The organism is Quatrionicoccus australiensis, from assembly GCF_020510525.1.
Taxonomy (GTDB): Bacteria; Pseudomonadota; Gammaproteobacteria; order Burkholderiales; family Rhodocyclaceae; genus Azonexus; species Azonexus australiensis_B.
On the sequence record NZ_CP075188.1, the window covers coordinates 1,749,634 to 1,803,486 of the forward strand.

61 protein-coding genes and 1 riboswitch (2 of these 62 cut by a window edge) are annotated in these 53,853 nt (G+C 60.2%); of the genes, 33 read left to right on the forward strand and 28 right to left on the reverse strand.

The features are described 5' to 3' along the window. The 5 genes in view from napA to KI612_RS08245 are tightly spaced (at most 26 nt apart) and all read left to right on the forward strand, a layout consistent with a single transcriptional unit that may run on beyond the window. Positions 1-1,186 carry the final stretch of a nitrate reductase catalytic subunit NapA gene (gene napA, locus KI612_RS08225; RefSeq protein ID WP_226443327.1) on the forward strand. The gene continues 1,364 nt to the left of window position 1, outside the view, so only the last 1,186 of its 2,550 coding nucleotides appear in the window; its start codon lies beyond the left edge, outside the window; its stop codon occupies positions 1,184-1,186. 26 nt (positions 1,187-1,212) lie between these two features. Further along, positions 1,213-2,055, forward strand: a complete 843-nt coding sequence (gene napG, locus KI612_RS08230) for a ferredoxin-type protein NapG (protein ID WP_404818083.1) — start codon at positions 1,213-1,215, stop codon at positions 2,053-2,055. Continuing rightward, positions 2,043-2,903, forward strand: coding sequence for a quinol dehydrogenase ferredoxin subunit NapH (gene napH / locus KI612_RS08235; RefSeq protein WP_404818084.1), 861 nt, complete (start codon positions 2,043-2,045; stop codon positions 2,901-2,903). The genes napG and napH overlap by 13 nt, the downstream gene beginning before the upstream one ends. After that, on the forward strand, positions 2,900-3,367 hold the full coding sequence (locus KI612_RS08240; protein WP_226443329.1) for a nitrate reductase cytochrome c-type subunit: 468 nt from the start codon (positions 2,900-2,902) through the stop codon (positions 3,365-3,367). The genes napH and KI612_RS08240 overlap by 4 nt, the downstream gene beginning before the upstream one ends. Positions 3,368-3,391: 24 nt before the next feature. Next, positions 3,392-4,054 carry a NapC/NirT family cytochrome c gene (locus KI612_RS08245; protein WP_226443330.1) on the forward strand — a complete coding sequence of 221 codons (663 nt, stop codon included), beginning with the start codon at positions 3,392-3,394 and terminating at the stop codon, positions 4,052-4,054. A 60-nt stretch (positions 4,055-4,114) separates the two neighbouring features. On the opposite strand, the gene KI612_RS08250 is transcribed toward KI612_RS08245, so the two are convergent. From KI612_RS08250 to KI612_RS08270, 5 genes are all read right to left on the reverse strand, one after another. Further along, positions 4,115-4,528 (reverse strand): secondary thiamine-phosphate synthase enzyme YjbQ, encoded by a 414-nt coding sequence (locus tag KI612_RS08250; protein ID WP_226443331.1) that lies wholly within the window; start codon positions 4,526-4,528, stop codon positions 4,115-4,117. Beyond that, positions 4,528-4,893, reverse strand: coding sequence for a YajD family HNH nuclease (locus tag KI612_RS08255; protein ID WP_226443332.1), 366 nt, complete (start codon positions 4,891-4,893; stop codon positions 4,528-4,530). The genes KI612_RS08250 and KI612_RS08255 overlap by 1 nt, the downstream gene beginning before the upstream one ends. Beyond that, entirely contained in the window at positions 4,890-5,423 is a 534-nt protein-coding gene (locus KI612_RS08260) for a lipocalin family protein (RefSeq protein WP_226443333.1), read from the reverse strand. The genes KI612_RS08255 and KI612_RS08260 overlap by 4 nt, the downstream gene beginning before the upstream one ends. A gap of 83 nt (positions 5,424-5,506) precedes the next feature. Further along, positions 5,507-5,782 (reverse strand): hypothetical protein, encoded by a 276-nt coding sequence (locus KI612_RS08265; protein ID WP_226443334.1) that lies wholly within the window; start codon positions 5,780-5,782, stop codon positions 5,507-5,509. A gap of 65 nt (positions 5,783-5,847) precedes the next feature. Next, complete coding sequence (locus KI612_RS08270) at positions 5,848-8,184, reverse strand: penicillin-binding protein 1A (RefSeq protein ID WP_226443335.1); 2,337 nt, start codon at positions 8,182-8,184, stop codon at positions 5,848-5,850. Positions 8,185-8,314: 130 nt separating this feature from the next. Between KI612_RS08270 and KI612_RS08275 the strand changes: the two genes are divergently transcribed. Together KI612_RS08275 and KI612_RS08280 are read left to right on the forward strand one after the other, a co-directional pair. After that, the gene (locus tag KI612_RS08275) at positions 8,315-8,740 is read left to right on the forward strand and encodes an acyl-CoA thioesterase (protein ID WP_226443336.1); all 426 of its coding nucleotides are present in this window, start codon (positions 8,315-8,317) and stop codon (positions 8,738-8,740) included. Between the two features lie 3 nt (positions 8,741-8,743). Then, positions 8,744-9,634, forward strand: a complete 891-nt coding sequence (locus KI612_RS08280; RefSeq protein ID WP_226443337.1) for a radical SAM protein — start codon at positions 8,744-8,746, stop codon at positions 9,632-9,634. Positions 9,635-9,812: 178 nt separating this feature from the next. On the opposite strand, the gene KI612_RS08285 is transcribed toward KI612_RS08280, so the two are convergent. Beyond that, complete coding sequence (locus KI612_RS08285) at positions 9,813-10,295, reverse strand: tyrosine-type recombinase/integrase (protein ID WP_264180834.1); 483 nt, start codon at positions 10,293-10,295, stop codon at positions 9,813-9,815. A gap of 309 nt (positions 10,296-10,604) precedes the next feature. Here KI612_RS08285 and KI612_RS08290 point away from each other — a divergent pair, with 309 nt between their 5' ends. Continuing rightward, complete coding sequence (locus tag KI612_RS08290; RefSeq protein ID WP_226443338.1) at positions 10,605-12,857, forward strand: ATP-binding protein; 2,253 nt, start codon at positions 10,605-10,607, stop codon at positions 12,855-12,857. 23 nt (positions 12,858-12,880) lie between these two features. After that, positions 12,881-13,819, forward strand: coding sequence for a DnaB-like helicase C-terminal domain-containing protein (locus tag KI612_RS08295; protein WP_226443339.1), 939 nt, complete (start codon positions 12,881-12,883; stop codon positions 13,817-13,819). A 2-nt stretch (positions 13,820-13,821) separates the two neighbouring features. Here the strand turns inward: KI612_RS08295 and KI612_RS08300 are convergent, their stop codons facing one another. After that, entirely contained in the window at positions 13,822-14,337 is a 516-nt protein-coding gene (locus tag KI612_RS08300) for an NADAR family protein (protein ID WP_226443340.1), read from the reverse strand. Between the two features lie 151 nt (positions 14,338-14,488). Between KI612_RS08300 and KI612_RS08305 the strand changes: the two genes are divergently transcribed. From KI612_RS08305 to KI612_RS08315, 3 genes are all read left to right on the forward strand, one after another. Then, on the forward strand, positions 14,489-15,106 hold the full coding sequence (locus tag KI612_RS08305) for an NADAR family protein (RefSeq protein WP_226443341.1): 618 nt from the start codon (positions 14,489-14,491) through the stop codon (positions 15,104-15,106). Between the two features lie 57 nt (positions 15,107-15,163). Next, positions 15,164-15,688, forward strand: coding sequence for a hypothetical protein (locus KI612_RS08310; RefSeq protein WP_226443342.1), 525 nt, complete (start codon positions 15,164-15,166; stop codon positions 15,686-15,688). 115 nt (positions 15,689-15,803) lie between these two features. Next, a complete protein-coding gene (locus KI612_RS08315; protein WP_226443344.1) occupies positions 15,804-17,051 on the forward strand; it encodes a hypothetical protein in 1,248 nt (415 codons plus the stop codon). Here the strand turns inward: KI612_RS08315 and KI612_RS08320 are convergent. From KI612_RS08320 to KI612_RS08335, 4 genes are read right to left on the reverse strand one after another with little or no spacing between them, the layout of a single operon-like run. Then, entirely contained in the window at positions 17,040-17,522 is a 483-nt protein-coding gene (locus KI612_RS08320; RefSeq protein ID WP_226443346.1) for a hypothetical protein, read from the reverse strand. The two genes, KI612_RS08315 and KI612_RS08320, sit on opposite strands and share 12 nt — an antisense overlap. Positions 17,523-17,531: 9 nt before the next feature. Further along, positions 17,532-18,602, reverse strand: a complete 1,071-nt coding sequence (locus KI612_RS08325) for a helix-turn-helix transcriptional regulator (RefSeq protein WP_226443348.1) — start codon at positions 18,600-18,602, stop codon at positions 17,532-17,534. Continuing rightward, on the reverse strand, positions 18,603-19,655 hold the full coding sequence (locus KI612_RS08330) for a hypothetical protein (protein WP_226443350.1): 1,053 nt from the start codon (positions 19,653-19,655) through the stop codon (positions 18,603-18,605). After that, positions 19,655-20,290 (reverse strand): hypothetical protein, encoded by a 636-nt coding sequence (locus KI612_RS08335; RefSeq protein WP_226443352.1) that lies wholly within the window; start codon positions 20,288-20,290, stop codon positions 19,655-19,657. The genes KI612_RS08330 and KI612_RS08335 overlap by 1 nt, the downstream gene beginning before the upstream one ends. 171 nt (positions 20,291-20,461) lie before the next feature. On the opposite strand from KI612_RS08335, the gene KI612_RS08340 reads away from it, so the two are divergent. Genes KI612_RS08340 through KI612_RS08350 form a run of 3 tightly spaced genes read left to right on the forward strand, consistent with a single transcriptional unit; the run spans position 20,462 to position 22,707 of the window. After that, complete coding sequence (locus tag KI612_RS08340) at positions 20,462-20,878, forward strand: hypothetical protein (protein ID WP_226443354.1); 417 nt, start codon at positions 20,462-20,464, stop codon at positions 20,876-20,878. A 5-nt stretch (positions 20,879-20,883) separates the two neighbouring features. Beyond that, positions 20,884-21,207, forward strand: coding sequence for an SEL1-like repeat protein (locus KI612_RS08345; protein WP_226443356.1), 324 nt, complete (start codon positions 20,884-20,886; stop codon positions 21,205-21,207). A gap of 12 nt (positions 21,208-21,219) precedes the next feature. Continuing rightward, the gene (locus tag KI612_RS08350) at positions 21,220-22,707 is read left to right on the forward strand and encodes a DUF2779 domain-containing protein (protein WP_226443358.1); all 1,488 of its coding nucleotides are present in this window, start codon (positions 21,220-21,222) and stop codon (positions 22,705-22,707) included. Between the two features lie 196 nt (positions 22,708-22,903). Here KI612_RS08350 and KI612_RS08355 read toward each other — a convergent pair whose 3' ends face one another. Further along, a complete protein-coding gene (locus KI612_RS08355; RefSeq protein WP_226443360.1) occupies positions 22,904-24,001 on the reverse strand; it encodes a porin in 1,098 nt (365 codons plus the stop codon). A gap of 210 nt (positions 24,002-24,211) precedes the next feature. Beyond that, entirely contained in the window at positions 24,212-25,273 is a 1,062-nt protein-coding gene (locus KI612_RS08360) for an asparaginase (protein WP_226443362.1), read from the reverse strand. Positions 25,274-25,759: 486 nt separating this feature from the next. On the opposite strand from KI612_RS08360, the gene pflA reads away from it, so the two are divergent. Continuing rightward, positions 25,760-26,545, forward strand: a complete 786-nt coding sequence (gene pflA / locus KI612_RS08365; RefSeq protein WP_226443364.1) for a pyruvate formate-lyase-activating protein — start codon at positions 25,760-25,762, stop codon at positions 26,543-26,545. On the opposite strand, the gene KI612_RS08370 is transcribed toward pflA, so the two are convergent. Next, positions 26,539-27,360, reverse strand: coding sequence for an AraC family transcriptional regulator (locus KI612_RS08370; RefSeq protein WP_226443366.1), 822 nt, complete (start codon positions 27,358-27,360; stop codon positions 26,539-26,541). The two genes, pflA and KI612_RS08370, sit on opposite strands and share 7 nt — an antisense overlap. 136 nt (positions 27,361-27,496) lie before the next feature. Between KI612_RS08370 and KI612_RS08375 the strand changes: the two genes are divergently transcribed. The 3 genes from KI612_RS08375 (at position 27,497) to KI612_RS08385 (ending at position 29,718) form a co-directional block, all read left to right on the forward strand. Continuing rightward, on the forward strand, positions 27,497-28,045 hold the full coding sequence (locus KI612_RS08375) for a peroxiredoxin-like family protein (RefSeq protein WP_226443368.1): 549 nt from the start codon (positions 27,497-27,499) through the stop codon (positions 28,043-28,045). A gap of 18 nt (positions 28,046-28,063) precedes the next feature. Further along, positions 28,064-28,975, forward strand: coding sequence for a 2-dehydropantoate 2-reductase (locus KI612_RS08380; protein WP_226443370.1), 912 nt, complete (start codon positions 28,064-28,066; stop codon positions 28,973-28,975). Between the two features lie 329 nt (positions 28,976-29,304). Then, positions 29,305-29,718, forward strand: a complete 414-nt coding sequence (locus KI612_RS08385) for a bacteriohemerythrin (RefSeq protein WP_226443372.1) — start codon at positions 29,305-29,307, stop codon at positions 29,716-29,718. A 116-nt stretch (positions 29,719-29,834) separates the two neighbouring features. Here the strand turns inward: KI612_RS08385 and KI612_RS08390 are convergent, their stop codons facing one another. Further along, positions 29,835-30,224: a hypothetical protein gene (locus KI612_RS08390; protein WP_226443384.1), complete on the reverse strand. Its 390-nt coding sequence runs from the start codon at positions 30,222-30,224 to the stop codon at positions 29,835-29,837. Between KI612_RS08390 and KI612_RS08395 the strand changes: the two genes are divergently transcribed. The 6 genes from KI612_RS08395 to KI612_RS08420 all read left to right on the forward strand — a co-directional run bounded on the left by KI612_RS08395 (position 30,223) and on the right by KI612_RS08420 (position 34,009). Next, positions 30,223-31,677 carry a diguanylate cyclase domain-containing protein gene (locus KI612_RS08395; protein ID WP_226443394.1) on the forward strand — a complete coding sequence of 485 codons (1,455 nt, stop codon included), beginning with the start codon at positions 30,223-30,225 and terminating at the stop codon, positions 31,675-31,677. The genes KI612_RS08390 and KI612_RS08395 overlap by 2 nt on opposite strands. A gap of 93 nt (positions 31,678-31,770) precedes the next feature. Continuing rightward, positions 31,771-32,043, forward strand: coding sequence for a type II toxin-antitoxin system Phd/YefM family antitoxin (locus KI612_RS08400; RefSeq protein ID WP_226443396.1), 273 nt, complete (start codon positions 31,771-31,773; stop codon positions 32,041-32,043). After that, positions 32,040-32,372 (forward strand): type II toxin-antitoxin system RelE/ParE family toxin, encoded by a 333-nt coding sequence (locus KI612_RS08405; RefSeq protein ID WP_226443398.1) that lies wholly within the window; start codon positions 32,040-32,042, stop codon positions 32,370-32,372. The genes KI612_RS08400 and KI612_RS08405 overlap by 4 nt, the downstream gene beginning before the upstream one ends. Positions 32,373-32,632: 260 nt before the next feature. Continuing rightward, complete coding sequence (locus KI612_RS08410) at positions 32,633-33,187, forward strand: DUF2975 domain-containing protein (RefSeq protein WP_226443400.1); 555 nt, start codon at positions 32,633-32,635, stop codon at positions 33,185-33,187. 17 nt (positions 33,188-33,204) lie between these two features. Further along, positions 33,205-33,450 (forward strand): helix-turn-helix domain-containing protein, encoded by a 246-nt coding sequence (locus KI612_RS08415; RefSeq protein WP_226443402.1) that lies wholly within the window; start codon positions 33,205-33,207, stop codon positions 33,448-33,450. A 4-nt stretch (positions 33,451-33,454) separates the two neighbouring features. Then, complete coding sequence (locus KI612_RS08420; protein WP_226443404.1) at positions 33,455-34,009, forward strand: hypothetical protein; 555 nt, start codon at positions 33,455-33,457, stop codon at positions 34,007-34,009. Between the two features lie 184 nt (positions 34,010-34,193). Here the strand turns inward: KI612_RS08420 and KI612_RS08425 are convergent, their stop codons facing one another. Further along, positions 34,194-35,162, reverse strand: a complete 969-nt coding sequence (locus tag KI612_RS08425) for an Acg family FMN-binding oxidoreductase (RefSeq protein WP_226443406.1) — start codon at positions 35,160-35,162, stop codon at positions 34,194-34,196. Positions 35,163-35,237: 75 nt separating this feature from the next. Here KI612_RS08425 and KI612_RS08430 point away from each other — a divergent pair, with 75 nt between their 5' ends. Then, complete coding sequence (locus tag KI612_RS08430; RefSeq protein WP_226440294.1) at positions 35,238-36,275, forward strand: IS630 family transposase; 1,038 nt, start codon at positions 35,238-35,240, stop codon at positions 36,273-36,275. Here KI612_RS08430 and KI612_RS19940 read toward each other — a convergent pair. After that, positions 36,244-36,408 (reverse strand): twin-arginine translocation signal domain-containing protein, encoded by a 165-nt coding sequence (locus tag KI612_RS19940; RefSeq protein WP_226443408.1) that lies wholly within the window; start codon positions 36,406-36,408, stop codon positions 36,244-36,246. The two genes, KI612_RS08430 and KI612_RS19940, sit on opposite strands and share 32 nt — an antisense overlap. Before the next feature lie 161 nt (positions 36,409-36,569). Between KI612_RS19940 and KI612_RS08440 the strand changes: the two genes are divergently transcribed. Next, a complete protein-coding gene (locus KI612_RS08440) occupies positions 36,570-37,034 on the forward strand; it encodes a type II toxin-antitoxin system ParD family antitoxin (protein WP_226443410.1) in 465 nt (154 codons plus the stop codon). Next, the gene (locus KI612_RS08445) at positions 37,034-37,390 is read left to right on the forward strand and encodes a type II toxin-antitoxin system RelE/ParE family toxin (RefSeq protein ID WP_226443412.1); all 357 of its coding nucleotides are present in this window, start codon (positions 37,034-37,036) and stop codon (positions 37,388-37,390) included. The genes KI612_RS08440 and KI612_RS08445 overlap by 1 nt, the downstream gene beginning before the upstream one ends. 150 nt (positions 37,391-37,540) lie before the next feature. On the opposite strand, the gene KI612_RS08450 is transcribed toward KI612_RS08445, so the two are convergent. From KI612_RS08450 to KI612_RS08470, 5 genes are all read right to left on the reverse strand, one after another. Then, on the reverse strand, positions 37,541-38,233 hold the full coding sequence (locus tag KI612_RS08450; RefSeq protein WP_226443414.1) for a DarT1-associated NADAR antitoxin family protein: 693 nt from the start codon (positions 38,231-38,233) through the stop codon (positions 37,541-37,543). Then, complete coding sequence (locus KI612_RS08455) at positions 38,226-38,747, reverse strand: DarT ssDNA thymidine ADP-ribosyltransferase family protein (RefSeq protein WP_226443416.1); 522 nt, start codon at positions 38,745-38,747, stop codon at positions 38,226-38,228. Before KI612_RS08455 ends, KI612_RS08450 begins: the two co-directional genes overlap by 8 nt. A 246-nt stretch (positions 38,748-38,993) precedes the next feature. Then, a complete protein-coding gene (sbcC, locus tag KI612_RS08460) occupies positions 38,994-42,533 on the reverse strand; it encodes an exonuclease subunit SbcC (RefSeq protein ID WP_226443418.1) in 3,540 nt (1,179 codons plus the stop codon). Beyond that, the gene (sbcD, locus tag KI612_RS08465) at positions 42,530-43,762 is read right to left on the reverse strand and encodes an exonuclease subunit SbcD (protein ID WP_226443420.1); all 1,233 of its coding nucleotides are present in this window, start codon (positions 43,760-43,762) and stop codon (positions 42,530-42,532) included. Before sbcD ends, sbcC begins: the two co-directional genes overlap by 4 nt. Positions 43,763-43,843: 81 nt before the next feature. Next, the gene (locus KI612_RS08470) at positions 43,844-44,716 is read right to left on the reverse strand and encodes a hypothetical protein (protein ID WP_226443422.1); all 873 of its coding nucleotides are present in this window, start codon (positions 44,714-44,716) and stop codon (positions 43,844-43,846) included. Between the two features lie 301 nt (positions 44,717-45,017). Next, a riboswitch (FMN riboswitch) is annotated at positions 45,018-45,178 on the forward strand. A gap of 85 nt (positions 45,179-45,263) precedes the next feature. Here KI612_RS08470 and ribB point away from each other — a divergent pair. Then, positions 45,264-45,923, forward strand: a complete 660-nt coding sequence (ribB, locus tag KI612_RS08475) for a 3,4-dihydroxy-2-butanone-4-phosphate synthase (RefSeq protein WP_226443424.1) — start codon at positions 45,264-45,266, stop codon at positions 45,921-45,923. Positions 45,924-45,966: 43 nt separating this feature from the next. On the opposite strand, the gene KI612_RS08480 is transcribed toward ribB, so the two are convergent. Next, positions 45,967-46,461 carry an RNA methyltransferase gene (locus KI612_RS08480; protein ID WP_226443426.1) on the reverse strand — a complete coding sequence of 165 codons (495 nt, stop codon included), beginning with the start codon at positions 46,459-46,461 and terminating at the stop codon, positions 45,967-45,969. 269 nt (positions 46,462-46,730) lie between these two features. Between KI612_RS08480 and KI612_RS08485 the strand changes: the two genes are divergently transcribed. Both KI612_RS08485 and purL read left to right on the forward strand, forming a co-directional pair. Then, the gene (locus KI612_RS08485) at positions 46,731-46,958 is read left to right on the forward strand and encodes a CsbD family protein (RefSeq protein ID WP_226443428.1); all 228 of its coding nucleotides are present in this window, start codon (positions 46,731-46,733) and stop codon (positions 46,956-46,958) included. 157 nt (positions 46,959-47,115) lie between these two features. Further along, positions 47,116-51,045 carry a phosphoribosylformylglycinamidine synthase gene (gene purL / locus KI612_RS08490; RefSeq protein ID WP_226443430.1) on the forward strand — a complete coding sequence of 1,310 codons (3,930 nt, stop codon included), beginning with the start codon at positions 47,116-47,118 and terminating at the stop codon, positions 51,043-51,045. A gap of 78 nt (positions 51,046-51,123) precedes the next feature. Here purL and KI612_RS08495 read toward each other — a convergent pair whose 3' ends face one another. From KI612_RS08495 to KI612_RS08510, 4 genes are all read right to left on the reverse strand, one after another. Beyond that, complete coding sequence (locus tag KI612_RS08495) at positions 51,124-51,588, reverse strand: YbaK/EbsC family protein (RefSeq protein WP_226443432.1); 465 nt, start codon at positions 51,586-51,588, stop codon at positions 51,124-51,126. A gap of 67 nt (positions 51,589-51,655) precedes the next feature. Continuing rightward, complete coding sequence (locus KI612_RS08500) at positions 51,656-52,003, reverse strand: CZB domain-containing protein (RefSeq protein WP_226443434.1); 348 nt, start codon at positions 52,001-52,003, stop codon at positions 51,656-51,658. Positions 52,004-52,106: 103 nt separating this feature from the next. Continuing rightward, on the reverse strand, positions 52,107-52,664 hold the full coding sequence (locus KI612_RS08505) for an O-acetyl-ADP-ribose deacetylase (RefSeq protein WP_226443442.1): 558 nt from the start codon (positions 52,662-52,664) through the stop codon (positions 52,107-52,109). Positions 52,665-52,732: 68 nt separating this feature from the next. Beyond that, positions 52,733-52,897 (reverse strand): hypothetical protein, encoded by a 165-nt coding sequence (locus tag KI612_RS08510; RefSeq protein ID WP_226443444.1) that lies wholly within the window; start codon positions 52,895-52,897, stop codon positions 52,733-52,735. Positions 52,898-53,046: 149 nt separating this feature from the next. Here KI612_RS08510 and KI612_RS08515 point away from each other — a divergent pair, with 149 nt between their 5' ends. Next, entirely contained in the window at positions 53,047-53,259 is a 213-nt protein-coding gene (locus KI612_RS08515) for a hypothetical protein (protein ID WP_226443446.1), read from the forward strand. Here KI612_RS08515 and KI612_RS08520 read toward each other — a convergent pair. After that, a complete protein-coding gene (locus tag KI612_RS08520; RefSeq protein WP_226443448.1) occupies positions 53,213-53,545 on the reverse strand; it encodes a DUF2917 domain-containing protein in 333 nt (110 codons plus the stop codon). The genes KI612_RS08515 and KI612_RS08520 overlap by 47 nt on opposite strands. A 145-nt stretch (positions 53,546-53,690) precedes the next feature. Here KI612_RS08520 and KI612_RS08525 point away from each other — a divergent pair, with 145 nt between their 5' ends. Beyond that, a protein-coding gene (locus KI612_RS08525; RefSeq protein WP_226443449.1) for an aminotransferase-like domain-containing protein crosses the window boundary here: on the forward strand, positions 53,691-53,853 show its 5' end (the start). It continues 1,259 nt past the right edge of the window; the window shows 163 of its 1,422 coding nt (coding positions 1-163); its start codon is at positions 53,691-53,693; the stop codon falls past the right edge of the window.

The following is a 53,853-nucleotide window of genomic DNA, read 5'->3' on the forward strand; positions in this document are numbered from 1 at the left end:
TACCGAGGAACTCTGGCAACTGCCGGAAGGCACCATTCCCGACAAGATCGGCCTGCATGCCGTGGCGCAGAGCCGTGCCCTGAAGGACGGCAAACTCAAGTGCTACTGGACGAGCACGACCAACAACATGCAGGCCGGGCCGAACGTCAATCAGGAAATCTATCCGGGCTGGCGCAATCCCGCCGCCTTCGTCGTTGTTTCCGATGCCTACCCGACCGTTTCCGCGATGGCGGCCGACCTCATCCTGCCTTCTGCGATGTGGACGGAGAAGGAAGGCGCATTCGGCAATGCCGAGCGGCGTACCCAGTTCTGGCGGCAGCAGGTCAAGGCGCCGGGCGAGGCCAAGTCCGATCTTTGGCAGTACATCGAGTTCTCGAAGCGTTTCAAGGTCGAGGACGTCTGGCCGGCCGATCTGATCGCCAAAAAACCCGAATACCGGGGCAAGACCCTGTTCGATGTGCTCTACGCCAACAAGGTGGTCAACAAGTTCCCGAAGAGCGAAACCGTCAAGGTCAATCAGCACGCCATCAAGAACTACACCAACGACGAAAGCGAGGAACTCGGCTTCTATCTGCAAAAGGGCCTGTTCGAGGAATACGCCCGCTTTGGTCGTGGTCACGCCCACGATCTGGCTGACTTCGACGTTTATCACAAGGCGCGTGGTCTGCGCTGGCCGGTAGTCGATGGCAAGGAAACGCTGTGGCGATTCCGTGAAGGCTACGATCCCTACGTCAAGAAGGGTGAAGGTATCCGCTTCTACGGCTACAAGGATGGCAAGGCCGTGATTTACGCGCTGCCCTACCAGGACCCCCCGGAAAAACCGGATGCCGAATTCGACATGTGGTTGTGCACCGGGCGGGTACTGGAGCACTGGCATACCGGTTCGATGACCCGGCGTGTGCCGGAACTGCACCGCGCCGTGCCGGAAGCCGTCGTCTTCATGCATCCGGACGATGCCAAGAAGCGCGGCCTGCAACGCGGCATGAAGGTCAAGGTGGCATCGCGCCGCGGTGAAATCCAGCTGCGCGTCGAGACCAAGGGCCGCAACAAGCCGCCGCTCGGTCTCGTCTTCATCCCCTTCTTCGACGAAGGCAAGCTGGTGAACAAGCTGACGCTGGACGCCACCTGCCCGATCTCGAAAGAAACGGACTACAAGAAGTGCGCCGTCAAGATTTCCCGCGCCTGAAAAACAGCTGATTGAGCGAGTCGACCGTGCAAACCGATCCCACCGCCAAGCTGCAAGGAAAACCCGGCGCTGCACCGACTTCGGTGGCGCGCCGGAAATTTCTCAACAGCATCGCAGCCGCAGCCGGCACCGGCTGCCTGCTGACGCTGGGCGCCGTGATGGCGGGGCGCCCGGCGGCAGCCAATCCGGCCCAGGCCTTGCGCCCGCCGGGGGCACTGGCCGAGGAGGATTTCCTCGCGGCCTGCATTCGTTGCGGTTTGTGTGTGCGTGACTGTCCGTACGACACGCTCAAGCTGGCGCCGTTCGGCGATACGGTCGCCAATGGCACGCCGTTCTTCACGGCGCGCCAGGTGGCCTGCGAGATGTGCGACGACATTCCCTGCGTCAAGGCTTGTCCGACCGGGGCATTGACGCCCAAGCTCAATGACATCCATGAAGCGAAGATGGGGCTGGCGGTGCTGTCCGACCATGAAACCTGCCTCAACTTCCTCGGTCTGCGTTGCGACGTCTGTTACCGGGTCTGCCCGGTGATCGACCAGGCGATCACGCTGGAGAACGTGCATAACCAGCGTTCCGACCGGCATGCGATGTTGCTGCCGACGGTGCATTCGGATCATTGCACCGGCTGCGGCAAGTGTGAGAAGGCCTGCGTCCTGCCCGAGCCGGCGATCAAGGTGATGCCGATTTCCCTGGCCAGGGGCAAGCTGCCCGAGCATTACCGCAAGGGCTGGGAAGAAAAGGCCAAGCATGGCGGTTCGCTGATCGGCGATCAGGTCGAAATGCCGGTGCGCGGCATGGAAGGCAAGGCCTATGGCGACAGCCGCGTGGACGGTCCGGCCGCTGGCCTCAATTCAGGATGGAAACCATGAGACCGGGTGCCGAGGCCGTACGCGTCAAGGGCTGGTTCGGGGCGCATCGCTGGCTGATTTTGCGCCGTATTTCACAGTTGACCGTGCTGGCGCTGTTTTTGTCCGGGCCGTGGTTCGGCGTCTGGATCGCCAAGGGCAACCTGGTGTCCTCGCTGACCCTGGGCGTGCTGCCGCTGACCGATCCCTATCTTTTCGTGCAGAGCCTGGCTGCCGGTTTCATGCCGGCCGCCACGGCGCTGATCGGTGCCGCCATCGTCGTCGCCTTCTATGCCCTGTTCGGCGGTCGTCTGTATTGCGCCTGGGTTTGCCCGGTCAATGCGGTGACCGACGCCGCTGCGTGGTTGCGCCGTCGCCTCGGCCTGAAGTCGGGGCGCGTGCCGGATGCCAACACCCGTTACTGGGTGCTGGCCGGCTCGTTGCTCGCCGCCGCGGCGACCTCGTCGCTGGTCTGGGAGGCGGTCAATCCGGTGACCATCGTGCAGCGCAGCCTGATCTTCGGCCTCGGCGGCAGCCTCGCCGTGGTCATCGCCATCTTTGCCTACGACCTGCTGGTCGCCTCGCGCGGCTGGTGCGGTCATCTCTGTCCGATGGGCGCCTTCTACGGCCTGCTCGGGCAGAAATCCCTGTTACGCATCACGGCCGACCAGCGCGGCGCCTGCGACGACTGCATGGACTGTTTCACGGTCTGTCCGGAGCCGCAGGTGATCCGTCCGGCCCTGAAAAAAGCCGGTCAGGACAGCCCGCTGATCCTCGACCGGGATTGCACCAATTGTGGCCGCTGCATCGACGTCTGCGGCCGGAATGTCTTTCACTTTACCCATCGGTTCGACCAAAGGAGCGATTCATGAAAAACCCGAGCCGCCTGTTCCCTGCTGCCTTGCTGGCAGTGTTTCTGGCCTCATCCCTGTTTGTCTCGCCGGCCGTCAGTGCCGCCGCCGACAGCGGGCTGAAATCCCTGCGTGGCGCAGAAATCCAGGCCCCCGATACGGAGTCCGCCGATCCCTTCAAGGGCACCAAGGACAGCGCGCCGATCGAGCGCAATTACCTGCAGCAGCCGCCGATCATTCCGCACAAGATCGATGGTTACAACATCACCATGAAGTACAACAAGTGCATGGATTGCCACGCCTGGAACCGCTACAAGGAAACCGGCGCGACCAAGGTCTCGCTGACCCACTTCAAGACGCGTGAAGGCCAGGAGCTCTCGAACATTTCGCCGCGCCGCTATTTCTGCGTCCAGTGCCATGTGCCGCAGGCCGATGCCAAGCCGCTGGTCGGCAACAAGTTCAAAGCCGCCGAAGGCATGCGCTGATCCCAACCCGAGCGGAGAAAAACAATGGAAAACAATAAGCAAAAGCCGGCCACCTTCGTCGGGCGCCTGCTGGCCTGGGTGAAAAAGACGGGGCCCTTCCTGATCCTCGGCCTGTTCCTGGCCGGCGTGCTGTTCTGGGGGGCGTTCAACACCGCGATGGAGTACACCAATCGCGAAGCCTTCTGCATCGGCTGTCACGAGATGCAGGAGAACGTCTATGTCGAATACCAGAACACGGTGCATTACTCGAACCGCTCCGGGGTACGCGCCACCTGTCCGGATTGCCACGTGCCCAAGGAGTGGGGCCCGAAGATGATCCGCAAGATCCAGGCTTCCAACGAAGTCCTGCACAAGATCCTCGGCACCATCGACACGCCGGAGAAATTCAACGCCAAGCGTCTCGAACTCGCCAAGCATGAGTGGGAACGGATGAAGAAGACCGATTCGCGCGAATGCCGCAACTGCCACAACTTCGAGTATTTCGATTACGGCGTGCAGGGTCGGCGTTCTTCCAACATGCACCAGACCGGCCTCAACGAAGGCAAGACCTGCATCGACTGCCACAAGGGCATCGCCCACAAGCTGCCCGAGGTCAATCAGTCGATCGGCGAAGCCAATGTCGAAGGCGCCACCCCGGCCGAGTTCCATCCGCCGACAGAGAAGAAGGAAGCCGAAGCGGCCAGGTAAGCCGGCGGCAAAAAAGGCTGTTTTTTACCGGTCGACCGCTCAGGTCGGCCGGTTTTTCGTTTACCCGAGCAGGGTGACGACGATGTCGCGGTGATGCCCGTGCGTGCGGTGCTCGAACAGGTAAATGCCCTGCCAGGTGCCGATCTGCAGTTTGCCGTCAGCGAAGGGCACGCTTACCGAGGTGCCGGTGAGCAGCGAGCGGGCGTGCGCCGCCATGTCGTCGTCGCCTTCCATGTCGTGCCGGTATGCGGCATCGCCGTCCGGCGCCCAGCGCTGCATCAGCATTTCGAGATCGCGCCGCACGCTGGCATCGGCGTTCTCGGTGATCGCCAGGCCGCAACTGGTGTGGCACACAAAAACATGGGCAATGCCGATCTTGACCGTTGCGCTGCGCACGATGGCGGCGATGTCATCGGTAATCTCGACGGCGCCGCGGCCGTGCGTGTTGAAGGCGAGGTGATGCTGCTCGGCCATTACTTCTTGTCCTTGAGCAAGCCTTGCAGCGCCGCAAACGGGTTGTGCGTGGCGCCACCGCCGCGCGTGCTGCTGTCGGTATAGCCGCGGTCGGCCTCGATCTGCTTCTGGTGCTCGTTGTCGTGGCAATAGAGGCAGAGCAGCTCCCAGTTGCTGCCGTCGTTCGGGTTGTTGTCGTGATTGTGATCGCGGTGATGCACGGTCAGTTCGCGCAGGTTGGCGGTCGTGAACTCGCGCGCGCAGCGGCCGCAGATCCACGGGTAGATTTTCAGGGCGCGTTCGCGATAGCCCTCGGCGCGCTGGTCGGCCGCCTTGCGGGCGTCGGCGACGATCTTGTTGAGGCGTTGGTGGTCGATGCTACTCATGGTGCGGTCTCCGTCTGGCGGGTGGTTTTGAGCTGGTCGAGATCATAAGCCTGGGCGCTCGCCGCCTGGCGGGCGCGTTCCAGTTCGGCGGCCGGCAGTTGCGGCGTGCGCGACAAAATCCACAGGTATTTGCGATTCGGATTGCCGACCACGGCCCAGCGGTAATCGACATCAAGCCCGATCACCCAGTAATCGGCGCGGAAGGGCCAGAAGAAGGACACCTTCAATTGTCCCGCGCCGGCACCGTCGACCGCCCAGGCGCGGCCAGTTGCCTGGTCGACGCCGCTTTCGGTGCGACAGCGGTTGTCGACCGTCAGCTCGCCATCCGGGCGCAGCGTGTATTCGGCCGTCGTGTCGGCAATGCAATTGCGCTGGAAATACATCGGAAAGGCGGCAATCTCGTACCACTTGCCGACATAACGCTTCAGGTCGATCTGCGCGACGCTCCGGACCGGCGCCGGCTCGGCATGAGCGATGCAGGGGAGCAGGGCGGTCAACAGTGCGAAAAGGGCAATTTTGCGCGGGGGCATGGCGGAATCCTTTGATAAGGCGGGGCGGATCGCGCTCGGCGCTTAGTTCTTTTGCTTGTTCGGAAGTGCCGCGGAGGCGCTGATCAGACTTCTACGGCGGCCGCCTTTTCCTTCATCTGGCGTACCCGCAGCTCGATGTAACGGGCGCGGGCAACGCCTTCGTCGCCATGCGCGAGCTGGATGGCGGTGTCCCAGGTGGCGGGGTCGATACGCTCCAGGTGGAGTTCGCGGTTGGCGATCATGAAGCGTTGCAGATCTTCGTCATCCGCTGCTTCGGCGGTAGCGGTCGACCGCCGGTAAATGAAGTAAAAGACACCGATCAGCAGTGCCAGAACCAGAAAGGCCAGATAAGTTGCCAAGCTTCTTACTCGTCGAGGTGAAGCCGCCAGCATACCACCCGGGCGCTGGCGGCCGGCATGCGGAATCAGCCGCCCGATAGCGGCTGGATGATTGCGTCGTTGGGCTGGACGCTGGGTGCGGTGATGTCCAGCGTCTTGATGCCGGCCTCGCCGTTGAATTCGTCGTACATCCAGTCGCCATCGACGAAGGAAACGCCGGCCGGCGGCGTTCTTTCGCTGAGCGGCTTGCCGGCCAGCGCCTGGCGCATGTAGTCGATCCAGATCGGGAGCGCCAGCGTCGCGCCGAATTCGCGGCCGCCCAGCGATTTCGGCTGGTCGAAGCCCATCCAGGCGACGGCGACGACATTGCCGGCGTAACCGGCAAACCAGCCATCGAAGGCATCGCTGGTCGTGCCGGTCTTGCCGGCGACGTCAGGGCGGCCGAGGCGGGCGCCGGCCAGGGCGCCGGTGCCACTGTGCGCGACCTCGCGCAGCATGCTGTCCATGATGAAGGCGTTGCGGCTGTCGATGACGCGCTGCTCGTCCTGGCGCACGGGCGGCGGCGGGGTTTCGCGCAGCACGTTGCCGCGCGCGTCGGTGACCTTCTGGATCAGGTGCGGCGCGACCTTGTAGCCGCCGTTGGCGAAGATGGCGTAGGCACCGGCCATCTGCAGCGGCGTGACCGAGCCGCTGCCCAGCGTCATGGTCAGGTTGGCCGGGTGTTTGGCCGGGTCGAAGCCGAAGCGTTGCAGATAGTCACGGCCATACTGCGGCGAAATGGCGCGCAGCAGGCGCACGGCAACGATGTTCTTGGAGCGGGCGAGGGCGCGGCGCAGGCTGATCGGGCCGTCGTAGCCGTCATCGTTCTGCGGCTCCCAGGCCTGGCCGTTTTCACCGCCGGGCAACGAGATGGGGACATCGTCGACCAGGGTGGCCGGCGAATAGCCCTTTTCCAGCGCTGCCGAATAGACGAAGGGCTTGATGCTCGATCCCGGCTGGCGCCAGGCGCTGGTGACGTGGTTGAACTGCTTGCGCGCGAAGTCGAAGCCGCCGACCAGGGCGCGGTAGGAGCCGTCCTCGGCATTGAGCGCGACAAAGGCTGCCTCGACTTCCGGCATCTGGCCGATCATCCAGCGTCCCTTGCCGTCGCGGCTGGCGCGGATCACCGAGCCGACGCGAATGCGCTGATCCGGTCTGGCGTTGGTCTGCAGGGCACGGGCGGCAAAACGCAGGCCGTCGCCGTTGATTTCAATGGTGTCGCCGGAGGCCGGCTCCGCACGTATCCGCTTGGCGGAAACCTCGGTGACCACGGCGGCGATCAGGTTGTCGCTGTTCGGGTGCTTGGCCAGGATGCGGTCGATGGCGTCGTCGCGCTCGTCCTCGTCGTCCGGCAGTTCGATGAAATCCTCGGCGCCGCGGTAGCCGTGGCGCTGGTCGTAGGCGAGCACGTTGCTGCGCAGCGAGTTGTAGGCAGCGTTCTGCTCGGCCGCGATGAGCGTGGTGTACACATTGAAGCCGCGCGTGTAGGCATCGCCCTTGTATTGCGCGTACAGCTCCTGGCGGACCAGTTCGGCGGCATAGTCGGCATGCACGGCAAACAGCTGGCGGTCATTGACCTTGAGGGCCTGGGCGACGGCTTCGTTGTATTGCGCTTCGCTGATCTTGCCGATCTGCAGCATGCGCTTCAGAACCAGCATCTGGCGTGCCTTGGCGCGGACCGGGTTGACCGCCGGGTTGCGCTTGGCCGGGTTCTGCGGAATGCCGGCCAGCATGGCCGCTTCAGCGACGGTCAGCTCGGGCAGGCGCTTGTTGAAATAGGTGCGCGCGGCGCTGGCGAAGCCGTGCGTGCGCTGGCCGAGGTAGATCTGGTTCATGTACAGCTCAAGGATCTGGTCCTTGCTCAGCGCCGATTCGATGCGATAGGCGAGCAGCGCCTCGGTCAACTTGCGCAAAACGGTCTTTTCCCGCGTCAGGAAAAAGTTGCGCGCCACCTGCATGGTGATCGTCGAGGCACCCTGGTGGAAGCCGCCGGTCAGGTCGGCAACCAGCGCTCGTGCGACGCCGCGGTAGTCGACGCCGCCATGTTCGTAGAAGCGTGAGTCCTCGATCGCCAGCAGGGCATCCTTCATGACTTGCGGGATGTCCTGGATAGGGACGAAGTCGCGATGTTCCTCGCCAAATTCGGCGAGCAGCGCGCCATCGGCGCTATAAACCCGGAGCGGGATCTTCGGCTGATAGTCGGTCACGACATCGAGCGGCGGCAGGCCGGGCAGCACGCTCAGCAGCATGACCGAAATCACCAGGAAGCCAAGCAGGAAGGCATCGACCCCGGCGGCAAGGAACGTTCGCCGTGGTTGCTCACGGTAATTGGCCGTGGTGAGGGGCAGGGTCAGAAACTTGACGATCGTCGAAGAAAGGCTCACTGGCGGGTCCTGGCAATGTGCTTGGGGCGCTGGCAGGCAGACGCCGAAGGCGCTAGTTTAAACGCTCTGTGCTGGTCGCGCGCCGGTGCTGCCCTTAGAATCCGGATTCATTCATTTTCTCCCGACCATCATGCCGCGCATCAAGATCGATCTGCCCGAACGTTTCAGCTTCTCGACCGAAGTCCCCATCTACATCAGCTACATCAATTACGGCCACCATCTCGACAATGCCGCGCTGATCTCGCTGGTCGCCGAAGCGCGCGTCCGCTTCTTCAAGGCGCTCGGTTACACGGAACTCGATATCGAGGGCGTCGGCATCGTCGTCGCCGACGTGGCGGCGCAATACAAGTCGGAAGCTTTTCATGGCGAGACGCTGGTCATCGAGATGGGCGCCAACGATTTCAACAAGTTCGGCTGCGACCTGGTCTGGCGCCTCAGCGACAAGGCAACCGGGCGCGAAGTGGCGCGCGGCAAGCACGGCATCGTTTTCTTCGACTACGCCATCCGCAAGCCGACCGCAGCACCAGCCGCCTTCATCGCCAAGGTCACGGTCTGAGCGATGATTCCGATCCGCTACGTTGAGCCGGTCTTCCGTCCGCCGAGCGAAGCCGACTCGCTGATCCTGCCGGTCACCGACGGCTGTTCGTGGAACAAATGCACCTATTGCGAGATGTACACCGCGCCGCAGAAACAGTTCAAGGCGCGCAGCGAAGAAGAAGTGCTGGAAAGCATCCGCCTGACCGGCCTGCGCTATGGCGACCAGGTGCGCCGCGTCTTTCTTGCCGACGGCGATGCGCTGGTCCTGCCGACGCGGCGCCTGCTCAGCATCCTCGCAGCGATCCAGACGCACATGCCGGCGGTGCGGCGGATTTCCAGCTATTGCCTGCCGCGCAACCTGCGCAAGAAGAGCCAGGAAGAAATCAACCAGCTCGCCACGGCCGGCCTGAAAATGGTCTACGTCGGTGCCGAGTCGGGTGACGACGCTGTGCTCGCAGCGGTCGACAAGGGCGAAACCTACGAAACCACGCGTGAAGCGCTCGACAAGCTGGGGAATGCCGGCATCACCCGCTCGGTCATGATCCTCAACGGCCTCGGCGGCAAGGCACTGAGCGCGCAGCACGCCGACCAGTCGGCGCGCCTGATCAACGCCACGCAACCGGAATACCTGGCGACGCTGGTGGTCAGCTTCCCGCACGGTGAACAGCGCCTGCGCGCCGGTTTTCCCGGTTGGGAGCCGCTCGACCAGCACGAACTCTTCGTCGAAACCGAACGCTTCCTGTCCGGCCTCGAACTACGCCGCACCGTCTTTCGCAGCGACCACGCCTCGAACTGGCTGGTCCTCAAAGGCACGCTCGGTGCCGACAAGGACCGCCTGCTGGCGCAAGTCCGTCAGGCAATTGCCACGCCCGAGCAGGCGCACCTGCGGCCGGCGTGGGCGCGGGGGTTGTAGGGCGGAGAGTGTTTGACTGCAGGCGGCTGGCGATCCGGAATGGCTGTGGTTCCAGGGGCGAGGAGTTTGCCGCACTGTTAATGCCGGCTTGTCGGCCAATCCAGACGTTGGCTGGCACTTACGCATCAGTCTACAATCGTAGGGAAAGCGGTCGCACATGGCGGCCGCTCGTTGCCTATCAGATTTCAGTTTGCTCGGAGATTTCCAGGGCATCGTCTACTTCGATACCGAGGTAGCGAACCGTGCTTTCATGCTTTGAGTGACCAAGCAAAAGTTGAATTGCTCGCAGATTCTTGGTGCGTTTGTAGATCAAAGTTGCCTTGGTTCGCCGCATGGAATGCGTCCCGTAGATGGCTGAATCGAGTCCTGCGGCATCGGCCCAGTGATGGACAATCCTTGCATACTGACGGGTCGAGATGTGTGGTGATTTCTCCACCCTGCTGGGAAAAAGAAACTGATCTCCCCGTAGCCGGGATTTTTCCAGCCACGCGGCAACGGAGACTCTCGTCGGCTCTGTCAGTTCGAACTGCACGGGTCGCTGGGTCTTGCTTTGAATGATCATCGCTCTGGAGAGAATTTGGCTCCCGTGAGCGATGTCGTGCACACGTAGACTGACGAGATCGCAGCCTCTCAGCTTGCTGTCGATGGCCAGATTGAACATGGCGATATCACGAATAGCATGGGTATTCTGAAGATAGATTCAAATGGCCCAAATGTCTTTTGGCTTGAAGGGGGGCTTCTGGCCAACGAGCTTGCCTTTGTTCCACGAGGTTCGTTTCTCAGAGAGTTCCATTTCTGACTCCTTGGTTGTTGATCGGAGTCTGATTGATAGACAACTTGGCCAAGGGTTTCTACCTCGCCTTCAACAAACCGTCCCCACTTCGGGCAGTACTTGCCACGAAAAAATAACGACACTAAATGTCGCCATTAAAACCCATTATGCTTTTCACTAGATCAGCTGGAGAACATGATGAAACGTCAGCAACGCCGTGCCCAATCCCACGGAATTTGTCTCGAGCGCGCCACGATCCCCTCGTCGTTACAGGCCCGACAGGCGGCCTTATGGGCCATACGCATGGCCCAGGGGAAGGTGCGTAACGACTTTCTCGCCCAAAGTCCGGAACGTTTTGTAGAAATTACAGCGCCTCATCTGAAATGGTGTGAAACCAGCTTCAAGCGATTCATTTTCTATTATGAAGGACCGGAGGAGGAGCGCGAGGCCCTAGCGCAGCTTTCCCCTCAACAGGCCTGGGAGCACTTGTCGTCCGAAGGGGATTACAACACCCAGCAAGCATTCAAGGCCTTCCGTAAATTCGAACCGGCAGCCTTGAATCGTCTGCTAGCCGCATCACAGCAAGCGCTTGATGAAAGTCTCGCCAGCGAACCCGATACGGTGCAGGACAACGTTCTGATGTTGCAGCATCTACTTGGCTTTTCCATGGAAGAAGCCGTGCTGCTCCATCTCGCCGCAGTGGCCAGCCAGAATAATGCCGTACGCAGTATGTTGCAGTGGACGACAATTGCAAACGAGTCTGATGGCACATCCATGCTGGCTTATCTCCTTTCGGTAGATGAATCGGCTGTGCGCGAAGCATTTAAACAAAGCGGGATGCTGAGCAACCTGAATTTCCTGAAACGCCCCGAGGTGGCTGGCGACTTGTACGAGTTGCTGACGCTCCAAGTATGGTGTCATGCCTGCTTTGCTGAAACGCACGACTCGGTTGCCGATCTGGTCCGACACTTTCTGGAGCCGGCGATTCCCGGCAACCTCTTGGCTAGCGATTTCCCGCATCTCGCCAATGACTTCTCCGCGCTCACCCTGTATCTGCAAGGGGCAATGGAACAACGGAGCAGAGGTGTTAATTTACTGATCTACGGTCCACCGGGTACCGGCAAAACGGCCTTTGCGAAAGCCCTGGCACAGTCACTTAATACCCGTCTCTATGAAGTCGCCAACCACTTTGAAAACGGCGAACCCATTCACAAGGGAGAGCGCCTAGCCTTCCTCCAAATGTCCGAGAAGTTTCTCGCCAAGCGCAAGGACTCACTGATCCTGTTCGACGAGATCGAAGATGTTTTTCCGGAGCGTTTCGACCCCACCCGCCCATCGATTACCCGACGCTATGCAGCCACAGGGAAGGCGTGGATGAATCAGACGCTTGAAAACAATCAGGTTCCGGTGATTTGGATCAGCAACGACATCGAGCAAATGGATCCGGCTTATCTACGCCGTTTTTCCTATCACCTCGAAATCCGCACGCCGCCGCTACATATCCGCCAGGCCATTGCGCAGCGTTATCTGGGCAATACCGGTATGCGCAGCGATTTCATCAACCAACTTGCCACCAACACCGCACTGACGCCCGCGTTGATGGAGAATGCCGCTCGCGTCGTCCTGTTGGCCGGGCAGAAAGAAGCCGAGGCGGCCGAGCAACTAGCGCACCGAGTGATCCGCCAATGTCAAAGGGCCCTTGGGCAGTCCAGCGAGAGCCTCATACGGCCACACGCTACTGGCTATTCGCTCGATTACCTGAATCTCGACAGTCGCTACAGCGTTGATCGGATCATCACAGCACTAAAGCGGAAACCGGTCAGCAGTCTCTGCTTCTATGGCTTGCCAGGAACCGGCAAGACAGCGTTGGCCGAACATGTTGCTACGACGCTTGGACGCCCATTGATAGCCCGCCGTGCCTCCGACTTGCTCAGTAAATGGCTGGGCGATGCAGAAAAGAACCTGGCTGCGATGTTCGAGGAAGCGCGAGCTGAACAAGCTGTGCTGCTGCTCGATGAAGCGGACAGTTTTCTGCGTAATCGTGAACAGGCTGAGCGCAGCTGGGAGGTCAGCCAGGTCAATGAACTGCTGCAGCAGATTGAGCGCTTCGACGGTATCTTCATCTGCGCGACCAATCTGTTCGAACAGATCGATGTGGCTGCCCTTCGGCGATTTGCCTTCAAAATTGCTTTCAAGGCACTGCGGCCGGAACAACGGATCAAACTGTTTGTGCAAGAAGCACTCGATGGCCTTGAAGACGAGCTGAACTCAACTTTACGCAATCGCCTGCTGCAACTGGATAACCTGGCCCCCGGTGATTTTGCCGTCGTAAAACGTCAGGCAGGCCTACTCGGAGAAACGCTGGCCCCCGGCGATTTCCTGTCAGAGCTAGAAAACGAATGCCGCCTGAAGCCTGGTGCCAATATGCAGGCGATGGGCTTTCTTCACTAAGCGCACAGTTAGGAAAACTCATTATGGAAGATTTCGAATTGCCGCAACTGGCTAGCGAGTGCTGTCGTCCTAATATCGGTGAAGTCTTATCGTCAGTCGTTAGCCAGATTGACCGCCAACTGAAGTCGGGATCCGGAGAATTGCTATTGACTGGTGTTTCGACAGGTTTCCCGGAAATTGATCGCCTAACGCTCGGGCTACAGGCAGGGGAGCTTATTGTTATTGCAGGAAGGCCGGGCAGCGGACGCTATGCCTTGGCACTGAAAATCGTCGAGCATATTGCTGGAACACTGGGCCAACCGGTGGTGTTTCATTCGCTGACCAACACGGTAGAGGAAGTAGGGTTGCGTCTCCTCTCCTGTACATCGGGTGTTGATAGCTATCGGATGCGCACCGGCCAACTGGACGAAAGCGATTGGCAAAACATCTCTAGCGGGCTTGCTACCTTGCACAGTGCGCTACTGGCAATTGAATCAAACCCTCGCGGCGACATTGAGTCCTGCATCGAACGTACGCGCCAACATGCAAAGCATTTCGGTCGCCCACTGGGTTTGATTGTGATTGACGATTTCCACGCATTCTCATTTGTTGGCAATCAGTGCAACCTCAGTGAGGCGCGCTTTAACGCCCTTGGGGCACTACACGACCTCGCTGTCGATTTGAATACGCCGTTACTTATCCTTTCCCAACTAGATGCACAGGTTGATCGGCGCCACGACATCAAACCTAGCCTGGCAGATCTTCCACGTTCGGGATTCATTGAGGCCGTGGCCGACACAATCTTGTTGTTGCATCGAGATTACGATCATGAATTTGACGTTAACCCGCCACGGGGGAAGCGCCAATGCTTCATCAAAATTCACGAAGCAAAATCGCGTTTCGACTTTTCCGGAGAATGCCAGATTCCTCTTGCGAAAGGGTTAATGCCTATTTCCCTCCATTGGGGGACTCAGTCAGCCTAGGGTTAGCCAGCGTTCTGTTTCAGTTCCTCGCGGATCGCCATCCACAACTTACCCAGTTCGTTACGCCCCTGCCAGTCGGTAACGACCGTACCATCCGGTAGCTTTTTTTCGATTCGCGCCATGCCCCAAAAAATGCCGCTACCGCGCGGACGCTTGGTGCAGTCTTCAATAATTCGCGAATTCTTCGTTCCCAAGAGGCGACGTTTCAAATCAGGGTGAGCCTTGAGTTTTAGTAGCAGGCATTCGCGCATCCGTGCCAAGTCCTTGGCTTCCCAGTCAGTAGCACTTTCCTTGTCTGCAATAAGCGCTCGGTGCTTCTTTGCCGCCATTTTGGCCGTCATTGGACTCTTGGCTGCCTTGATCTCACCTTGAACTAGCGGAAACCCTTCGTACCGCATGCACTGAAACAACGCCTCTGCAGTCCGGTACCACTCGTCGTTGTATTTGACGATGTGCGGGCTCATGTTTCCAAGCCAGCCGTAATCCCCTTTTACATCGGTAAAGGAAATATCACCCATGCTGCTGATCTCCCATCAAGCGATTTAGATTTGTTCATTCAAACAATAGTTAACGACGCCATATGTCGCCAATAACTCCTACAGTGAACTCCTGGCCAGCAGTAAAGCGCCAATTTGTTCTTTTACAAGTTCATATGTCAAGGAGATTGGTATGGGTGTGGATATTGTCAGCTTCCTCAAGACCGATGAGGCATTCGGTGGTCTGTCGAACATGAGTGGTGAATTCCCGATTGCCGTGAATGGGGTTCGCGTTCTGACCAGTGAGCATCTCTACCAAGCTTTGAAGTTCCCGGATCATCCTGATGTGCAGATGTCGATTCTCTCTAAACCGAGTCCGATTCACTGCAAGATGATTGCCAAGAGTAAGGTTAATAGGGGAAAAGTAAGGAAGGATTGGGAAGAGGTTCAGTTGGAGGTGATGGAGTTCTGTTTGAGGGTGAAGTTGCTGTGGCATTGGGTGAAGTTCGGGAAGTTGTTGAGAGTGGCGGAAGGAAAAGAGATTGTTGAGATCTCCAGTAAGCGGGATACCTACTGGGGAAAGGTTAGGGGTGATGATGGGTTGGTGGGTGAGAACCACCTGGGCAAGTTGTTGATGAAGTTGAGGGATGAGTTGTTGGGTGAGTGCAATGAGCATCTGCGCGTCGTTAGCCCGCCCGAGCATTTGAATTTGCGGTTTTTGGGTAAGGAAATTCGAGTGAAGGATCGTCGTAATCACCTGCGCCAGGTAGGCACGAGCACCTCGGCTCAAGTGAGTGAGGTGAGGCCATAAGGGAGGGAGGCCCACGAAGAGCGGGCCTCCAATTCAGCCAGTTGAAGGAGGTGCGGTATGAGCAAGCATGTGGTGCTGTCGCTGTCGTGCATGCGTCGCCAGTGCGGAACCTGCGACCAATGGCATGGAGAACGCCGCATTGAGTCGGAGGGGGGCATAGCAAAAGTGATCGTTGCCGATGAACACGGGGGCAAGTGCAGAGACGGGGCCTGGCGAAATTTTATTGCCCTGCCGCGCCAAACCTGCGATCAATACTATCGCTGGGAAGCCTTGCTGGACGAGCCTTCAGACCCGGTTGTACTATCAGCAATATCGCAATTGCATCGCGAGATTCGTATGCACTCGCATTTGGCGGAAGCGCTTCCAGATGAACTGCGCGAAAAGCTCAATGACTTGATGTGGGATATAGAGCATTGGCACATTCGGCGCCACTTCGTTGATGAAAGTAAGGTTGAGCCCGAGAGGAAATGGTTCTTCAACGAGTACGTGGCGGGGCTGTTTGATTGTTTTTATTATTTTGGGTGGAGTTGTAGTAAGCCTGTTTCCGATATGTCGCTGGAGGACATTTGGCCGCTTAGATGAAATGGAATTTCAATCGAACAAATAATAAAGGTCGACTGGACATCAGCACGTTCTAACCATCGCGACGAATTTACATGAATCCAATCCATACGACGTAACGGAAGGAAATTACCTAATGGATAAGAAGGCGTTTCTCAACGATCCTAATGTTCTGGGTTTTATTGATTGGCTGAATTTAGAGGGTCCCAATCTACCCATTCATTTGCAAGTTAAAAAATCACGTTTCGTCCCTGTTTCCATAGATCAGAAATTTACGGGTATTGAAAAAGCCATTAACTATTACTGCTGGAAATCGGCTGGCATGGTGAAAGGCGACTGGCATGACTGTTCGGCGACCTTGTCGGGGTTGTCGAAATCCCTTAAAAACACCTTGGCTAATGGAAACGACCATCAGACTCTAGAAGCATGTAAGGACATCCTGTCGTGGGGGGGGAACCGAAGCTGGAAAAGAGGTGCATGGCCTTTCTTGGAACGACTCCATGGGATATCCAGTTACCTTCAGACTTGCAAGTCTACGTTAGATCTTTCGGTGGCTGATCTCGAGAATCTTGGTGAGGTTCAACATCTGAATTCAATGCTAACTAAGGTGCATGCATTGGCGTCAGATGACGGACTCCCTATCTATGACTCCCGTGTTGCGGCTGCAATAGCGGTACTTGTTGAACTCTGGAGAAGGGCGAAGGGGCTATGGCGGACCCCGCTACCTCAATTGCTCGTGTTCCCTTCCGTTTATGGCGGCCGTTCAGTTGATGATGCTTTTGTAAATGCGGAATCACCGGGGGTTCTAACGGGGAATCAAGATCAGGCGACTCAATGGGCTTCCGCTAAGGTCAGGCTCGGATGGATTATGCAGGAGTTGTTATCCAGAAATAGTTGGTTTGCCGATGCAATTCCCGGCACAAAAAATGTGCCATTAAAATTCAGAATGCATGCTGCTGAGGCCTCGCTCTTCATGCTTGGCTATGATGTAAGTTGTTTGAATTCTCTGCCAGTACCAGCGGCTAGTTGCGGGTCGGGGGCAACTTCATCCAAAACCACTACTCCACTAAGTGGGGGTGGTAGCGAAATTCGCTATTCCGGTACTGCATCAACGGGATTCACGGGCAAATGGGGGAGTTCTTCATTCAAAATTAGTCCAGGATTGCTGAACAGCGTTATTGCCGAGTTTTCTGGACAGAAATTGATACCGTTAGGCGCTAGCCGCACCAATCCCTCTGCGGAGTCGTTCGGTGAGTGGCTTGATTTAGAGACTACAGCTCATTCTGGGATGGCATCGGCGATAGCAGCGGTGCTGGTAAACGAAGGTTATGCCAGTTCCGTCAAGGCGATCAAAGGCAAATCAATTTACCTATCATTCAAGTAGATCAGAGTTACTCGGGACATTTATGGCAACTACCCACACAAGTCGTTTGGGGGTATCTAAGTGCATAGACCTGTACCAAGCCCATCCTTTCTTGACGCTGTCACCGTATTCAACCGCGACACGCTGAACAAGATTACCAATCTCTGCCAGCTTTGCTGATGAATCATGGATCATCAGTAAGCTGGCTGAAATCTGTTGCTGATCAATGCCTCTTGCTTCCAGTGCATCACATAATCGAGAATATATTTTTTCAAGGGGCTCTTCCTCTGTCAGAAGCGTTTGGATTCGATGCTGTTCACCTGGAACGGACAAAATATCAATCACGTCATTCGGATCAATATCGACCACGGCATCCTGTCTATAATTGCCAGCCAATTCCTGTTGCCAGTCATCTGGAACATGCGGCAGATGTTGTCGGAACAATGCAAGGATTTCCTGGCATTCAGATTCTGGCAAAGCGAGCATTGACACGGCGTCTCCTTAAACCATGGCAGAAGTAGGGGGAGCATAGCGCCGTGCCAATGTGGCAAATTCCTCTGCCATATCGGCACGCAAGGATTTAGGCTCGATCACCTCGGCATTCGGCCCGAGCGAACGAATCCATTGTCGCAGCTCTTCGGTGTTTGGTACGCGAGCTCTTAACAGTGTCCTGCCTTCGGGATCGCTAGCGTCTTTTTCCAAAGTTTGCCGCTCAACCAGCGGACATTCCCGCATGGAAACAAGGGTGCGTGCGCCAATACGAATTACCAGATCGTAATAATTGCTTTCACCTTTGCGCGGCTTGCCCAATGAGTCTTCATGATCGGCCAAGGAAAAATCCGCCGGCCGAAGAAATTTGACTGCTTCTGGCGTCTCAATGGCACGAATCCGATGCAGCGCAAAAGACAAGATTTGTTTTTCCGACCGCTCGTACTGCTCAACAGGCAGTCCAATCAGGTAGAGCAAATAATCGCGAATGATCAGTCCTAGCGGGCTAATCGTAAACTCATTAGGAACTGGGCGCCCTGGGGTCGCATAAGAAATATGTAGTGCCTTTTCATCCAGGAGCGCTCGATAGACGGTATCTCGAATCTCCTTGGCAATTGGGGGACTCTTGCGCCGTAAGCCACGTGGAAATACATGGATCTTGTCCTGCCATTTTCCGGCAGCCGCTTGGCGGCGCTTGGCCAGATGCCGCCCTGCTTCATCCACGAATGGGCGAAGTGCATGCACCGTTTCCGGCGGCATGAGGGACTGCAGGAAGGCATCGGCCAGTCGGAAAGCCAGTGCCGTGTGGTCATCCAGCGAAGGGAAGATGGTGACGGGGGCATCGGCCAGATATTGCCAGCGCGCCGACTCCCTGCCCTTCTTCTCGCTGTTCAGGCCGAATTCGCCCGACACGACCAGATCTTTCAGGTTCCGCTGCACGGTACGCAGATCGACTTCAAATCCAGCGGCAAAGAGCCTTTCTTGCAATCGCTCGGTCGAAATGCTGTCCGGCGCTCGCGGGATCATTTGCAGCATTGCCTTGAAGCGATTGGCCGGAATGCTGATGTTGGAGATTTTGCTCATCTACGACTTGCCTTCGAGGGATAGCAGGAAGGACATCCCTTCCTGCAAGGTTTCCGGAGAAACCGTCAGGGTGTATTGGAACGGCATGGCAATTTTCCCGTACACCAGCACCCCGGGGAAACCAAAACGGCGCTCCCGTGCGCTTTTTGTGAAATAGACTTTTTGACCGGAACTCACTTCCGGCAGCAATGGGTCGATGTTGATTGGAAACAGTCCGACCTGACGTGACGCGATCCCGGTATCGAGCATTATCTGGATATTCCTTCGGCCATTGCGGGAAAGGCGATATAGCGGATGACGGATCAGATGGCATTCATCCACGTCCCAGCCAGGTGTTTCGCCGAAGCAGGCCATGTAGGTGTCGCCGGCTCCTGGCTTGGTTTGCGTTGCTCGCGCCAGGTGGCCGATGGTTCCCGGCAAGGCGGGGTTGACAACGGCGGAGAGCGCGGACATTCCCCAGAAAAAATCCGACCAACGGGAACCAATATCAACGGGGCGATTCATCGTTTGCACCAGTACCCTGAGATCATTCACCCATTTGGGGTTGAGGAAGACGATGCCCTCCAAGGAGACATCCACCTTGTCGTCCCGATTACGGTAACTGGTTTTCAATAGGCGAACGACGTAGGCCTGACTTGGGTCATCAAGCGCATTCAGTATTTTCCGGGCGCGTTGATCTTCGTCGCGATCTGCATTCAATTGATCGACGGTGGCCGGTACGATGTCTGCCCCTTGGTCGTGGGCCACTGTATTGACCTTGTCTGTATCCACCTCTGCCAGGATACGCGTCACGATCAAGCCGTTCTCCGTTTCACTACGCAGGATGTCGTAGTGCCGGATACGGCCACCGTGGTACTGGTCGATGCGCTGACGGTAGTTGTCGTCCTCTACCTGAGTTCGCCCCGTAACGAAGGTGCCGGCGATTTTTTCAATTGCGGCCGTCTTGGCACTGTTCAGCGCTTCTTCCGCAGTTCGCCCGTAACCGACAGCTTCGACCTCGGCGGCAAGCACGCTGCGAACCATCAGGCAGATGAGCCATATGAGGATTTTCATTAGAGGCTCCCGGACATAGCCCGCGAGATTTGTCTCGCAGTTGCGATGGACTGCCGAGTGGCGCTCACTTCAACGACAACCCGACCATCCTCGAAGAAACGATAGGTCACATGCACCCCTTTCAGGATTGCTGCACTGCTTTCCTGAATGCGCTCAACCAGGGCCGATGCCACCCGATGTGCCTGCGCCGACTTGGCACTGCGTTTTTCATCGTCCACTGTAGGTGCAGCCTCGCTGTCGGTGGCGAGTTCGTCACCGGCTTGTTCTGCCGATTGGAAGTGGCGGGTATAGCTTTTTGCGATGCGGCGTACGGTTGTTTCAGACTTCACCTGACTGGAAAGAAACTCCGACAGGGTCCGCTTGGCGCGCAGTGAGGCGATCATCAGTGCGGACTCACGAGAGGACGGCGAATCATCGGCCAGTCCCGCACTGCCCTTGGCGCTCAATCGTACCCAGTTGCCTTGTGCATCAAAGAGCAGATTCAGCGTGCCGGTCGATTCCTGGAAAGCCGATTCCGCTGTTGCGGAGGGCAACTCCTGTTTGTACGTTCCTGCGGTATTCGGTTGGGGTCGCGGCGCAGGTCCATTACAGGCGGCAACAAGCACGGCGAATAGCATGGCAACAAAGACTTTCATGGCTTCTCCCGGTGAGATGTATGTTCGATGAACCAATGCTAACCAGGATTGGCGACGCCATTTGTCGTCAACGTTTTGCATAATTCAGTTGTGGTTGATGCTCCAGCACCCGGAAAGAAAGTGGGGTGGTGGTTTTTTTCTTGAACGATGAACTTGGCGAAGGGAGTTCCGATGTCTGACCAACTGTTCCTGGGTGTTGCCCCCAAATCCGATGCCGGCAAGGAATGCATGTTCTACTCGATGGACGACTGGATCGAAGTCCATCAATTCATCTGCGCAGAGGTCGACTACGACTTTCCCCCGCATCCACATATGGATGGGGAAAGTACGGAAATGCTGGCCAGACATCTCACGACATTACGGAATTATGGGATCACTCATGCCTATTTTGTTCTCCGGCAGAGAACCCAGTCCTTGAGGGCAGATGAGGCAAATCGCGATGATGATTGCGATCTACGACCAGATGTGCCTTGGCTTGATGAGTTTTCTGATGAGGTGGAACGGATGGTCACTCTAGTGGATGAGTACATCGAATTTTTGCGTGAATGTGGTGGTTGCAAGGTTGATGGCCTAAGTTACGGGGAGTGAGCTTGATGACGATTGATCAAAGTAACCGTGGTGAGGCACTACTGATCGAGGCCGGGGCGCTCCTCCGGCTTTCTTCTGATGCCCGTTCTCATGAGAAGGCATTTGCCTTGGCGCAGCGTGCGGTACTCGCTGGCGCAATGGGTGGCCATGCCATGTTGGCCCACATGTACGAGCGTGGGCTGGGAACACGCCGCCATTTGCCCAAGGCAACGAGACATTACGCACTGGCAGCAATCCACGGCAATGCCAAGGCCGACCGAACCTGGGGTTGGCTGATGGCTCTCGAAGGTTTTCTCTGGCATCGCGGTGATGCGTTCAGCCGCTATTAACGAGGAATGGCCTTGAACAATCTTTCGAAATCAAAACTGCTTGCTTACCGCCAATGTCCGAAGCGGCTCTGGCTGGAAATTCACCGCCGTGACTTTATCGATCTGGCTGCTGGCTCACAAAGTGCCATGGCGCAAGGCCATGAAGTGGGAGCGATTGCCCGCAAAATCTACGACCCCGAGGGGCAAGGACATTTGCTCGACCTCGAAAAACTTGGTTTTCGTGATCTGCTAAGCCAGAGTAAGGCCTTGATCGATGGCGCCAATGCACCACTGTTTGAAGTCGGCTTCACCGCAAACGGCGCGCTGGCCTTGGCCGATATTCTGCTGCCTGTGAACGATGGCGAAGGTCGAACCTGGCGCATGGTCGAGGTGAAATCTTCAACCAGCGTCAAGGACTACCATCGCGATGACGCGGCGATCCAGGCTTATGTTGCACGGGCCGCCGGCGTGCCACTCCAGTCAATTGCCGTCGCGCACATTGATAACTCCTGGTTTTATGCCGGAAATGGAGACTATCGGGGCTTGCTGATCGAATCAGAGCTGACTTCGGAAGCATTTGCCCACGGCGCCGAAGTCGAGTCTTGGATCGCCGGGGCACGAGATGTGGCGGCTACTATCTCCGAACCGCCGATCCGTATTGGGGAACAGTGCAATAAGCCCCATGTCTGCGGCTTCATGAGCTACTGCTCGCAAAGTGCGCCGACGGTCGAGTATCCGGTGTCCTGGCTCCCAAACATTAAGAGCAAGGCCCTCAAGGCATTGATCGCGGGCGGTACAGCCGATATGCGCGATGTGCCGGATCATGCGCTCAACGGACAGCAACTGCGCGTCAAGCATTGCACGGTTGATCAGCAAATCTACTTTGACGCCCAAGGTGCGGTGAGCGATTTGGCTAACCACCCGTTGCCCAGCTATTTCCTCGATTTCGAGACCACGATGTTTGCCGTCCCCATCTGGGCAGGTACGCGACCTTATCAACACATTCCCTTCCAATTCAGTCTGCATGTGCTCTCGAAAGCGGGGAATCTGCAGCACCAGGAGTTTCTCGATCTGAGCGGCGACGATCCTTCGCGGCGTTTTGCCGAGGCGCTGGTTAATGCCTATGGTGAACAAGGCCCGGTGTTCGTTTTCAGCGCCAAGTTCGAGAAGGGCCGTATCAAGGAGTTGGCGGATAGATTTCCAGAGTTGAGCATCCCTCTGCTGGCTATCAGTAAGCGCATGGTGGATTTACTCGACATTGCTACAGAACGCTATTACCACCCCAGCCAGCAGGGAAGCTGGAGCATCAAGAAAGTCCTGCCGGCAATTGCACCGGATTTGGATTATGGGCAGCTTGAAGGTGTTCAGAACGGTGAAATGGCAATGACTGCCTTCAAGGAAGCAATCAGCGCGGATTGCTTGCCAGAACAGAAAGCGGAAATCGAGGCGCAACTACGGCGGTACTGTAGGCTGGATACGCTAGCCATGGTCAAGATTTGGGAGTTTTTTCGAGGCCCCTGAACTCGCTTGGGTTTGGTTTCCGTCGAACCCAAAGGTCAGCAAATCTTCGTATTGCGGACGGTACTACGTTGTCTTTCCAATGTCTGGATTGGCCGATCTCTTGTCATTGCCCGGTTGCTCTGTATGAGAATTCGAGCCGCTTCCTGCCGTTGGCGACGACACCCCGGAACGGCAATAGCCGTCCCGGGGAAACTGCTTAGAACCAGTACTGATAACCCAGCGCCAAGCCGTAGGCGGAGTCACCTGGATTGACCGTGTAGTTGGCGGCCGAGCTGGTGCCCATCGGGACCAGGGCGGAGCCGGCGCTGTTGTCGTGGGCGGAGACGATGGCATAGACGCGCGACTGGGCGCCGATGGTTTCGACCCAGCCGATCGTCGCAACGCTGCCCTTGATGCCCGGGCTGCTGTCCTCGGTCCGGCCTTCGCCGTAGGAGAGCAGCAACTGGCCGGTGCTGGTCACGGCGGTGCGGCTGCCGACCATCCATTCATTGCGCGTCGTCTTGAGGCCACCGTCCGGTGTGGTGACGGCGTGGCCGTAGCCGGCGAGCAGCTTGGTCTTCATGATCTGGTAGCCGACACCGACGAAGCTGTTTTCGGTCAGGGTGGTTGCGCTGCTGGCGTGGTCGTCGTTCTGATAGGCGACGCTGATGTCGAAGGGGCCGTTTTCGTAATTGACGGCAACGGCGACCGCATCCGAACTGCGCCCGGTTTCGCCGCCCAGGGCGAGCATGGCATTGAGGCTCAGGCCCTTGTATTTCGGGCTGGCATAGACCAGCGAACTGTCGAAGCGGGTCGAGCCGGTGCTGACATTGCCGTCGGTGGTCGGCGAGCCGTAACCCTGTTCGAAGGCGTCGTAGCTGATGATCGCGTTATAGAGCGGCGAATACTGGCGGCCGACAGTGACGCGGCCGTATTTGCCTTCGACGCCGGCGTAGGCCTGGCGTCCGAACAGGCGGCCGCCCTGGGCCAGCGTGCCCTTGTTGGCGAAAATGCCGGCTTCGAGCTGGAAGACGGCGCGCAGTCCTTCGTTGATGTCGGCACCGCCCTTGACGCCCAGGCGGCTGCCGTTGAGGCCGCCGGATTCGATGGCCTGGCGGTCACCCTTGCCGCCGCCGCTGTTGTACTCGGTGAACAGGTCGAGCTTGCCGTAGGCGGTGACGCTGGCATTGGCGCCCAGCGAAGAGGCCGAGAGCACCGGTGCGGTGGTCGCGGCCGGCGCAGCGCGCGGCGCTTCCTTGGCCAGGGCTTCGAGCTGGGCGATGCGCTCCTGCATTTTCTGCATGGCGGCCTTCATGTCATCCAGTTCGCCGGCCTGGGCGAAGCCCGGCGCGAAGGCCGGCGGCGGTCATGGCGAGTACGAGTTTTTTCATGGTGCGATCCTTGATTCGGGAAAAAGTGGGTCCCTGCCGGCATCGGCGATGCGGCATCGGTGTGTTGTCTGAAGCGGGGGAGCCGGGCGGGCCGCTGGGCCCGCCGGTGGTTCAGCTAGTCAAACTGCGTTGGCTCAGTATTCCCAGAAAATGCGCTGCAGTTCCTTGCTGTCGCTGGTTTTGGTCATGGCGACGGCGGCCAGGATGCGGGCCTTCTGCGGGTTCAGGTCATGCGCGACGACCCAGTCGTACTGGTCGTCCGGCTGCTCGGCGTTGCGGATGACGAAACCGCCGGCATTGACGTGCGAGGAGCGGATGATCTGCACGCCCTTGGCGCGCAGATCGCGCAGGCCGGGGACGACGCGGGCGGCGACCGAACCGTTGCCGGTGCCGGCCAGGATGATCGCCTTGGCACCCTTGTCGGCCAGTGCCTTGGCGGCGGTGTCGCTGACATTGCCGTAACCGTAGGCGATTTCAACCGGGGCCAGGCTGTCGATCTTTTCGATGTCGAATTCGGAGTTGACCGTATGGCGCTTGGCCGGCAGGCGGAACCAGTAATTCTTACCTTCGACCACCATGCCGAGCGCGCCCCACGGGCTCTTGAAGGCTTCGGTCTTGATGTTGATCATCTTGGAAACGTCGCGACCGCTGTTCAGCTCGTCGTTCATCGTCACCAGCACGCCCTTGCCGCGCGCGTCCTGGCTGGCGGCAACACTGACCGCATTCGACAGGTTGAGCATGCCGTCGGCTGACATGGCGGTGCCCGGACGCATCGAGCCAACGACGACGATGGGCTTGTCGGTGTGCACGACGAGGTTCAGGAAGTAGGCGGTTTCTTCGAGGGTGTCGGTGCCGTGCGTGACGACGATGCCATCCACGTCGGCTTGTTTGGCGAGTGCGGCGACGCGCTTGCCGAGGGTGATCAGGTGCTCGTTGGTAAAGCTTTCGGAAGCGATCTGGAAAACCTGTTCGCCGCGCACGCGGGCGACATCGGCGAGGGTGGGAATGCCGGCGATCAGCTTGTCGACCGGTACCTTGGCGGCCTGGTAGGTGGCGCTCTTGGCGACATCGGCGCCGGCGCCGGCAATCGTGCCGCCGGTGGCGAGGATGACGACACCGGGTTTGTCGGCGAAGGCGGGCAGGGCCTGGCAGAAGGCTGCGACGATCAGGGCGCAGCGGACGAGAAAGCGGTTCATTGGATCTCCTTGTGCATTGATGAAACCGGACGTTGGTTTCGCAGGCTTTCAATAGCACCGGGCGTGCCAGCTGTTTTTGCCGACAGCTGTTTTTTAGTTGCCTGATTTCACGTGGTTTTTTTGCGCGCCCTTCGGCGGATTGACGGAATGTCGATATTGGCCGGCATCCGGCATTCGGGTTTCCGATAGCCGGCGGCTAGCGGTCGACCGTGAAAAAAGACCGTTTTTCCGGAAAAGCCGGGAATCTGCTGCTTCAGCATCAGCGCGCGCCGGGCCTGCAGCAGTCTGCTTTGGCGCGTTCAGGCGGGGGCCGTTTGCCCCGCCGACTAGTGGATAGTCCCAATTGAAGGCGAGGCTGTGCCGGGAGAAACTCGGCGCCCTCGCACTCTTGCCAACGCCCGGCCGATGCAGGCAGCGGGTTTGCCATACCGTCAATTACCAGCGGTATGGCGGAACCTTTTTGCCGTATCCGGTCCCCAAGCAATCATGTCTGAACTGAAGAACAAACACGGCGTGCCGCCCCCTCCGTACTGGACCGAGTCCGGTGATCTCGAAGGCTGGGTGCACGCCACCGAAAACTACAGCAGCACCGACGGCCCCGGCCTGCGTTATGTACTGACGCTGTCCGGCTGCCCGCTGCGCTGCGGCTATTGCGATGCGCCGGATACCTGGGAGCGGCACGCCAGCGCGCCGGCGCTGGTGACCGACGTGCTGGCCGACATTTCCCGGCGCAAGACACAGTTGCGCGGGCGCGGCGGTGTCACGCTGGGTGGCGGCGAACCGCTGCTGCAGTACAAGTTCAGCCGCGCCATTCTTGAGGGCTGCAAGGCCATGGGCCTGCACACGGCGCTGGAAACCCCCGGCTATTACGGCGATTTCGCCGACGATGCCCTGCTCGACTGCGTCGATCTCGTACTGCTCGACATCAAGTCATTTTCTGCCGAGCGCCATCGCGCGCTGACCGGCGTCGAACTCGCTCCCACGCTGCGCTTTGCCAACGTGCTGGCGGCGCGCAACAAGGCGGTGTGGCTGCGTTTCGTGCTGGTGCCCGGTTTGACCGACGATGTTGCCGACATTGCCGCGCTTGCCCGTTTTGCGGCCAGTCTGGGCAATATCGAGCGGGTCGATGTCATGCCTTTCGTCCAGCATGGCGGCGCGAAATGGCGCGCGCAGGGCCTCGACTATCCGCTGGCCGGCGTCGAACCGCCATCCGCAGAGGCGCTGGACCAGGTGCGCGACCTGTTCCGGGCGGAAGGTCTGCTGGTTTACTGAAGTGCGGCCGGCCGCGCCAGCGCGCGCGACAGGGCCGAGGTATTCGCATAGCCGGCATCGCGTGCCGCGCTCTTGAGTCCCTTGCCCGCCTGCACGGCACGGCGGGCGATGGCGAGGCGGACGGCGGCCAGGTATTTGCCCGGCGTCTGCCGCATCGCATCGCGGAAGGTGTTGGCAAAGGCGGTGCGCGACATGCCGGCTTCCGCGGCCAGCGTTTCCAGCGTCCAGTGCGCCTGCGGCCGGGTGTGGATGGCGACCAGGGCGCGCGCGATGCGCGGCTCGGCCAGCCCGTTGAGCAAGCCGCCACGCTCGCCCGGATGGGCGATCAGGTGGCGCAACAGGCCGATGAACAGGATGTCGCCAGCCCGCTCGAGCAGGGCCGGTTGGCCGCAGCGCGGTGCCTGCAGCTCGGCGGCAATCAGCTTGACGACATGCTGCAGCGAAGATTCGGCGCCGGCCAGCGCCAGCACCTGCGGTTCGGCAAATTCGCCCAGGAGCAGCGCGGCGACCGGGCCGTCCAGCCAGGCGCGGGCGCAGATCAGTTGCGACCAGTCGGCGGCGTTTGCTGCGCTCAGCGCGTGCGGCGTATCGGCACGGCAGACGACGATGCAGGGCGCCGGCAATTCGCGGCTGGCGGTCGACCTCAATTCAAGTGCCATTTTGCCCTCGGCCAGCAGGTAGAGATGCAGACCGGGCGCGGCATCGGCGGCAACGTCAAGGCGCGCCGCGGCAGGCGCGGGGCGGGCGACGCGCACGCGCGGCGCGAGGCCGGCGAGCAGGGCGGAGAGTCGGTCGAGGTGCGGGGCTGAGGTCATTTGTACGAATTGCAAACAATGTTGCACTAAAGTTTGCTTTTAGTTCAGCACAATGAGCCCGTCCCGGTCAAGCAAGCCGGCAATCGGCCCGGAAAGTCCTGCTGACCGCGGCCATCAATCCATGAAAGGATGCAGCATGAGCATGACAGCCCTGATGCCGCGGCAGCCGGTTTCTGCCCTGAATGTCGCGTTGACCGCTGGCGGGCGTTTCGTACTCGGCGCCGCCCCCGGCGAGCGCTTCGACCTGGTCGTTTTTTACCGCGGCCTGCATTGCCCGATCTGCGCCAGATACCTGCTCGAACTGGAACGCCTGGCCCCCGAGTTTGCCCGGCGTGGCGTCGGTATCGTCGCCGTCAGCAGCGACGATGCCGAGCGCGCCGCGGCGATGGCCGACAAGATCAAGGCGGCGGCCTTGCCGATCGGCTACGGCTTGAGCCTCGCCTGCGCCCGGCAATGGGGGTTGTACATCAGCGCCTCGCGCGGCAAGACCTCGCTCGGCATCGAGGAGCCGGCGCTGTTCAGCGAGCCCGGCGTCTTCCTGGTGCGGCCCGACGGCACGCTTTACTATGGCGCGGTGCAGAGCATGCCCTTCGCCCGGCCGGCGTTCCAGGATCTGCTCGCCGCCATCGATTTCGCAATTGCCCACGACTACCCGGCGCGCGGCGAATATGCCGGGCCGCTCTGATTGCCCAGGAGTTCATCCATGAAAATACTCATTCTCGGCGCCGGCGGCATCGGCGGTTATTTCGGTGCCCGCTTGCTGCAGATCGGGGCCGACGTGACTTTCCTGCTGCGCGACAAGCGGCAGGCCCTGATTAAGGCCGAAGGTCTGCGCATCGAGACGCCGCACGGCAATTTCACGGTGCAGCCGGCGACGGTGACGGCGGCAAGCGTGACGCCGGTCTACGACCTGATCATCCTGGCCCCCAAGTCCTACGATCTCGACGATGCCCTCGCGTCGCTGGAAAACGCCGTCGGCAAGGCCGTGATTCTGCCTTTCCTGAACGGCATCGAACACCTCGCCGTACTCGACCGCAAGTTCGGCCGGGCAAAGGTCATGGGCGGCGTCGCCCACATCGCAGCGACCATTACCGAGAGCGGTGCGGTCCGCCAACTGAATGACATTCACAGCCTGACCGTCGGCTCGCGCGACCCGGCGCACGCCGATCTGGCCAGGGATTTCATCGCGCTCTGCAAGCAAGCGCCGTTTGCCAGCGTCCATGCCGAGGATATCGAGCAGGCGCTGTGGGACAAGTGGGTTTTCCTGGCGGCGCTGGCCGGCATGACCACGCTTTGCCGCGGTTCGGTCGGCGAAATCCTGGCAACGCCCTACGGCGAGAGCCTGCTGCGCCAGATGTACGACGAATGCTGCGCCGTCGCACGCCTGAGCGGCTATCCGACCGGTGCAGCGGCGACCGAGCGGGCGCTCGGCATGCTGATCGCACCCGGTTCGCCCTTCACCGCCTCGATGCTGCGCGACCTGCAGGCCGGGCAGCACACCGAGCACCAGCACATTCTCGGCGCCATGGCCGAACGCGGTCTCGCCCTCGGCTTGCCGATGGATCTCGTGCGCCTGGCGCACACGCATCTGGCGGTGCAGGCCGGGCGGGGCTGAGCGGCCGATTGTCCGGTCGATGCGGTGGTGGGCGTGCAGCCTGGTCTGAGCGGCTACCCCGCGTATTGGCGTGACCTTGCTTCCCGGCTTTCTTGGCCGGGAACTCGGCCCCAAAGCGCGAGTCTTAATGCCCGGACGCCAGAAAAGCAGGCGCTGCCGTCGGCAACAGTGAGTCCGGCGACAGGCCGTTGCGCAATTCCGCTGGCTGGCGTCCCGGCTATCTGGTTCCGCTCCTCTTCATTGCGTTTTTGGCAGGCAGGACACGCAAGGCAATCTTCCAGCTTCAGTCGGTTGCCGCGTGCTGATCCCCATGACACGGAGGCATCACGATGCTTGATTTGCACGGATGGAAAGCCAGCTACAGTGTTGGCAACTGGCTCCTGGACAATCAGCACAGGGTTTTGCTTGACCTCTGCGAAGAGGCCATCGCGCTGGTGCCTGAAGACAATTGTCAGCACTCTCCCGATCCCGGTTTTCGTTATGTCCGGGATGATCTGCTGTTCTATATCGACGAACATTTCAGGACTGAGGAGCGCCTGCTCAAACGCTGCGGCAAATCCCTTTACGAGCGGCATCACGAAGAACACGCGGTTTTCTGGCAGATGCTCGGTGACAAGCTACAGCAGATTGCCAATGGCGAGATCGGGCGCGAGGAGTTTCGTCAGTTCCTGACCGACTGGTGGTCGCAGCACATCCTCCAGTCGGATCGCAGCTTTTCGGAGTTCATTCAGCGGGCGGGCTGAAAGCCGGCGTATTGCCTGGTCCGGGAGCTTTCAGGCTTTCCCGGATGCGCGCAGCCTTGCGCTCGCCTCGGCGAAGTCGGGCAAGGCGGCCGCGATGATGGCAGCGTGAGCGCGGCTCAGGGCTGTGGCGTCTTCCCCGCCGCCTTGCTCGAGCGATCCGCGAACAACAAGGCCAGGCGAAGGGTAATGACGCAGCCCAATGACGCCAGGAGAACCGTCGCCCAGGACCACTCGGGGAAGAAATAACTGGCCAGGCTGGCCAGGCTCAGGAAGATGATGACAAAAAACATATAGGAATACTCTCGTTTCGGGAAAAGTGTAATCCGGCCGGGGCTGGCCGGGTTCATTCCTTGTCGGTGCTCGGCATCTATGGATGGAAGTCCCGGGCGTGTTGCCATGTTGAAATCACGCTCCGGTTTGTCCGCCCGGGGGGGATCCCGGCGTCCGATATGGTATACGTGCGTTGGACAGTGTGATTCCAGTTCAGAAACGAAAATTCCTTCCATGACATCCATCCTCCTTCATCCGGACCGCCATCGCAAGATTCGCGCGCTGTTTGACGAGTACATCGAGCTCTATGCCGGGCGCGATGATCGCTTGACGACGCTGTTCAGCGAGAACTTCAGTGGCTACGCGGGGGGCGGCAATGAGCTGGTCACCGATCGCGACGAGTGGGTGCGCATCACCCGCCAGGATTTCTCGGAAGTGCCGGGGCGGATCCGCATTGAAATGCGCGACATTGCGCTGCAGGACCTGAGCGAAGAGGTCGTTGTGGTGACTGCCTTCTTCAATATTCACCTGCCGCAGCCCGAACACGTGCTTTCGCGCGAGGTGGCGCGGCTGGTCCTGATCTTCCGCCTAGAGGGCGAAGACTGGAAAATCGTCCACAGCGGCATCTCGATTCCCTATCAGCTGGTGCAGGAAGGCGAGGTCTATCCCCTCCAGCGCCTGCAGGAGCGCAACCAGGTGCTCGAAGCCCTGGTCGCGGAGCGCACCCGCGAGTTGAACGAAAGAGAGGCCTTCTACCGGCTGCTCACCGAAGATACGCTCGACGTAATCTGGCGGACCGACGCCAACTTCTTCATTACCTATATCAGCCCGTCGGATGAACGTCTGCGCGGTTTCAAGGCGGAAGAAGTGATCGGTCGTCATGCCACCGAGTTGTTCGATGCAGACGGCGTCATCATCGCCAAGGAAGCCATGAACAAAGGACGCGCAGCACAGCACGATCGCACCAATCTCGGTTTTATGAGCTTTGAGGCGTCGCATCGCTGCAAGGATGGCCGCGCGATCTGGGGGGAGGTATTCTCCAAGGCGGTGCGTGACGAACATGGAACGATTACCGGGTATCACGGCATCACCCGGGAAATCACCAAGCGCAAACAGATGCAGGACCAGGTTAAGGAACTGGCTTTTTATGACACCTTGACCCGGTTGCCCAACCGGCGCCTGCTCAACGACCGCTTGTGCCAGGCACTGGCTGCCAGCAAACGCAGCGGGCAGCATGGCGCCCTGATGTTTGTCGATCTCGACAACTTCAAGCCGCTCAATGACAAACACGGGCATTTCGTTGGCGACCTGCTGCTGATCGAAGTGGCGCAACGCCTCAAGAGCTGCGTGCGCGAAATGGACACGGTGGCACGCTTTGGCGGCGACGAGTTTGTCGTGATGCTCGGCGAGCTGGATGTCGATCACGCAGCATCCATCGCCCTGGCCGAAGTTGTCGCCGAAAAGATCCGCACCCGGCTTTCCGGTGCCTACTGCTTGCAAGTCGAGCACGAAGGCAGGGCGGCCAGCAGCGTCGAACACCACTGCTCGGCCAGCATCGGCGTGGTCGTCTTCCTCGACCACGAAGTCAGCCCGGACGACATTTTGATCTGGGCGGACAAGGCCATGTATCAGGCAAAGGCAGCCGGGCGAAACGCGATCCGCTTTTACGCGGCGGATGGCGGGGAGTGAGCAATCGATCTGCAAACCATGCGGCAAGCCGCGATTGCATGAAAGAGCAAGCAAGACTACATTAAGACCTTATTCAGTCCGAAGGTGGCCGCGATGCGTTATTCCTCCCAAGTCAAACCGATCAGCTATCTCAAGGCCAATGCGGCTGAAGTCTTGCTGCTGCTGGCCGAAGAACGTCAGCCGATGGTGATCACGCAGAATGGCGAAGCCAAGGCGGTCATCCAGGATGTGGCTTCCTACGAAGAAACCCAGGAAACCCTGGCCCTGCTGAAAGTGCTGGCGCTCGGCAATCACGACATCGAGGCCGGCAAGGTCAAACCGGTCGCGGACGTCGTCGCCCGCCTGCGCGCCAAGGCGGGAAAATGACCGGGCCAGCCTTCGAGGTGTTAATCACCGAAGGCGCCGAGCAGGATCTCGAAACCCTGTTCGATTACATTGCCGAACACGATAGCCGCAAGCATGCGGAACACGTACTCGACGAGCTGATGGCAGTCGTCGACAGTCTGCGCTGTTGCCCTGAACGCGGCACCTATCCCCGCGAACTGCAGTCCCTGGGCATGCGGGAATACCGGCAACTCCATTTCAAGCCCTACCGCGTGATCTACCGGATCATCGGGCCGCGGGTCTATATCTACCTGATCGCCGATGGGCGGCGTGACATGGTGGCACTGTTGTCGAGGCGCCTGCTCGGGTAGTTGGCTTGAGGTTTGCGAAGAAGTGCGAATCGCTGGCGATGCCATCCTCGTAGCCCTGGCTGTAGGCAGCGTCAAACCCTTTTTGCTCCATCCGCTCCTTGGTCCCGGGCATGCATCCGGCCAAAGAAAAACAGACAAACGCTATCGATGCGACAAAGGCTGGTTTCATTCTTGCTCCTGTTTGAAGTATGAAATTATTGTTTTACAGAAAGATATTATTGAATTACGATGCGTCATGCAAATTTTTCATGGAGCACTTGATGACACATCTGACCCTCCCCCTGGCCCCGTCCGATCTTCCGAAACTCGCTCGTCGCCTGGCCTCGGGATGTCTTCTGGCAATTGTCGTGTTGCCGTTGTCGGTCGTCCTCTACTGGATGTTGAGCGACACCGGGACGCTGGCAGTGCGGACCAATCTCGCGCCTGATGTCGTACAGGGAGAACTGCAGACCTGGCAGCGCCTGCTCGGCTGCCTGTTGATGGAAGTACCGTTGTGCTTGTTGCTGGTCGGCGTCTGGCAGGCGCGCAAGTGTTTCCTGCTGTTCGGTGCCGGCCGGGTGTTTTCAGGTGAGGCTATCCGCTATCTGCGCAATTTTGCCGCCTGGTCGGTGGCTTCGGCGATTGCCAAGATATTTTGCGATGCGGCAGCCTCGGTGGTTGTGACGCTGGCGAATACCCCCGGGCAGCGCATGCTGGCGCTCGGGTTGGGCTCGGATCAGCTCTTCCTGTTGTTCTTTGCTGCGCTGGTATGGCTGATGGCTGGAGTCATCGGCGAGGGGCTGGCGCTGGCCGACGAAAACGCGTCGTTTGTCTGATTGCGCCAGGAACGCTCATGCCCATCGTAGTCCGTATCGACGTCATGCTCGCCAATCGCAAGGCAAGATCGAAGGATCTTGCCGAATACGTGGGCATCACCGAAGCCAACGTTTCCTTGCTCAAGCAGGGAAAGGTCAAGGGGGTTCGCTTCGAGACCCTGGAAAAGATCTGCGAATTCCTCGCCTGCCAGCCTGGCGACTTGCTCGTTCATGTTCCGGCGGAAGCGGGGATTGACGGAGCGGGGGAGCCCGACGGCAGGTGAGGGATTGGCCGTGACGTCCCGGCTGTTTCCGGCGCTGGCGCTTTCGTTGTTGCTGCATCTGGCGGTGGCGATCGCTGTCCGTCCCCCGCCAACGCTCCGGGCTGCGCAGGTCGTAGTGTTGGAGGCGCGCTTGTCGCCGGCAGCGCCGTTCGTCCGGGTCGGTCCGCTGCCGATGGCGGGCGAATCGAAACGCGCGAGTCAGCAGCTTGCAGTCAAGCGCGCCTCAACCGAAGCCGCGGCCGAAACCGTAAGCAGCGTAGCAGCGACTTCGCCTGGCCATCTTACCCGCGATGCCATCCTCGCTACTGCGCGGGAAATCGCTCGGGCCGAGGGTTACGGTGCGCCTCGGCAGGCAGTGGCGATTGCCGATCACGCCTTGCTGCCCGGGGTGGCAAAAGCACTTGAAAACAAGGGCGCGGGAACGCGTGTTTCCCAGTACAGCAATGGCATGATCAAAGTCGAAAGCGCGGCCGGAACCACCTACTGCCTGCAGCCCCCGCCAGCGATCCCGCAGGTTGGCATGCCTACGGTCAGCGTCGCGGTTACTTGTCCGTGGTGATACTGGTCGGATGTCCGAAAAGCCCTGATGCCAAGGATCTCTGGCATTGGCATCGCAAGGTGGGCGTCGAACAACTGGAATGTCTGGGATCGTTCGCCGAGCACCGTTAACTGACAGGGGATATGGCGCAGTGCACCCATGTCTTCCCGGATGCTGAAATTGTCGTATCAGCGTGTACGCGAACTCAAACCAGCACCGCCTGCACCGGTCGACGCAGTGAGGAAGGCAATTTCGGGCCGCGCCCGAAACGCACGACAAGATCGGGCCGGCGTTCGCCAATCCCCAGGAAATCGGCGAACTGCGGGCGCAGCGATGCGACCTCGACCGGCTGGTTGATCAGCGCATTGCGAATCCCCAGGGCCGCCGACTGCAGCGCGAATCGCTCGTAGCAGCGGCCGACCTCCACCCATTGGGCCGGGCCGGGCGTGTCCGAGACGAAGATCGCGATGCCGGCCGAACTGCGCAGCTGTTTCGCGTACTTGTCGTTTTCGTTCTGCGGGGTGAAAAACATGCCGAAGAGCAGGCTGCCCAGCCATCTCGGCAGTGCCGGGTTGCCCGACGATGCGGTGTACAGCCCGTCGCCCGTTTGCACCGCCTCGGCGGTGCTGAAGCGGATCCATTTCTTCAGTTCAGCGACGAAGGCGGGGTCGTTCATCTGGGCCGTATTGCCTTGAACGACATACTCCAGGACCTTCTCCATTGCCTGCCTTTCGCTCAGCAGGATCACGCCGACGCCATTGCCGCGACCGGCCCGCGCAAGCAGTTCGAGTTCCGACGCGGCCAGCGGCTGGCCGTCATACTCGCCGCGCGTGCTCTGCCGCGCGGGGATTGCCTGAAACAGCGTTGATGCGACGGGGCGGGTCGGCGCCAAAGTCACCCGCAGCACATTGCCTCCGGTGGCGTCGAAATCGGCGTGCCCATTGAAGCCATGGGCCGAGGCCGCCTGGATCAGGTTCTCGGCGGCACACCCGAGGGAAACGAAAAGGTGGTGATCGTCCGGGTCGACCGCTGGGCAGCGGCGCGCCAAATCGGGCAAGAGCGAAATGGCGTCATCGGCCAGGTGAAACTTCCAGCATTGCGTGTTGTGGCTCGACGGCGCCAAGGTCGCGTAGCGCACGAGTTCGCGCAGAAGAGCGCCCTTGTCATCGGACACCAGCGGGCCGTGTCGCCATGTGCGATCCACTATTAACCTGGCAAATAGATAGGGCGTTTATGTTATGATATTTGCATGGATAAAGAAGATGCCCGCAAGCTCAGGCCAGAGCAACAAAAGGAGAAGCGCAAGATAGCGCTTCGCATGCGAATGAACGGACGCGAATTTGCCGAGATTGGATTAGCGGTCGGAGTACATTCCCGTACGGTCCAATATTGGTGGTCGCGCTACCAGGCAGAAGGCCTCAAGTCGGCGGTAGAAGGCGGCAAAAGAGGCACGGAGATTGGTGAGCGACGCACACTCAGCGTGGAACAGGAGTGGGCAGTGCAGCAGTTGATCAGCGAGAAAATGCCTGACCAACTCAAGCTTTCCTTCGCGCTCTGGACACGGGCAGCAGTTCAGGAGTTGATCCATCGTCGTTTCAAGATCGACATGCCGATTCGGACGGTCGGTGAGTATCTCAAGCGCTGGGGTTTTACACCGCAGAAGCCGTTGAAGCGGGCCTATGAGCAGAAACCTGAATTGGTGGAGGCTTGGCTCAAGGAGAGTTACCCACGCATCGCCCGGCGCGCCAAGGACGAAGGGGCGGAGATTCACTGGGGTGACGAAACGGGCATCCGTAGCGATTGCCAACATGGCCGGAGCTATGCGCCAGCGGGAAAAACACCTGTTCAAAGGGTGCCCGGCAGCCGGTTTGCCACGAACATGATCTCCACGGTCACCAACCAGGGGAAAGTGCGCTTCATGCTCTATCGGGAAACGATGACGGCCACTGTCCTGATTCGATTCCTTGCACGCCTGGTTCGTGATGCTGGACGCAAAGTGTTTTTGATTCTCGACAACCTGCGAGTGCATCACAGCAACAAGGTTCGGGACTGGTTGGAAAAACATACCGAGCACATTGAGTTGTTCTTCTTGCCCGCCTACGCCCCGGAACTCAATCCGGACGAGTATCTGAATTGCGACCTGAAGGCCTTGGTTCATGGCGGAAAGCCTGCCAGGAATCGGGATGAACTGGAATCAAAGGTGCGAGGTGCAATGATGAAAATACAGAATCGCCCAAAACGGGTTATGTCCTATTTTAGACACCGAAAAATCCAATATGCCGCGTAATGAACCTATTGGATTGCCGGGTTAATACGTTCCCGTAACTGTCCTCCCCGGTTTCCGAAGAACATGACGACAAGCCTGCCGTTGCGCCGATGGAGGCGAGGGCAGTAACGAGGAAATCTCTGCGCGAAGACATGGGCTGGTTTCGTTCTTGGGAGGAACAAGCTTAAACATGAACGTTAATAATGGGGCGGATATATTTCATGTTGATGAGTCTATCCGGCCCCATTGATTTGCGTTTGTTCAAGTCGGGTAGAGCAACAGACCCTTTGGTTCTCTGAACATGCAGGCGGACTTTTGCTGGTATTGCAAATCGAAACTCAAACTTTCGATTTGCAAGAACGGAGTCCTCATCTATCTACGTCAAGCCCGCAATTATTCCTGACCCCAATTATTCTTTCGGCCGGTCAATGGCAATTTCTTGCTGTCTTTGCAAGCTATGGCATAGTATGCCAATACAAACACTTGGCTCAGGAGGCGCCCATGCCAACCCGCAACGTTGTCCTTACCGACCATCAGGCCCGCCTTGTCGAGCAGCTTGTCAGCTCCGGGCGTTACCAGAACGCCAGTGAGGTATTGCGCGAAGGATTGCGCTTGATTGAGCGCCGGGAGTCCGAAGATGAAATTCGTCTGGCGGCCCTGCGCGATGCCGCCAAAATTGGCATTGCCGATATTGAAGCAGGCAATTTCCGCAGCTTCGACGCTGCGGATGGGCTTGGTCAGCATCTGGCAAAGCTGACTGCCGAAGCGATTGGCGAATAGTGGCCGGGAATTCCTGGACGGTTCGCCTGTCGGCAGCAGCTGAGGCGGATTACCGGAAAATCCTGCGCTGGACCATGGAAAATTTCGGTTCGGCGCAGGCGCGCAGTTATGCTGGAACCTTGTCGTCCGCGCTGCAAGCCTTGAGTGCCGGGCCAAGCATCATCGGGGTCAAGGCGCGACCGGAAATCGGCGACAACATCCACACTCTTCATGTCGCCCGCAATGGGCGTAAAGGCCGGCATTTCGTGATGTTCCGCGTCGGCAGCATCCAGGGGGGCGATGTCATCGATGTGCTCCGACTGCTGCATGACGCAATGGAACTGGAGCGGTATTTGCCGGTGGCTGGGGATGACTGATTTAGGGCTGCTGTGTGAGCATTCCGCGGCCTGATTTGTTTGCGGACAAAGGGGGCTGGATTTTCAAATCGCTTTGACCCCTTTGGTTTACTCGCTATTTGAAATACGAATTCGCTTAAGGTAGTGCCATTGGTCTCTGACCCTTCATGTTTATAGCAATACTCGCTGCTTCAGGTCAGCTGAGTGGGCTTGATTGAATGAATCCGAAGCCACCATTGCTATAAAATCACCCTGAGACCTCAAAGCATCACTTAAAGCGCCAAGCTTAAGCAATGAAACGAGTAGAGCGCAGGTCCGGGCTTGGCAGTTGATTGACTTCTCTGGATTAAATTCAATATCTGTAAAGCCTTTGTATTGAAACAGCCGTTTCAGAAACTCTTGATGAGGCTCGAGTGCCGTGAGATATAACCAATCATAGAATGCGGTCTTCGGAATTAATGGCCACTTCTGACCAAAATAGTCGAACCCTTGTAATGAGCCAGAAGTTTTCAGTCGTTCATCCTTCTTCGCTGACCAGCTATCCATTCTGTAAATATCTGTGTATGGCCCACCAGCTTTAAATACTTTGCTTCCCTGGTATGCGGATTCGATGCTAATTTCTCCAACTTCGGTCCGAATTTTTAAATTGAATGCACTCAACCTCTGACCAAGCCGCTCCTCAGATTTAGTCGATACCTCCAATAAAGGGAAAATCCCTCTCTCTTCCGCAGCCTCATGCAAAGCGATCACATTCTTCTTCTTTTGAATCGGTGCAAAACCAGGATTCCATGCAAAGGTAATCGGAGTTTCTTTGACTAAGTGAGAAGGGTCTCCTATAGCCGAAAATATTGGGCGACTAGCCATTTTTCCAATCGATAATCATGTTTAATGGGACAATTCGAGGAACCAAAATTTCTGATTTAAGTGCAGTTCGCCGTCTTGCTTGAATTGCTGGGTCTCTCCAGTTGGTACGTGTAAAGAGTACCTCGAAATCAATTTGTTCAGTTGCTTCCGCAGCAGTAAGAGTCTGAACTCCTGCCTTATTTGATACATCGCTTGAGAAACGCACCCCATCCCCCAGAAGGATAGATGAATTTATCTTTAACCATATAGGTGCTGTAATCCTCCCATCTTGCTTCGCACAGAACAACATCGGATGATCGTCCAAAAAGGCAAGGTGCACATAATCATCAACCCTGTTGCCTTTGTCTGCGTCATGACTCCATTGGTTCCCACCAGGGGTAGGAACTGCTACACCACGTCTTTGAAGCTCACCCCACGAGAGCAAACCGTTGTGCTGCTGGATCGACTCTAGGTTCGATTTGTCGGTGAAGTGCCAAATAAAGTCGAACCTATATTGCTGCAGAATCGCTTCCATAGCCAGCCCTCAAAAGGATCTTGCGGTTAATTGAATCCGCATTATCTAACTCAAAATGGTTAAATGCCAAATGTATTCGCTGAGGCGCGTAGATCTTTCGAGAGATGGAGTTAACGGAGACATGTTGCGAAATGAGGCAGAGACATTTGAATTTTGGAATGGCAAACGTCCCTGTCATCGTTGATCCAAATGGTCGATAGGGAAAATGCCTAGTTTTTCCTATCGACCGCAGCCGCTTTCTCCCGCCTAAATCCTCAACCTTGAATACCCAACCCCGCCCCCTTTTTCCACCCGAATCTGCGCCGGAATCCGCTCTTTCATGCCTTCGACGTGGCTGATGACGCCGATCATCTTGCCGCTGGCGTTCAGGGTGTCGAGGGCATTCAGCGCGATTTCCAGGGTGTCGGCGTCGAGGGTGCCGAAGCCTTCGTCGAGGAAGAGGGAGTCGATGCTGGTTTTGTGGCTGACCAGGTCGGAGAGGGCCAGCGCCAGGGCCAGACTGACCAGGAAGCTTTCGCCGCCCGATAGCGTGCGGGTGTCGCGGGCGACTTCGCCTTGCCAGCTGTCGACGATGTCGAGTTCCAGTTCGCCGCTCGTCTTGCGGCGCAGCAGGTAGCGGCCATGCAGGCGGGCGAGGTGGCTGTTGGCGAGGTGCAGCAGGTGGTCGAGGGTCAGGCCCTGGGCGAATTTGCGGAACTTGTCGCCTTTCGCCGAGCCGATCAGGCTGTCGAGGCGTTGCCAGAGGTCGCTTTCCGTTGTCTGCGCGGCGATTTCCTTGAACAGCGCCTGCTGGTTTTGGCGCGCCTGTTCGTCGCGGCTGAGCAGGGCGCGCTGGGCGCCGAGCTGTTCGCTGAGTTCGCGGCGTGTGGTGTCGAGTTGTGCGAGGGCGGCGTCGAGTTCGGGGAGTGGCGGGGGTGACCCATCCCCCTCCCGGCCTCCCCCTTGTCCCAAGGGATACCGTCCCTGCGGGACATAAAGGGGAGGGAGATGATTTGGCGGAGCGGTATGTAAGCGACTCAGCTTTTCACGCGCGCTGTTGAGCACGGCGGCGGCTTGTTGCTGGGCTAGTTGGCGGGCTTCCTTCAGTTGCAGCAGGCGCTGGCGTTCTTCGGCTGGCAGCAGTGCGTTTTCGTAAGCGGTGAGGTCGGCGAAGGGGCTGGCGGCCAGCGCCGTCTGCCAGGCGGTCGACGCGTCGGAAAGGGCCTTTTTCTGTTCTGCCAGATTGGCGGCGAGTTGGGCCTGCCGACCTTGCTGGGCGGCGAGGTGCTGCGTCAGGTCGGCGATGGCGTCGGCGCAGCGGGTGAGGGCGGCGGCCGGATCGGCGCTGACTTCCGCCGGTTTTTGCCCTTCCTGAGCGGTCGACCGCTCGGCGGCGACGATTTTCCAGCGCTCCTGCCAGTGCGCGGCTTGCGCCTGCGCGGCCTCGAAGCGGGTCTGCTGCTGGATGAGAGTTTCGGCCAGTTCCTGGCGGCGCTTCTGCGTCTGTTGCCAGTGCTGCCATTCGCTGTCGCGTTCCTGCAGCCAGGCGGCGGGTTCGGCGGGGAGGTCGTAGCCGGCGGCGCGCAGCGTGGCGCCTAGCTTGGCGTCGAGTTCGGCTTGTTCCTGGGCGATGGCTTGTGCGGCTTTGGCGAGTTCGACCTGGCGTTGCTGGCCGGTTTGTGCCGTCTGTTGCAGCAATTTTTGCTGGTTGCCGGCGTTGAGCAGGGCCTGGGCGGCATCGGCCGCGGTCTTGCGCGCGGCGTTGAGCGCCTGTTCGCCCTGGTCGGCGGCTTGCAGACGCTGGGTGAGCTGGGACTGCGCCTGTTCGGCGGCGGCGCGGCTGGCGGCGAGCATTTTGGCATCCTGCCAGGCGTCGACCGCCAGCGTCGTGTTGCCGGCGAGCAGCTCGACCCATTCCGTTTGCAGGCGGTCGGCATCCGCGGCGGTTTTGCCCTGCTGTTCGAGCAGCGCCTTGCGCGTCGTTTCCAGCGCGGTGAGGTCATTGCGGGCTTGCTGGCCGGTTTCGACGAGCTTGTCGAGCGCTGCCTGCTTTTCCTTGAGGGCGTTTTCGGTCGCGGAAACGTCGAGCGCCGCGTAGTCGGCAATCGCCGGGTGTTCGTGTGCGCCGCACAGCGGGCAGGCGTCGCCCGGCTGCAGTTGCCGGCGATGCTCTTCCAGGCTGCGGATGCGCTGTTCCTGTTCGAGCAGCTTTTTCTTGTCGGCGACCTGGGCGGCGAGTTCCTTGTGCTGTTCGCGCAGGGCGACCAGCTTTTTCTCCTGTGCTTCGATCTTTGCCTGCGCCTGCTGCAACTGCGTTGCCTGCGCGGTTTGCGTCGCGGCGAGTTCGCGCCGGCGCTGGGCGAGAGCTTCGAGTTGCTGCCAGCGATTCAGGCCGGCCTGTTCGCGTTGCCAGTGCTGGCGCAGTTCGGCCAGGGTCTGGCCGCTGGTGTTTGGACCGCTTAAGCGTTGATTCTGTTCGGCCTGGATTTTTTCCAGCGCGGTGTCGGCGGCGGTTTTTGCCTTTTCTGCGAGGTCGACCGCTGTGGCTTGCGTGGCGAGCTGGCGGACGGTGGCGGCGAGTTCGTCGGCCAGTTTTTGCTGCGCCTGCTGCTGGGCGGCGAGGTCGCGGCCCAGTTTGGCCTTCTGCTCGAACTGCTGGCGCCAGACGCCGAGGCGTTCGCCGAGTTGGGCGCGTTGCGGCTGGCCGGCGCAGAAGTCGTCGATTTGTTTGGCTTCGCGCTGGCTGAGTTGCAGGGCCTGCTGCGCCTGCGTGGCAACTGCGGCGCTGTGGTGTTGGGCGGCGGCGTGTTGGGCGAGTTGTTCAGCTTGCAGTTTTTCGCGCGCGGCGTGCAGGGTTTTGAGTTCGTTTTCGCTGTGTTGGCAGGCGGCGCCGGCTTGTTGCCAGTGCAGGTGCAGTGGTTTCAAGGCTTCGGCCGGTTCGCTGGCGGCGAGCTTTGCCAGTTCGGGCGCGGCGGCGGTTAGCGCGGCGTCGGCTTCCTGTACCTTGCCTTCGGCGATTTTGACTTCCTGCTCGCCTTGCGCCAGGTCGAGGCGCCACTGGCGCTGATTTTGCGTCTGCGCGTGGCGCTGCTGGACGTCGGCGAGCTGGGTGTCGAGGCGGGTGACTTCGGTTTGCATCGCGGCACGTTGCTCGTCGCCGAGCAGTTCCATGCCGTCGGCGCGCGCCTTGAGCTGGTCGAGCTGGCTTTTCGCTTCGCGCGCCTGCTCGAACACCTTGCGCGAAATCTCGCCGTAGATCTCGGTGCCGGTCAGTTCTTCGAGCAGTTCGGCGCGTTCGTTGGCGCTGGCGTTCAAAAAGGCCGCAAAACCGCCCTGGGCGAGCAGCATGGACTTGGTGAAGCGCAGGAAATCGAGGCCGGTGATTTCGGCGATGCGCTTCAACTTGTCGTTGGTTTGCGTGCTGAGGATGGTGCCGTCGCCGTTTTTATCGACGGCTGCGAGTTCCACCTTGGGCGCCTGCAATGCGCCGTCGATCTTGTCGCGCGAGCGGCGCTGGCTCCAGAAGGCGCGGTAGACGGCGCCCTTGACCTCGAATTCGACCTCGGCCAGGCAGTCGGCGGTGTGCCGCGTCATGATGTCGTTGTCGGAGGCCGAGACGGTCTTCAGGCGCGGCGTCTGGTGGTAAAGGGCGAGGCAGATGGCGTCGAGCAGCGTCGATTTGCCGGCGCCGGTCGGGCCGGTGATGGCGAACAGGCAGTTGTCGGTGAAGGGCGGCTGGGTGAAATCGACGAACCAGTCGCCTTTCAGCGAATTGAGGTTCTTCAGGCGCAGGGTCAGGATCTTCATGCTTCCTCTCCCTGCAGGCCGGCGACGATGGCGCGGTAGCGTTGATCGAGCGCTGCCTGCATCTCGTCACTGAGCGCTTCCTGTTGCAGGCGGCGGGCGAAGACGTCGTGCGGGCTGAGTTCGTCCAGGGTTTCGCGGGCTTCCGCCGCCAGGCTGGCGACCGCATTGCCGCGCTGGCGGCGGATGCGCAGGACTTCGACCGGCCAGCCTTCGGTCAGCGCTTCGATGCGCGCCGGCAGGTCGGCCAGGTAGTCGTCTTCGGCGACGGTGACTTCCAGCCAGGCCGGGCAGTCGCGCGTGCCTTCGGCCGCGGCGGCGCCGATCGCGCCGGCCAGGGTTTCGAGATTGCCGCTGACTGCGACCAGGCCCTGGAAGCGCGGCACCGGCAGCACAGTGACTGATTTCAGGCCGTCGGCGCCGAGATCGACGAGCAGCATTTCCTTCTGCTGCTTCGCTTCGTCGAAGCCGAGCGGGATCGGTGAGCCGCAGTAGCGGATGTGTTCGAGGCCGCCGACCTTCTGCGGCCGGTGGATGTGGCCGAGCGCGATGTAGTCGGCCGGCGGGAAGGCGGCGGTCGGGAAGGCTTCAAGCGCGCCGACGTAGATTTCGCGCACCGATTCGCTGGTATTGGCGCCGACCGTGGTCAGGTGGCCGGTGGCGACGATGGGCAGCTTGCCCGGCAGAGTGTTGGCCAACTCGGCCATTTTGGCCTGCGCCGCGGCGTGGACCGCTGCGTAATGTTCCTGGATGGCGGTTTGCAGTGAGCGCTGCTTTTCTTCGGCACTTTGCCCGGCCTGGCTGCTCAGCACGTCGCGCGGCCGCACGAAGGGAATGGCGCAGACGATGCAGCCGGGCTCGCCGTTGCGCTGCGGCAGGACGATGACCTGCGTTGCCGGATCTTGGTGCGTCGCGGCGATTACCGTGGTGCCGAGATGGGCGAGCAGGTCGCGGCTTTCGCCCAGCGTCGCCGGCGAATCGTGATTGCCGCCGAGCACGAGCAGTGGCACGCCGGCCTTGAACAAGCGGCCGACCAACTGGTTGTACAACTCGCGGGCGTAGCTGGGCGGCGTGCCGGTGTCGAAAATGTCGCCGGCGATGATCACCGCGTCGACCTGATGTGCATCCACCTGCTCAAGCAGCCAGGCGATCAGCGCCTGATGCTCGGCCTGCCGGCTCTTGCCCATGAAATGCTGGCCGAGGTGCCAGTCGGAAGTGTGGAGGATGCGCATGCCGGGCTGCAAAATGGGAAAGGGCGAAGTTTAAACGGCAATGCCCCCGTGCTGCAGCCGGCGTTGTCCGCCGGCGCCGGCTCAGCTGGTCGTCGAGGTGCCCGAACTGGCGGTGTAGCGCTCGCTGATGAATTTCTCGATTTCCTGCAGGAAGCTGTTGCCCTTGTAGTTGCCGGCCAGCTCGCGCGCCTTGCCGAGGAACTCGTCTTCGCCGATCCCGGCGGCCTTGGCCAGGCCAAGCCAGATCGATTGCGGGAAGGTCGTGGTGGCGGTTTCCGGTATGCTCAGGCCGGCTTCCTGCCAGCGCTGTTTCAATTTGTCGGGGACTTCCCCGGCCAGTTCCTTTTCGAATTGCGCCATCGCCGTCTTGTCCTTCTGCAACTGCTCGGCTTCGCTGAGCGGTTCTTCGCTCGCGGCCGGCGTCAGCCTGGACATGGCCAGCGAGATATCGACTTCACGCTGCGCGTCTTCCATGCTCATCGGCGCTTTCCAGCCTTCCTTCTGGACTGCGTTGATCAGGCGGACATAGGGCGTCAGGTTGGTCATGCCTTCCTTGTTGGCGGCGTGCGCGGCGTGCATTTCGCTCTTGATCTGCGCGATCAGCGCTTCGTTTTCCGGCAGCAGGGGCAGGTTGCCGAGACCGGGCGTGGCGCTGCTGCTGCCGCTGATGCCCTGGTTGGCCTCGAGTCGGGCCTTGGCCTCGTCGAGGATATCCTGCGGGAAAACCCGGTTCAGTTCGGCCAGGGCGTCCTGGCGGATGGATTCCGGGACGGCGATGCCGCCTGCGCTGGCGGCTGCCCGGCGGGCTTCGTCCGAGATGCTGACCGTCGTGCTGGCGCTGTCCGTCGTGCCGCTCGTCTCGGCCGTGCTGGCCGTGCCCTGGCTGGCTGCCGCGCTGCGCACGGCGCTGGTGGCGCTGGCGGCGTAAAAAGATGCGATGGCGGTGATGCTCATTGTTGTCCTCCCGAAATGTCCTGTTCCTGGCGGATGGCAATTGCAATATCGGTGCCATGCTGCAAAACGCCGGATTTCGCGGCCGTGCCGGGAGCGGCGGCGGAAAAAGCGGCAATTTTTGCGGTCGACCGGTAAAAAGTCCGGGTTTGCGCGGCCTGTTGCAGCAGTCTTCCTGTTGCAACGGCTGCCGGAAAAATGCGCGCGCCGGACGGTCGACCGGCAAAAAGCCCCTTTTTTCGCCGTCGACCGTTGCGAACCGATGCCGCCGGCTCGACCGTTGCCGTTCCGGCGCGTATCCTTGCCGGGTCTTCAGGGCGGGGTGGAACTCCCCACCGGCGGTAGGCGGGCATGCAAATGGCCGCGAGCCCGCGAGCGCCGCAGTCGTCTCCGGATGATTGCGGGTCAGCAGATTCGGTCCAATGCCGAAGCCGACGGTCATAGTCCGGATGAGAGAAGGCAGCGATACCCCATGGTCTCCGCAGGGAGAGCTGTGGGTTTTTCTGCATCCCTGAAACGCCTCTTTTTCGTCTTTTTTCAGGAGCGTTTCATGTATCAAAACAGTCTCAAGGACTCTTTCGAGTCCGCCGCCAAGCCTGGCGAAAACACCGTCGAACAGGCCATTGCGGCCATTCGTGCCGGCCAGCCGGTGATCATGCTCGATGATGACGACCGCGAGGACGAAGCCGACCTCGTGATGGCCGCGCAGCACGTCACGGTGCCGTGGATGGCCCGCTTCATCCGCGATTGCAGCGGCATCGTCTGTCTCTGCCTCGACAACCGCATCGCCGACCGCCTCGAACTGCCGCCCATGGTGGCCGCCAACACCAGCCGCCACGGCACGCCGTTCACGGTGTCGCTGGAAGCGCGGCACGGTGTGACGACCGGCGTTTCGGCGGCCGACCGCACGGTGACGGTGCTGCTCGCTGCGGCGGAAAATGCCCGCGCCGACGAATTCGCCCGGCCCGGCCACATCTTCCCGCTACGCGCCCACGATCAGCGCGTGCATGGCCGGCGCGGCCATACCGAAGGCTCGGTGCTGATTGCCGAGCTGGCCGGTCTGCGCCCGGCGGCGATTCTCTGCGAATTGATGAATGACGACGGCACGATGTTGCGCGGCCAGCAGGTGCGCGACTACGCCGAACGGCACGGCCTGGTCATCGTCTCGGTGGCGGCGCTGGCCGATTACACGCGGCGCGTCGCGGTCTAGGAAGAACGGCCGGCGCGCCTGTCCGGGCGCCGGCCCTGGCCGCTCAGTCGGCGCCGGGGCGCCAGCCGCCGGCCTTGAGCATGCGGTCGTAGAGCACGACATTGACGGTGGCGGCGAGATTCATGCAGCCGTGCGTCGGGATGTAGATGATGTCCTTGCACCAGGACGTCACCTTCTTTTTCAGGCTGCCGTCTTCCGGCCCGAAGATGTAGAAGGCGCGCTCCGGGTGGCGATATTCGGTGAGCGGCTTGGCGTCCGGGTGAATCTCGATGGCGACCGGCGTGCAGCCGAAGGGAATGACCTGTTGCAGGTCGTCGACGCCGATCAACGGCAGTTGCAGATGCACCTGCTTGGTGTCGGTGCGGAACTCGGCGGCGCGTTCGTAGCGCTTGCCGGTGTAGAAGACCGAATTGACGCCGTAGCAGCCGGCGGCGCGCATGATGGCGCCGACGTTTTCCGGGCCTTTCGGGTTGTCGAGGCCGATGCAGGCGTAGCCGGTACAGTCGCGGACGGCCTGGTTTCTGGTGATGGTTTGCATGGTTTTCGGTAAGGAGCGTAGCGCAGGGAGCTTGCCCCCGGCGCGTGACAGGCCGCCATTGTGCATGACTTTGGCCGGCACTGCCGATCGGCCCGCGCCGCTCATTTCGCGCTAAGCGCGATATCGCACAGACGGCCCCGGTCTCAGTCGCTAGTCTGGGTTTGCGTTCCGGATCGCCCAACAGACAGTCCGGATGCCGTTTCCACCGCGCGGCGGCGGGGCGGACAACCGGCAATTTCGCCGGTTGGTCTAAGCACAAGGAGCTGGATATGAGCTGGGAAATCGATGCGGAAGCCTGGAAGCTGGTCGGGGTCAAGATCAAGTCGCGCTGGGGCAAGATCAACAACGTCGTTCTCGAGCTGATCAACAGCCGGCGCGAAGTGCTGGTCAGCCAGGTCGAGGCGCTCTACGCGGTGACGCCGGAAGAAGCCGAAAACCAGGTCGCGAGTTTCGAGAAGCACACCAAGGAGCTGCGCCCCAAAGCTTTGCTTGCCTGATTCGGTTTGATGGTCAGGTCGCGGCGTTTGCCCGCCCTGACCTCGTGGGGTTGATCGCTGCGGATCCGGTTGTCGGGCGATTCGCTGTCGCGGTCGCCGGGCGTTTCGCTGCCTCAGGTATAATGCCCGCCTCTCCGCCTAACCAGACCCCAATCCAATGGCCGACATTCTTTGCCTCAAGGGCGACGCCGCCTTTTCCGCCTTCCGTCTGCAACGCCTGCAAGCCCGCCTGGTGGCGGCCGTGTCGGACATCGAATCGGTGGTTGCCGATTACTGGCATGTCGTGGCGCAAAAGCGCGTCCTGAATGCCGACGAGCGCGCCAAGCTGGCGACGCTGCTGGAAGAGAAGGCCGCCGGCTCCGATGCCGGCGAGCTGTTCCTGGTCGCACCGCGCATCGGCACCATTTCGCCGTGGTCGTCGAAGGCCACCGACATCGCCTGGAACTGCGACCTTGACGCCATCGAGCGCATCGAGCGCGTCATCGCCTTCCACGTGGTGGTGAAAAACAATCGCGCCCTGAGCGCCGACGAGAAAAAGACTGTCGCCGGCCTGCTGCACGACCGCATGACCGAATCGGTGCTGCCCGGTTTCGCCGCCGCCAGCGAACTGTTCCGCCATTTCGAGCCGAAGCCGCTCAATACGGTCGACGTGCTCCAGGGCGGCAAAACCGCGCTGGTTGAAGCCAACGGCTCGCTTGGTCTGGCCCTGTCCGACGACGAAATCGATTACCTGCTCGACGTGTTTACCAAGGCCGGCCGCAACCCGACCGACGTCGAACTGATGATGTTCGCCCAGGCCAATTCCGAACATTGCCGCCACAAGATTTTCAACGCCTCCTGGGTGATCGACGGCGAGAAGAAGGACAAGACGCTGTTCGGCATGATCCGCGAAACCCATGCTGCCGCGCCGCAAGGCACGATCATGGCCTACGCCGACAACGCCTCGATCATCGAAGGCGCGACCATCCAGCGTTTCTACCCGGATGCCGACCGCGGCTATTCCTACAAGGAAGAGCTGACCCATATCCTGACCAAGGTCGAGACGCACAACCACCCGACCGCCATTTCGCCCTTCCCGGGCGCGTCGACCGGTAGCGGCGGTGAAATCCGCGACGAAGGTGCCACCGGCAAGGGTTCCAAGCCGAAGGCCGGCCTCTGCGGTTTCTCGGTCTCCAACCTGAATCTGCCGGATGCGCCGCAGCCCTGGGAACACGCCTACGGTCGCCCGTCGCGCATCGCTTCCGCCCTCGACATCATGCTCGAAGGCCCGATCGGTGCCGCCGCCTTCAACAACGAATTCGGCCGCCCGAATCTGACTGGCTATTTCCGCACCTACGAACAGGACGTCGCCGGCACGGTGCGCGGCTATCACAAGCCGATCATGATCGCCGGCGGTCTGGGTTCCATCCAGGCCGAGCAGTCGTTCAAGGAAGAAACCTTCCCGGTCGGCACCAAGTTCATCCAGCTCGGTGGCCCCGGCATGCTGATCGGCCTGGGCGGCGGTGCCGCCTCGTCGATGACGGCCGGCTCGAATGCCGAAGACCTCGACTTCGCGTCCGTGCAGCGCGGCAACCCGGAAATCCAGCGCCGCGCCCAAGAGGTGATCGACCGCTGCTGGCAGATGGGCAAGAACAACCCCATCCTGTCGGTGCATGACGTCGGTGCCGGTGGCGTTTCCAACGCCCTGCCGGAACTGGCCCATTCGGGTGGCGTCGGCGCCATTTTCGATCTGCGCAAGGTGCCGACCGAAGAGCCGGGCATGTCGCCGGCCGAAATCTGGTCCAATGAATCGCAGGAACGCTACGTCCTGGCCATTCCGCCGAACCGCATCGCCGAATTCCAGGCCATGTGCGAGCGCGAGCGCTGCCCGTTTGCCGTGGTCGGCGAAGCGACCGGCGACGGCCACCTGACCGTGACCGATGACCATTTCGGCGTAAATCCGGTCGACATGGAAATGGAAGCCCTTTTGGGCAAGCCGCCGCGCATGACGCGCGACGTGACGCACCAGCCGGAAACCTTTGTTTCCTTCGACGCCGCGTCCATCGAACTCAAGGACGCCGCCTATCGCCTGATGCGTCTGCCGACCATCGCCGACAAGACCTTCCTGATTTCGATCGGCGATCGCTCGGTTGGCGGCATGACGGCGCGCGACCAGATGGTCGGCCCGTGGCAGGTGCCGGTGGCTGACGTTGCCGTCACCACCATGGGTTACCAGGGTTACCTCGGCGAAGCCTTCGCCATGGGCGAGCGCACCCCGCTCGCCGTGTTCGATGCGCCGGCTTCCGGCCGCATGGCGATCGGCGAAGCGCTGACCAACCTGGCTGCCGCCGATGTCGGCGCGCTGGCCAAGGTCAAGCTGTCGGCCAACTGGATGGCGCCGTGTGGCGTCGCCGGTGAAGATGCCCGCCTGTTCGATACCGTCGAAGCTGTTTCCGACCTGTGCAAGGCGATCGGCGTGTCGATCCCGGTCGGCAAGGATTCGCTGTCGATGCGCACCGCCTGGGAAGATCAGGGCGTCAAGAAACAGGTCGTGTCGCCGCTGTCGCTGGTGGTGACGTCTTTCGCAGCGGTCGACGACGTGCGCAAGACGAAAACGCCGCAACTGGCCGTTGATCAGGGCGAAACCGAACTGCTGCTGCTCGACCTCGGCCAGAATCGCCTCGGCGGCTCCTGCCTGGCCCAGGTGTATAACGCCACGGGCAGCGATGCGCCGGACGTTGACGAGCCGGCCAAGCTCAAGGGCCTGTTCGATGCCGTGCAGAAACTCAATCGCGACGGCCTGCTGCTGGCCTACCACGACCGTTCCGACGGCGGCCTGTTCGTCGCTGCCTGCGAAATGGCCTTCGCCACGCGCCGCGGCGTGTCGCTCGATCTCGACGGCATCTGCTACGACGCCGGTGCCGGCGATGTCGATGGTTCCGAGAAGCTGACCAACCTGCTGGCCGGCCGCGATTTCGAAAACATCGTGCGCGCCCTGTTCAACGAAGAACTCGGCGCCCTGATCCAGATCCGCCGGGCCGACCGCGAAAAGGTCACGCCCATCCTGCGCGCCTGTGGTGTGCCGTATCACTTCGTTGGCACCATGAACGAGTGGGACGAAATCCGCGTCACCCGCAACGCCAAGCGCGTGCTGCGCGAGAAGCGCGTCGACCTGCAGCGTGCCTGGTCCGAGACCAGCTATCAGATGCAGGCCATGCGCGATAACCCGAGCTGTGCGCAGCAGGAATTCGATCGCATCCTCGACGTCGCCGATCCCGGCCTGACGCCGAAGCTGACCTTCGATCCGCAGGAAGATTTCACCAAGGTTTACCAGGATGTCAGCGGTCGTCCGCGCGTCGCCATCCTGCGCGAGCAGGGCGTCAACAGTCATTACGAAATGGCCGCCGCCTTCGACCGCGCCGGTTTCGCCTCGGTCGACGTGCATATGAGCGACATTCTCGCCGGCCGCGTCAGCCTCAAGGACTTCAAGGGTCTGGTCGCCTGTGGCGGCTTCTCCTACGGTGACGTGCTCGGCGCCGGCCTCGGCTGGGCGCGGACCATCCTCATGCACGACGGCTGCCGCGACGAATTCGCCGCCTTCTTCAACCGCAAGGACACCTTTGCTCTCGGCGTCTGCAACGGTTGCCAGATGATGAGCGCGCTCAAGTCCATCATCCCCGGTGCCGAACACTGGCCGGCCTTCCGTCGCAACAAGGTCGAGCAGTTCGAAGCGCGTTTCGTGATGACCGAGATTCTCGATTCGCCGTCGATCTTTTTCGCCGGCATGGAAGGCTCGCAAGTACCCATCGTCGTCTCGCACGGCGAAGGCCGCGCGGTCTTCGACAATGCCGACGACCAGGCCAAGGTGCTGTCGGCCGTGCGCTACGTCGACAACAAGGGCGAACCGACCGAAGTCTATCCGTACAACCCGAACGGTTCGCCGAACGGTCTGACCGCGGTGACCACGGCCGACGGCCGCTTCACGATCATGATGCCGCACCCGGAACGCGTCTTCCGCACCGTGCAGATGTCCTGGCATCCGGAAAGCTGGGGCGAGGATTCGCCGTGGCTGCGGATGTTCCGCAATGCGCGGCGCTGGGTGGGTTGATTCGCCGGCTGGTGTAATGCAAAAAAGGAACTCCGCGGAGTTCCTTTTTTTATTGCCGGTCGATTTTTTTGCTTTGTTTCAGGTCGGCTGACAGACATCGATCCACTGACCGCCGGTGATTTCCGCCAGCAATGCCGGGCTGAGCCGAACCGCGCTGTGGATGGCGCCGGCGGCGGGCAGGACTTCGTCGAAGGCCTGCAGTGACTGGTCGAGGTAGATCGGCAAATCATTGGCGAGGCCGAAGGGGCAGACGCCGCCGACCGGGTGGCCGGTCAGTTCGACGACTTCTTCGGCCGGCAACATCTTGCCCTTGCCGAAACAGTCCTTGAATTTGCGGTTGTCGATGCGGGCATCGCCGCGCGCGACGAGCAGGATGGCCTGGCCGCCGTTGATGCGAAAGGCGAGCGTCTTGGCGATGCGGCCGGCTTCGACGCCGTGCGCTTCGGCAGCCAGTGCCACGGTTGCGGTGCTGACTTCCAGTTCGATGATGGGAATGTCGAGCTGGCGGGCGGCGAAGAAGTCGCGAACGGATTGCAGGCTCATGGCGGGCTGGTTTTTGGGGTTTTGGTGCGGTCGACCGCTAATGGGCTGCCAGTTTGCCGGTGTTCGATCAGCGCTCGCGGTATTCGCGCAGCTTGTCGAGCGCCCCGACCAACTGGTGCGAGGCTTCGTTGAGTTCCGGCAGGAGCAGGTCGGCCGAGTCGCCGAGGCCGTTGTTGCTGAGCTCGACGATTTCGTTGGCGAGCATGTGAAAGCGGTCGTGGATGCCGACGAGTTGGGTGAATTCGCTGCTGCCGACAGCGCTGCCCGTGGCTTCCTGGAGTGCCTTGGTCAGCGTGCAACTGCGGTGTTCGGAAAGCGGCATGTCGGCGTAGTCGCCGCCGGCAAAGGCATTCATGAACTGGCGCCGCCACTGGGTGTGCAGGCGGATGGCGCTGTCAATGTCGATGCGCTGCATGGGCTGTCTCCGGATAGGTGATGGCGAGCGGCTCGGTTGCCGCTTCTGGCCGAAGCCTGAATTATGCCGCAGGGCGGCCGCCGGACAAGGGGTTGGACATGCTTTAGCGAGGAAATTGCTGGTGGGTGACGAAGCTTGCCATCTGTTGCGCGTCAAAAAACACCAGTCTGATCTCGTCGACCGCTACGCCGCTGGCGAGAAGTTCGCTCAAGGTGCGTGAGACGACGCGGGCGGCCGATTCCGGCGGGTAGCCATAAACGCCGGTCGAGATGGCCGGGAAGGCGATGCGTTTCAGACCGCGTTCGGCTGCAAGTTCGATGGCGTTGCGATAGCAGGCGGCGAGCAGCACCGCTTCGTTGCCGTCATGCTGGCCGTAAATCGGGCCAACCGTATGGATGACGTAAGGTGCCGGCAGTTTGCCGCCCGTGGTGATGGCTACCTGGCCGGTGGGTAATCCGTCGGGCCATTCACTTTGCCGCAAGGCGCGGCAGGCTTCGAGGATGGCCGGGCCACCGGCCCGATGAATCGCGCCATCGACGCCACCGCCGCCAAGCAGGCTGCTGTTGGCGGCATTGACGATGACGTCGACGGCTTGCTCGGTCAGGTCGCCGACTGTCAGGCGGATGCGGTCATCACAATAAGAGTGTGTGGAGGCGGTCATGGCGGATGCGCAGAATGTTCTGCATCATGATAACCGCCCGCCCGGGCTCTTTCGCGCCGGCTTCTGACTCAGGCAGCGCAGATGCGGGCGCGCCGGCGCCAGCAGGCGGGAGTTTGCAAGGCATCCACATTGGGGCCGCGGGCACTGAAGATGGCGCGGGCGTGGTCAAGGCGGGCCTGTTCGTCGTGGGCAATGCCGGCAATCAGGTCAAACCAGTGTTGAAGACGTTTCATGGGAGCAACTCCTTGTCGGTAACTGTATGGATGAACAGTGTTTGGCGTTCAGGCGCAGAATAACCGAAAGCTGTATGGATGTACAGTATTCGGAAAAAGTTTTATCCGCGGTAGGCTTGGGCCATCAAAGAAGGATGAAAGGCCCCCCAATGTCGCGCGTAAACTCAGCCTGGTTGCCTCCGGCCGGCATGCTGGCGACTTATCGCGGGCGCAGCCGGCGCTCGATGCGCAATGTCCGGGTACTGGCCGAAGCCTCCGGCGGCTGCATGGTGGTCGAGGCGATCGGCCGGCAGGGGCTGCCGGTGCGCCTGACCGTCAAGCGAACCAATCTGGCGCCGATGCAACCCGACCTGTTCGACTGAGCAGTTTTCGCCAGAGTCGTCCGATCGCAGCCCGGTAGTTCAGGCGGATCGTCGCTTGACCGGCGCTCTCCAGACGTATCCAGCCTTCACCGATTCCTTCGATCAGGGTCAGGCCATTGCCCCGGTTGTGAAGGCTTTGTCCGGTCGACAGAAAAAAATCCCGCTTTTCTCCCACGCAGGTGATCCACACCGTGCCGGCCGTGCAACGGATGGTCGTGGCATGGCGCAGGTGCAAGGGCTGGTTTTCCCGAACGAGTATTTCGTCTGTTTGCGCTGTGTTTTGCATGCCTCTCTCCGTTGTTGCTGGTGGAGAAAGTTTAGGTTGGACGGCACGGGTGATACAGTTTCAATGAATTGAAATTGTGACCAATACAGTTGTGGTTTTGTTGAACTGTATTGGTCTGTATCGACGTGAACTGTATGGGTGAGACATGACGACGGAACCATTGCGTTACGAAAAGCTGGCGGCCGAACTGGAAGGGATGATCAGTGGCGGCAGCCTGCGCTGTGGTGATCGCCTGCCGTCGGTGCGGCGCCTGGCCGTGGAGCGGCGTTTGTCGGTGTCTACGGTGGTGCAGGCCCTGCATCAACTGG

What these genes read in the sequence shown, in the direction of transcription:
- napH (WP_404818084.1), top strand. Translation starts at nt 2,043, where the DNA reads ATGGAAACCATGAGACCGGGTGCCGAGGCCGTACGCGTCAAGGGCTGG.
- KI612_RS08240 (WP_226443329.1), top strand. Translation starts at nt 2,900, where the DNA reads ATGAAAAACCCGAGCCGCCTGTTCCCTGCTGCCTTGCTGGCAGTGTTT.
- KI612_RS08245 (WP_226443330.1), top strand. Translation starts at nt 3,392, where the DNA reads ATGGAAAACAATAAGCAAAAGCCGGCCACCTTCGTCGGGCGCCTGCTG.
- KI612_RS08250 (WP_226443331.1), bottom strand. Translation starts at nt 4,528, where the DNA reads ATGGCCGAGCAGCATCACCTCGCCTTCAACACGCACGGCCGCGGCGCC.
- KI612_RS08255 (WP_226443332.1), bottom strand. Translation starts at nt 4,893, where the DNA reads ATGAGTAGCATCGACCACCAACGCCTCAACAAGATCGTCGCCGACGCC.
- KI612_RS08260 (WP_226443333.1), bottom strand. Translation starts at nt 5,423, where the DNA reads ATGCCCCCGCGCAAAATTGCCCTTTTCGCACTGTTGACCGCCCTGCTC.
- KI612_RS08275 (WP_226443336.1), top strand. Translation starts at nt 8,315, where the DNA reads ATGCCGCGCATCAAGATCGATCTGCCCGAACGTTTCAGCTTCTCGACC.
- KI612_RS08280 (WP_226443337.1), top strand. Translation starts at nt 8,744, where the DNA reads ATGATTCCGATCCGCTACGTTGAGCCGGTCTTCCGTCCGCCGAGCGAA.
- KI612_RS08285 (WP_264180834.1), bottom strand. Translation starts at nt 10,295, where the DNA reads ATGTTCAATCTGGCCATCGACAGCAAGCTGAGAGGCTGCGATCTCGTC.
- KI612_RS08290 (WP_226443338.1), top strand. Translation starts at nt 10,605, where the DNA reads ATGAAACGTCAGCAACGCCGTGCCCAATCCCACGGAATTTGTCTCGAG.
- KI612_RS08295 (WP_226443339.1), top strand. Translation starts at nt 12,881, where the DNA reads ATGGAAGATTTCGAATTGCCGCAACTGGCTAGCGAGTGCTGTCGTCCT.
- KI612_RS08300 (WP_226443340.1), bottom strand. Translation starts at nt 14,337, where the DNA reads ATGGGTGATATTTCCTTTACCGATGTAAAAGGGGATTACGGCTGGCTT.
- KI612_RS08305 (WP_226443341.1), top strand. Translation starts at nt 14,489, where the DNA reads ATGGGTGTGGATATTGTCAGCTTCCTCAAGACCGATGAGGCATTCGGT.
- KI612_RS08310 (WP_226443342.1), top strand. Translation starts at nt 15,164, where the DNA reads ATGAGCAAGCATGTGGTGCTGTCGCTGTCGTGCATGCGTCGCCAGTGC.
- KI612_RS08315 (WP_226443344.1), top strand. Translation starts at nt 15,804, where the DNA reads ATGGATAAGAAGGCGTTTCTCAACGATCCTAATGTTCTGGGTTTTATT.
- KI612_RS08325 (WP_226443348.1), bottom strand. Translation starts at nt 18,602, where the DNA reads ATGAGCAAAATCTCCAACATCAGCATTCCGGCCAATCGCTTCAAGGCA.
- KI612_RS08330 (WP_226443350.1), bottom strand. Translation starts at nt 19,655, where the DNA reads ATGAAAATCCTCATATGGCTCATCTGCCTGATGGTTCGCAGCGTGCTT.
- KI612_RS08335 (WP_226443352.1), bottom strand. Translation starts at nt 20,290, where the DNA reads ATGAAAGTCTTTGTTGCCATGCTATTCGCCGTGCTTGTTGCCGCCTGT.
- KI612_RS08340 (WP_226443354.1), top strand. Translation starts at nt 20,462, where the DNA reads ATGTCTGACCAACTGTTCCTGGGTGTTGCCCCCAAATCCGATGCCGGC.
- KI612_RS08345 (WP_226443356.1), top strand. Translation starts at nt 20,884, where the DNA reads ATGACGATTGATCAAAGTAACCGTGGTGAGGCACTACTGATCGAGGCC.
- KI612_RS08355 (WP_226443360.1), bottom strand. Translation starts at nt 24,001, where the DNA reads ATGAAGGCCGCCATGCAGAAAATGCAGGAGCGCATCGCCCAGCTCGAA.
- KI612_RS08360 (WP_226443362.1), bottom strand. Translation starts at nt 25,273, where the DNA reads ATGAACCGCTTTCTCGTCCGCTGCGCCCTGATCGTCGCAGCCTTCTGC.
- pflA (WP_226443364.1), top strand. Translation starts at nt 25,760, where the DNA reads ATGTCTGAACTGAAGAACAAACACGGCGTGCCGCCCCCTCCGTACTGG.
- KI612_RS08370 (WP_226443366.1), bottom strand. Translation starts at nt 27,360, where the DNA reads ATGACCTCAGCCCCGCACCTCGACCGACTCTCCGCCCTGCTCGCCGGC.
- KI612_RS08375 (WP_226443368.1), top strand. Translation starts at nt 27,497, where the DNA reads ATGAGCATGACAGCCCTGATGCCGCGGCAGCCGGTTTCTGCCCTGAAT.
- KI612_RS08380 (WP_226443370.1), top strand. Translation starts at nt 28,064, where the DNA reads ATGAAAATACTCATTCTCGGCGCCGGCGGCATCGGCGGTTATTTCGGT.
- KI612_RS08385 (WP_226443372.1), top strand. Translation starts at nt 29,305, where the DNA reads ATGCTTGATTTGCACGGATGGAAAGCCAGCTACAGTGTTGGCAACTGG.
- KI612_RS08395 (WP_226443394.1), top strand. Translation starts at nt 30,223, where the DNA reads ATGACATCCATCCTCCTTCATCCGGACCGCCATCGCAAGATTCGCGCG.
- KI612_RS08390 (WP_226443384.1), bottom strand. Translation starts at nt 30,224, where the DNA reads ATGGAAGGAATTTTCGTTTCTGAACTGGAATCACACTGTCCAACGCAC.
- KI612_RS08400 (WP_226443396.1), top strand. Translation starts at nt 31,771, where the DNA reads ATGCGTTATTCCTCCCAAGTCAAACCGATCAGCTATCTCAAGGCCAAT.
- KI612_RS08405 (WP_226443398.1), top strand. Translation starts at nt 32,040, where the DNA reads ATGACCGGGCCAGCCTTCGAGGTGTTAATCACCGAAGGCGCCGAGCAG.
- KI612_RS08410 (WP_226443400.1), top strand. Translation starts at nt 32,633, where the DNA reads ATGACACATCTGACCCTCCCCCTGGCCCCGTCCGATCTTCCGAAACTC.
- KI612_RS08415 (WP_226443402.1), top strand. Translation starts at nt 33,205, where the DNA reads ATGCCCATCGTAGTCCGTATCGACGTCATGCTCGCCAATCGCAAGGCA.
- KI612_RS08430 (WP_226440294.1), top strand. Translation starts at nt 35,238, where the DNA reads ATGGATAAAGAAGATGCCCGCAAGCTCAGGCCAGAGCAACAAAAGGAG.
- KI612_RS19940 (WP_226443408.1), bottom strand. Translation starts at nt 36,408, where the DNA reads ATGTCTTCGCGCAGAGATTTCCTCGTTACTGCCCTCGCCTCCATCGGC.
- KI612_RS08450 (WP_226443414.1), bottom strand. Translation starts at nt 38,233, where the DNA reads ATGGCTAGTCGCCCAATATTTTCGGCTATAGGAGACCCTTCTCACTTA.
- KI612_RS08455 (WP_226443416.1), bottom strand. Translation starts at nt 38,747, where the DNA reads ATGGAAGCGATTCTGCAGCAATATAGGTTCGACTTTATTTGGCACTTC.
- sbcC (WP_226443418.1), bottom strand. Translation starts at nt 42,533, where the DNA reads ATGAAGATCCTGACCCTGCGCCTGAAGAACCTCAATTCGCTGAAAGGC.
- sbcD (WP_226443420.1), bottom strand. Translation starts at nt 43,762, where the DNA reads ATGCGCATCCTCCACACTTCCGACTGGCACCTCGGCCAGCATTTCATG.
- KI612_RS08470 (WP_226443422.1), bottom strand. Translation starts at nt 44,716, where the DNA reads ATGAGCATCACCGCCATCGCATCTTTTTACGCCGCCAGCGCCACCAGC.
- ribB (WP_226443424.1), top strand. Translation starts at nt 45,264, where the DNA reads ATGTATCAAAACAGTCTCAAGGACTCTTTCGAGTCCGCCGCCAAGCCT.
- KI612_RS08480 (WP_226443426.1), bottom strand. Translation starts at nt 46,461, where the DNA reads ATGCAAACCATCACCAGAAACCAGGCCGTCCGCGACTGTACCGGCTAC.
- KI612_RS08485 (WP_226443428.1), top strand. Translation starts at nt 46,731, where the DNA reads ATGAGCTGGGAAATCGATGCGGAAGCCTGGAAGCTGGTCGGGGTCAAG.
- purL (WP_226443430.1), top strand. Translation starts at nt 47,116, where the DNA reads ATGGCCGACATTCTTTGCCTCAAGGGCGACGCCGCCTTTTCCGCCTTC.
- KI612_RS08495 (WP_226443432.1), bottom strand. Translation starts at nt 51,588, where the DNA reads ATGAGCCTGCAATCCGTTCGCGACTTCTTCGCCGCCCGCCAGCTCGAC.
- KI612_RS08500 (WP_226443434.1), bottom strand. Translation starts at nt 52,003, where the DNA reads ATGCAGCGCATCGACATTGACAGCGCCATCCGCCTGCACACCCAGTGG.
- KI612_RS08505 (WP_226443442.1), bottom strand. Translation starts at nt 52,664, where the DNA reads ATGACCGCCTCCACACACTCTTATTGTGATGACCGCATCCGCCTGACA.
- KI612_RS08510 (WP_226443444.1), bottom strand. Translation starts at nt 52,897, where the DNA reads ATGAAACGTCTTCAACACTGGTTTGACCTGATTGCCGGCATTGCCCAC.
- KI612_RS08515 (WP_226443446.1), top strand. Translation starts at nt 53,047, where the DNA reads ATGTCGCGCGTAAACTCAGCCTGGTTGCCTCCGGCCGGCATGCTGGCG.
- KI612_RS08520 (WP_226443448.1), bottom strand. Translation starts at nt 53,545, where the DNA reads ATGCAAAACACAGCGCAAACAGACGAAATACTCGTTCGGGAAAACCAG.